The following is a 49,450-nucleotide window of genomic DNA, read 5'->3' on the forward strand; positions in this document are numbered from 1 at the left end:
CAATAGTTCTCGACTTGGGTTCAGGGACTTGTAGAATAGCTTTAGCCTCTTTAATTTTTGGCGCATCGAAAGCCATAGGTATTGAAGTAGATGAAAGATTTTTCAGGCAATGTTTATATGCTGAAGAGTCCTTAGGGCTAAAAGGAAGGCTTTTTTTAATAAATGCTTATATAAACAAAAATTTAGGTCTAATTAAAAAAGGATCAATAGATTTAATAATTATGAATCCCCCTTTTGGCGTATGGAAAAGAAATGCAGATAAAACATTCTTAGAATACGCTTTTTCATTGAGTCCAAATAGAATTTATTCAGTTCTCAAATCAGGAAATTTAAATTTCCACTCTGCTTTAAGCTATAGGTGGGGGTATAGGTTGAGATTAATAAGCACTAGAGAATTTCCAATACCAGCTTCAATGGAACATCATAAAAGCAGGATAAGGAGGGTAAAGGTAGATGTCGTTCTCTTTGAAAAATGATGTAGTTGTGCCTGGAGAAATCGTAGCTCAACAAGAAGAGTTTGTTGAAGGAGAAGGAGTATATGTAGATCAGGAAACAGGATTTTTGAGGTCGGCTTTCTTAGGTAAAATAGCTATAGATCTCAACAATAAGATGATATCTGTGAATACTCATAAAAAATTAAAATTACCTAAGAAAAATAGTATTGTTTTATGTTCAGTCTCATCTGTAAAAGAAAATATAATATTTGTTGACATATTTGGCGTTATAGTTTTATATCCAAGACCTAAGTGGGAACATGAATTTTCAAGTCCTTTATCTGGTGCTATTCTTTCAAATCAAATTGGTATAGATAAATATAATGATTTAACTGAAATCGTGAAGCCTGGAGATATTATACTAGCTAAAGTTATTAGTTCAACGAATCCATTCAATCTTTCATTAAAGGGACCCCAATTTGGTGTAATATATTCTATGTGCTCTAAATGTGGGGAAGTGATGACTCCAATTAATAATGACCAGCTTAAATGCCCTAAGTGCGGTAATGTTGAAAAAAGAAAAATATCTAATTTAGCTACTTCTAAACTTTTAAAGATAGATATGAAAAAAACAATAATGATACCACCGTAGGTGCCATTAATGAAAAATATAAAAAAGAAATTGGTTTTTAGTTTAAAAGAAGGGTACGATGCAGAAATTATCTTTAAAAAAATTAATGAGATCATATCAAGCCAAGAGGCATTAATTAGAATAGAAGATAACAAATTAATTATAATTTTCTTTGTAACCCCCAGAGATATTAATTATATTAAGTCTAAAATAAAAGAAATATTATCTTTTGAATCTAATAAAGGTAAAGTTAATGGGTTTAAGTATAATATTGGCGATATTAATCCAAGTGGTGGAAGGGATTTTTTAGATATTTTAGTCTTTATTTTAAGTAAGCAAGGATATAAAACGGAGATTGATGATGGCTTTATTATAACTACAGCAAATAAGGAAAAGGTAATATCTTTAGCAAAAGATTTAGAAAGAAATCTAAAGGAAATATCAGATAAAAATTATAGTAATGCCGTTAAAAAAGTTCTTGCATGTTATTTGACTCTCTACAAGAAAGACATAAGTGAAGCTGATCATTTTATAAAGGAGGGATTAAATTTAGGAATTTTAGAAGAGAATAAAAATAAGATATATACTAAATATAGTTGGAAGGAAACGTATGAAATGTTAGGCAAGGTGTAATAAAATGGTAGGCAATATTAAGATTAGCAAAACCGAACAGGGGATATATAAGATAGAAATAGAAAATGAAGATCATACTTTGGGAAATCTTTTATCCACAACTCTACAGGGATTAAAGGGCGTAAATATTGCATATTATGAAGTTCCTCATCCTCTTGAGAATAAGTTAATATTATATATTGATTTGGAAGAAGGTATAGATCCAAAGGAAAAGGTTATTGAAGCCTTAAAAAAAATAAAAGAAATGAACTCAGAATTTAGAGATAAATATCTTCAAAAAATAAAAGAAATGAACATAGATATAGAAGATTAATATTATGATCTAAATATTTATAAAGATTTTTCATTATATTCTAAAAAATATGTTTCTCATTTTTGTGTGGAATTATCCATGATAGAGGGTAAAAGGAACCTATCTGGAAAACAAACGATAAATACTTTAAGGGTAAGCTAGATAATTGTATAAATGCGCGGGGGTGCCCGAGCCTGGCCAAAGGGGACGGGCCTAAGACCCGTTGGCGTAGGCCTGCGTGGGTTCAAACCCCACCCCCCGCATTTTTATAAATATTTTCAAATTCTTCGATTAAACTTAATAAAAATAAATGATATTTTTGATTTACTTCCGTGCTATTATTAATACCACAATTGCAATCTCCATTAAAATACGATAGCTCATAAAAATATCCACTTTCTTTAAGTCTGTCGCATAAATCTTTACATCCATTAAGTGAAATAACAAAGCCATCTATTGAATAAAATCTTAATATTATTCCACAACAGATGTTTTCTTTACATTTATTTATGAAAATTCTTGCCTCTTTTTTCATTTATACCATCTCTATTAATAAAATTCTTAACTGTATTATTATTTTTATAGATTAAAATATTAAAAAGAGATTTAATTTTAACCTCTTTTAAGTTGCAAATAGAAATATTTATAAAAATAAATGGTTTAGAGCTTTATTAGATTATTAGGTGAAAAACATGGCACTAGTGTTTCATAAATTGGTCTCCGTAGAGGAGGCTTTAAATTTAATAGAAAAAGAATTAAATGGAATAAATACTTTAGGTGTTATAGAGGTTCCTTTGTTTGAGTCAGTGAATAAAGTTTTAGCTGAAGATCTTATTGCTCCTATAGATTATCCTCCTTTTGATAGATCTACAGTTGATGGATACGCAGTTAGATCAATAGATTTAGCAGGAGCCAGTGAAATAGAGCCAAAAGAACTTGAGGTTATAGGAAAAGTTGAAGTTGGAACTAATCCAACAATTGAAATTACAGAAGGTAAGGCAGCTCAGATCTCAACAGGAGCTATGGTTCCAAGGGGAGCTGATGCAATAGTTATGGAAGAATATGTTAGCAGGAAAGATAATAGCATAAAAGTTTATAGGATGGTTTCTCCTGGAGAAAATATTTCAATGTCTGGAAGTGATATTGCAACTGGAGACGTAGTAATAAGAAAGGGGACTCAAATAACTCCAAGGGAATTGGCAGTTTTTGCTGGTTTGGGATTAAATAAAGTAAAAGTTTTCAGGCCTCCCAAAATAATTGTTTATTCAACTGGAGTGGAAATTGAAGAACCCGGAAACAAGTTACCTCATGGTAAAGTTTATGATACAAATGGTTATGTGATAACATCAATGCTAAAAGAACTAGGTTCTGAAGTTTATTTTAAGGGAATATTACCTGATAATTATGAGAAGATGAAAAATGAAATTGAAAACAGCATAAAGGAGGCTGATATTCTAATTACGACTGGAAGCACATCAGCCGGCTATGGTGATATGATATATAAGGTATTTAATGATATAGGAGCTAAAATTATAGTACATGGATTAAAGTCAAGACCTGGTAAGCCAACAGCTATAGCAGTCTTAGGTAAGAAGATCTTGTTTGGCCTTCCAGGATTTCCATTATCTGCAATGATGAATCTATATAACATTGTTGATCCAGTAGTCAGAAAAATGATGGGGAAAAAAGACTTTGAAAAAGCTAAAGTGAAGGCTAAGATTCCTTTTAGATTAAATGCAGGCAAAGGATTTACTGAACTAATACCTGTTCAGTTAGTATGGAATAAAGATAGTCTAAGTGCTTATCCAATATTAAGTGGTTCTGGCTCAATTGCCGGAATTAGCATTTCCGATGGTTATATAGTTGCGGAAGAAAATAGAGAATATTTCGAAGAAAACGAAGAAGTAGATGTTTACTTATTTTCATCCTCAATTAAACCTCCTGATTTAACTATAATTGGTAGCAATTGTCCTGGAATTGAGGTTATTCTTGGAGTATCTAAAATACAAAATACTAGGATAATAAATGTGGGTTCCTTAGGTGGATGGCAAGCTATTAAGCGAGGAGATGCTGACTTAGCGGGATCTCACCTTTTGGATGAAAATACCATGAATTATAATATACACATGCCTAGGATAATGGGTTTAGAAGACAAAGTATACATATATAGAGGATATTCAAGAGAAGTTGGAATATTAATTAAAAAAGGTAATCCTAAGAAAATTAATGGGGTTAAGGATTTTCTCAGAGATGATGTAGTTATAATAAATAGGAACAAAGGCTCAGGAACAAGAGTTTTGCTGGATAAGTTATTAAAAGACATAGGAGTTACAAATCCAGAAAAAATTATAAGAGGTTATATGTATGAGGTTAAAACGCATTCTGCCGTAGCTACTGCAATTTTGCAAGGTAGGGCTGATGCAGGTATGTCTTTGAGAGCTATGGCAGAAATTTTTAACTTAGATTTTATACCAATAGGTTATGAAATTTATGATTTTGCCGTGAGAAAAGACAAATTGGAAAACAAATTTGTTGAAAAATTTATTGACACGCTTAAAAACGAAGAATTCTTTAAAGAGCTTGAAAAAAGGCTTCCAGGATATAAAGCGTTAAAGGAAAGTGGAAACAGAATATATCCATAGTTTTAAAATTATTATAAATAAAATAATTAAATTGATTTGGTATTATTGAATTAGACAACTGAAATAAAGTAATACAGATACTGTTAATTAGGGTAAAAGTATGTTAGATGAACCATCTTGGGAATTGCAGAAAGAAAGACCTATGGCATTAATAATAGCAATCTCAGAAAAAATTGGAACTAAAGACCCCATATTAATATCAAATTTTATGAAGAAGCTTATAAAATTGAACTCATGGATAGGTAGCTTTTCATTACTTTTATCAGAAAATCCTGAAGAAATATCAAGAATAATCAATGATATAGAGTTAGGTGTAATGCCGAGAAGGGAATTAATAAAGAAGGTATATGAAATAATAAATGAATTTGAATAGCCAAATTTATTAACACTTAATACATTTTTAGTTAACAGCATTAATAGGTGTATAATATTGAACGATAGAAACAAGATGCTATATGAAAGAGCAAAAGAAGTTTTTCCAGGAGGTGTAAATAGTCCAGTCAGGGCAGCTGTAAAGCCTTATCCTTTTTTTGCTAAGTATGGTAAAGGTGCATATATATACAGTGAAGACGGAAGCAAACTAATAGATTATGTATTGGGTTATGGACCACTTATATTAGGTCATTCTAACGAATATGTATTAAGTAAAATTAAAGAAGAGCTGGATAAAGGATGGCTATTTGGTGTGCCCAAGGAGAACGAGATAAAGTTGGCTGAAAAAATAATAAGCTATATAAAGCCTGGGGGAATGATCAGGTTTGTTAATTCTGGAACGGAAGCAACTATGACTGCAATTAGGCTTGCTAGAGGTTTTACTAATAGAAAATATATAGTTAAATTTGATGGTTGCTATCATGGATCTCATGACTCTGTTCTTGTCCAAGCAGGTAGCGCTGCAACTGAGTTTGGAGCGCCAAATAGCCTAGGTGTGCCTGAGGATGTTGCAAAGCTAACTTTAGTTGCTAAGTATAATGATTTGAACTCTATAGAATCTATATTTAGCAATTATGGCGATCAAATAGCTGCTGTTATTTTAGAGCCAGTTATAGGAAATATGGGTGTTATTAAGCCCGATAAGGATTTTTTATGGGGAATTAGAAAGATCACAAAGAATAATGGATCTCTTTTAATATTTGATGAAGTAATAACAGGTTTCAGAATATCTATGGGAGGAGCTCAAGAATATTTTGGCATAGAATCTGATATAGTAACTTTAGGAAAAATAATAGGAGGTGGATTCCCGATAGGGGCAATAGTATCTAAAAAGGAAATCTTAGAATCTCTAACGCCTGAAGGTAAAGTTTTTAATGCAGGAACTTTTAATGCTCACCCTATATCTATGGTTGCAGGTCTCTCCACATTGGAGTTTATAGAAAAAAACAATGTATTAGATAAAGCATCTAAAGCAGCGAAGATGTTAAATGAATTATTGATTGATTACGGAATAAAATATACTATAAATAGAGTAGAAAGCATGATGCAAATATTCTTTACAGAAAAAGATGTATTTAATGCAGATGATGCAAGGAAAGCTGATAAAGAAAGCTATGCCAAGTTGCATGAAAAACTCTTATCTAAAGGAGTATTTATACCTCCAAGCCAATTTGAGACCATATTTACAAGTTATGAGCACAATGATGATATAATACATTATACTGCAGAAAAAATAGCTGAAATTATTAGGGGGACATGATTGAAATTAGTTGTCTCAACAAGGGGAAGCAAGTTAAGTTTAAAACAGGTTGAACTGTTTAAGAGCTATATAAATAAATTTGTAAATGTTGATTTAGAAATTAAAGTTGTTAAAACTAAAGGAGATATTATTCAGGACAAGCCTTTATACAGCATAGGTGAAAAAGGTTTATTTGAAAAAGAAGTTAATAATACAGTACTTAAAGGAGAAGCTGATATTGCTGTTCATAGTATGAAAGATTTGCCTAAAGATATAGATCCAAGGCTTGATATAATAATGGTTTTGCCGAGAGAAATTCCTAATGATTCTTTAATTTTTTCGAAAAACGTCGTAGATGATTTAGAGAAAATACCAGAAGGATCTATTGTTGGTACTTCAAGCATGAGAAGAAAGTCATTTCTAATGCATTATAATGACAAAGTGGTTATTAAGCCTTTAAGGGGTAATATAGATACAAGAATTAAGAAACTTAACAATAATGAATATGATTATATCATATTAGCAGAATCAGGTATCAGAAGGCTTGGACTTGATCCAAAAAGAATTATTTTACCATTAGATATTTTTCCACCAGAACCAGGCCAAGGCATAATAGCAATTGTTGGTATTAAAGATAACTCGAAGGTTAAAACTATCTCGAACTATACAGACAAGTTGACCCATTATATGGCAATAGCTGAAAGAGAATTTTTAAAAGAGGCGAAGGCGGGCTGTAGTTCACCATTAGGTGCAGTATCTATAATACATGATGATAAAATTGTAATAATAACCGGGCTTGCTTCCTTTGATGGAAAATTTATGGAAATAGTTAGATTTAAGGATTACTTAAACAATGCAGAAAAATTAGGCAAAAAAGCTGGGGAATTTGTTTATAGTATTATTGATAAGGTGTTGAAATAAATTGAAGGGTAAGGCATATATTGTTGGAGCAGGACCAGGAGATCCTGATTTAATAACTGTTAAAGCATTAAAAATTTTAAAAGAAGCTGACGTTGTTATATATGATAGACTAATACCTCTAAAGGTTTTAGATTATTGTAAAAATGATTGTGAATTAATTTATGCAGGAAAATCTCCCGGCAAACATGAAATGGAACAAGAGGAGATAAATGAAATAATAGTTAAAAAAACCATGGAAGGTAAGAAGGTAGTTAGGCTAAAAGGTGGGGATCCTTATATTTTTGGAAGAGGAGAAGAAGAATGCTATTATGTAATTACTCATGGAATAGATTGCGAAGTTGTACCTGGAATTCCTTCTTTTATAGGGGCATCAGTTTATTCTGGTATACCATTAACTAATAGGAAGTTATCATCAAGTTTTTCTGTTATAACTGGTAGAGAAGCTGAAGAAAAACACAGCAAAACCGTTAAGGTTGAAGAAATAGCAAAGTCCAGCGATACAATTGTTATTATGATGGGTGTTTCGACTCTAAAAGAAAATTTAGAAAAAATTGCTAATGTAAGAGGATACGATGAATCATGTGCAATAGTTATGAATGCAACTACTGAAATGCAAAAAGTTGTTACTGGATCAATTAAAGAAGTTTTAGATAATTACGATAAGCTCAGCTTAGAAAATCCTGCTATAATAATAGTAGGTAAAACCATTAAGATGAGGGATAATTTATGGAAAAAAAGTTAGTTTTATATTTAGGGCCAGAATATCCGGAACATATTCAAAAAGACTTAGAAAATAAAGTACAAATTGTTTTTTTGCCAATATTAGATATAATTCCAATAAATAAGTCTTCAATAGATTTTTTAAATAATATTGATAAGTGCGATTGGATAGTATTTACTAGCCCAAGAGGGCCAAAGATTTTAGCTAATGATGCCAAAATTAACAAAGTTTTTGATTTAATAGTTGGAAAAATTAATAATAAGAAATTAGCTGCAGTAGGTTCGGAAACAGCTAAATCAATAGAAATTTATTTAGGTAGAAAACCCGATTTAATACCAAAAAGCTATACAGGAAAGGAATTAGGTATCGAATTATCAAAAATTAATAGTAGGTGTGTTTTGTTAGCCAGATCTAAACAAGGTTTAAAGGATATAAATGAAATATTAAAAGAAAAAAGTATAAATTTTGTTGAAATAAATCTTTATGAGGAAAGATTAAACGATAAGAATTTGTTAAGTATAAATGAATTTTTAATTAAAAATGACGTACAATATGTTTTGTTATCTTCGCCATTGATTGCAGAAGCATTTTGTAATTATATTAAAAAAGATGATATTAAAATAGTTTCAATTGGGCCTTCAACCTATAGTGTTTTAAAAGAAAAATGCCCCAAATATATTGTATTGATCCCTCAAAAATACACATTAAGCTCTGCTATAGAATTAATCAAAAATTTTTGACAATCATTTATGAGTTTTGGTATTTAGAGCAAAAATAAGGCAGTTTAATCTATTTCTTTAGCTTTTTCTTCAAATATACCAGAGATTTCTTCAGATACAGATTTCCTTATATCATTAATTTTGCTTCTCAGGATCATATGGTCATTTTCATTATCAGAATAAACATATACCAGAAAAACTGGTATTGAACCAATTTGAACTAAACTTCTTATATACATTGATTCTTTCCAATTAAATATATTTGATATTTTCATTATTTTATCTTCACTAATTATTTCTTCGTCATAATAGTCCACCTTAACTGAATCTATATTTGATTTTTCTCTAACAAAGTCGTTAATTCTATTTCTATCTATTCCTTTAACTAATTTTCTTATGTTTTCACTTGAGGATTTTCTACCAAGTTTTTCTAATACTTGGGATGCTATTATCATAACTTGTTCTGGTCTTTTAAATACAGATATTGGTAATAGTTCTCTCCTATTCAATAAGCTTAGAGCCCATCTTTTTATTTGAGTAGAACCTTTTATTGCTGATGCTTTTATTATGACATCCATTTCATTATCATCAAAATAATAGTTATCATTAGCTATGGCATTGGATAACTTTATGGGATTAAGGAAATCAGCGAGATCTATATCTTGATACAAATCTAATTTAACTTTATCCCACTCATCTGCTAGACCATTAACAAATTTTTCCACAGATTTGCTTATTGCAATGGATTTATGATGGAAATAAACTGATTTATACATTTTGTACCTTGCATCAAATATATCTTCTAAAGTAGGCATGCTCTTCATATCTAATGTGATATATGTTTTTTCTCCATCCATTGAGAGCTTAATACCATATATGAGCCTATCGATGTCTATATTTCCATAAACAATACCTGAAGTCAATGCATCTCTTTGCAAATAGTCAAGCCTATCAGCATCAACTATTTCGTTAGAGATTATACTTTTTATTATTCGTGCTGCTTCACTTGTCAAATTGAGTTCTTCTAAAACTTTGCAATTGTTTTCTTCGAAAAGAGAAACGGAAGCCGCTTTTATTGATATATCCAGTAAATTGAATTCAGTTCTTTCTGCCATTTTTGACAATTGATTTATGAAATAATACGTGTAGAATTCATGTACTTTACCCCCTTTCTCTGCTAACATAGACAATATATTTCTGAGTTTTTTAGAAACATCTTCACTTATTTTTTTATCTTCATTTGAATATGCTAAAAGGTTTTTTATTCCAGACTCGATCATGTGGCTAAAAGCTAGATGTCCTAAATCATGGAGCAAACCCGCTAATCTTGCTGTTTGAATAAAGCTATTGTAAGCTTTTTCATTGCAAGTAGTAAAAAGAGCTGCACATAGTTTAGAATTGTGCTCTGACAAGGCATAATTTAAAATTTTATTGGCCATTCTTGAAGCTATATGCATGCTTCCAAGGGAATGTTCAAGCCTTGTGTGTTTGGCTGATGGAAAAACTAGATAATTTGCTCCAAGTTGTTTAATGTTATGAAGCCTTCTCATAAAAGGTGTTTGGAGTATCCAATATTCTCCTGCATTTATTGGTATAAATCCATGAACACTATCTAGAATCATAGCCTTGTATTGATATAAACCTTGGCTTTCTTCATTCCCTATTTTATGCACTATATCGTACACCAACGTTAATAATAAATTATCAACATTAATATATTTTTTATATGAGAAATTGAAATTTTATTATATATAAAAATTAAATTATTTGAAATAAATTTAATTAATTCAAATTAGCCTTTTCGAGTGATTTCTTATATTCACCAGTTATTGATGTATCTGTGGGATTAATTCCCTTTAACTTTGCTAAATATACTGATACATAACCTGCAAGCAATGTACTTTGAATGAGCTTTGAAAATAAATTATTGCCTCTTGGATTTATTTTTATTAGAGTCGACCCTTGTTTTTTATAAATTTTTTCTAACAAGTTAGCAAGAATAAAGCATAGTTTTTCTTTTTCGTCAGGTACAAATAATATAAATGCTGTGTTTTTCATTTGATCCAATTGCCATACTACTATGTCATTGTGCGCTGATTCAGGGTATAATTCTGATTTTGCTATAGCCTTAGCATTTTCGCTGAATTCTTGTCTCCATCTATTAGCTAATAATTCATATGGGCCGCAACCTGATATTATGTAAAGATTTTTATCTGAGATATTACTTGCAATATTTAATCCTTCTCCTCTTGAGGTTCCTTTGAGTGTTTCTATTGCTTCGTTAATTTCATTATCATTTATCAAGTTTATATTTTGAGCTTTTAAAGCTCCTAATGCAGATGAAACTAGTTCTGCTATAGCTGTTCTGGGATAATAGTTTTTATTAATTGAAACGATTGGAGATCCGTTTTTCTTAGCAAGTTCTTCTAATTTTCCACCGCTAGTTATTGCTATAACATTTGCTCCAATGCTATATGCTTGCCTTGCACATGAGAGAGTTTCATGTGTATTACCTGAATAACTAATAGCAACAACCAAATAATCTTTGTTAACCCAACTGGGTAAGGTATCTCCTTTAACCACTTCTATAGGAATATCAATTTTAGAGTTTAACCCTAAAACTCTTATGTAATCGCCTGTTACTCCACTACCACCCATACCTGATAAAATAACTCCTTTGAATTTTTTATTAAATGATTTTATTTCAATACCTTTTTTATATCCTTCCTGAATTTGTTTTGGAAACGTATCGTATAGAGAAAGCATCTCTTCAACTTCTTTATTAAAATCGACCAATTTTTATCCCTATTTGTATATTTAATTGAGAGAATAAAAACATATGAGCTATCCCATCCTAAAGGACAAGATTCCTGCTTCATGACTTTACCATATATGTAGTAAAACGGATAAAGGATATTTATTTTAAATTCTTACGAGACTTTACAGGACTAAGGATTTTTCCCGACCCATTTTTTAAGTATGTTTAATTATGCATTTTAATCAGGTCAGCAACCCACACGAAAAACAGGAAAATGTATGATCTGATAGTGACAAATCTTCTTTCACAAGACTCTACTTGATACACTTCTCAGAGATCAGCTCTACTAGGATCAATTTCTTATCGTATTTCTCCATATAGTTGTTGAAAAGCTTGATAATAGAGCTTTTAGTATTTTATTTGTTTCCTCAAATCAAAAGTCAACTATCTTAACTTTGTGTAAGTTAGACCTCTTCCACCTCTTTAGTAAAAATAGATGTAAGCCTACAGTATATTGTTTATTTCACATGATAAATTCAACTAGTAACACACTTAAAGCTAGCATATGATAAAATGGAATCCTACAATTAGCACGGCATTACTTAAAAATTGCAGGATAAATAATTAAAAATATAGCAAGGAAGTTATCTATTACCGTTATGAATGGCAGGTTTTTTGCCCCTTAAACCTATATGCTTATAAAATAATTCATTGTGATTTTTTCTTTCTACCTCCTCTTCTTTTTGGTTTCTGTTGTGATTCAGGTTTTGGTTGTTCCGCTGTTGTACTTTCTTTTGAGAGAATCTCTTCATGAACAGGCTTTTTTCCTTCATTTAAAAGCGAAAGTGCTTCGTTTACATCTTTTACATTTTCAAATTTTTTTGCAAGTTCATTTTCACCTATATAATAAAGCCACTTTGCTATATGTTTTTCTTTTATATGATAATTAACGGCATCTGGATCTATTTTAGAAAGTCTCTCAAGCTCATTCTTTAGTTCATTTACATCGTGGGCTATTCCTATGATTCTTTCGTAGCTCTTAAACAAAAAAGGCTCTTTTTGATTCAATTTTATCGCCTCAATTTTAATATGTTAATTGAAACTAATATCTTTAACTAATTTTTATTAACTAATTTTAGTAAACTATAAAAATTTAGCAATACTTTAATTTATTGCTAAAGAAAAGAGTGATAAAAATGATAGGCTCAGTGATGGTAACCAACGACGATGGTATTGAAAGTCCTGGAATAAAATATTTAATAGAAGAGTTAAGTAAAAAGGGATTTGATGTATATGTTGTTGCTCCAAAAAATCAAGTTAGCGGAGCAGGAAAATCACATTCATTTAATGTTAAAGTTGAGAAATGTGATGTAAAATATGCTAAAAAATCGTGGTGTGTTGATGGAAAACCTGCTGATGCTGTAGCAATAGGAATAAAATATCTTTTAAATGATATAAAACCCGATTTAATACTGTCTGGGATAAACATAGGCCCAAATATGGGCTTAATGGATTTCTTTACAAGCGGTACAATTGGTGGAACATTAGAAGGGGTTTTGCTAGGCTATAAAGGTATTGCATCTAGCTTTGCTGTTTTAAGAGGTATAAAAAACCAAGAACAAGATAATTTACTAAGAAAAGCAGCAAAGATAACTGCTGAAATATCTTTATTATCGTTAGAAATTTTTAAGGATGAACAAATAGACTTAATTAATATTAATTTTCCTTCAGTAAATCCATTAGGAATTAAGGTAACCAAAATTTCATGGCTTTCAAACATAGATGTTAAAATTGATTCTAGCGAAAATGTTTATCAAGTCATGGGGTGGAAAACAGAAAAATTAGACGAAGCTTATGTAGGTGGAGATGAAGATAGTGATGTAGTTATGGTTAAAAAAGGATACATATCAGTTTCACCCTTGTGTATAAAATGCATTCCAGATAAGATTTCATATACAAAAGCATTTGCTAAAATAGAAAGTAAATTAAGTAGAATTGAAGAAGTCTTACAAAATTAATAAAAAACTTGTTTTTGAGGTTAAATAAACATAAAAACTATTAGATTTAGCAATCCCATTCCATAGACCAAGGCGAGCAAAATCTAAAAATTAATATTGATAGTTTCATTAAGTCTTTCTTTTCCAAGCTATTTAATTTAGATATGGGACAATCATCTTTACATGATATTTGTATGGTCTTCTCATCAAAAATTATATTAATTAAGTCTCTATCTCCATATATCTTTATCTTATTACTTAACCAATCTTTCTCCTTTAATGCTAAAAGATTTATGCTACCATCTTTAGGTGGTTTTTTAAGTGTTATTGACTCTTTAGCCATTTCTATTGCCTTTTTTACTTCAAAAACTGACCCTCTATTTTTAACACTTGCCTCTCCAGTTAATATTATACTTGCCCCTGCTTCTATGGATAAAAAAGTTGATAATGCATTTACGCCTGTGGTATCTGCATCAATTAGCTCAGATACGTTGTTAACTCCCATCATTATAGGATAACCTAAATCAGATATTGCTTTAGCTCTTATCAAAGAATCTAAGAATCCTGGGATTAATGGAGGATAAGCTATTGGGTCTAATATTATTTTTAGTTCTCTATTTTTTAGTTCTCTAATATTATTTTTAATCTCTTCATTTGTTTCGTTGATCAATAGTACAGAGACTTTATCATAAAGCCAATCAATATTTTCATAAAGTGATTTTATAGAAAAGCTCATAAGTATGTCTACTTCATCTTTAAAATTCTTTAAAATCTCTATATTGCCATCTAATCCTATTGGAACTGAAATTATTTTATTTAATGAAGAAATTATGTTTTTCAAATAATCATAAGATATAGAAGGCATTATTCCCAAAATTATTGAGTCTGCTCCGTCCTCTATATATTTTTTTGCAATGTTAATTACATTATCTATTTTTTCTTCTTTATACAGGAAAATCTCAGCAAAGACTCTAGGAAAAGATTTATAGATTTCCAGGTTTTTAATTTTAAACAATGGTTTTTCAGTAATATTTTTTATTTTATCTTCTACTATAAGTCTAAGGATTTTTCCATAGATTTTATCAGCGCTAACTTTGGGACTTAGTTCCTCTGGCTTTACATATTTAATTAAATCAAATAAGTAATTTTGAAAAATTGTTCCCTTAACTATTTTTCCGTTAAACTCGCTAAAATCCCATATTAAATTACCTGGTAAAATTATGATATCATATTCATTAATATAATTAATCATCTTATTAATAAGCTGCTCCTTACTCATACTATATAAATCTTTAATCTCTAAATAATAAAAAGAATAGTCATCTTCTAATAAAATATCAGGTTCTGGGAAGCTTTTTGCGTTTGTAGTTATTAATAGTATTTTTCTTTTGTTTTTCAATTTAGACCCCATAATATTATATTTAATAATTAAGATATGTTTTTAGCAGAAAAGTTTTATATTATTAAAAATTCTTTTTCTATTAACCTTTTTTCTAGACCTAGCCATGATATTTCAAATTCCTCCTTATTAAAGAGCTCTGCATATTCTTTTCCAGTTGCAAGACTGGCAGTGATTCTTCCTATGGAATCTCCTTTCATAATTCCACTTCCACTTGTACCTGCTGAAACTACTAGATTGCTCTCGAAGGGTTCATATATAATTGGTTGCCCGTCGAAACTTATATCATAATGACCAGCCCAAGATGCGTATGGATTCTTTTCTTTGAATTGTTCAAAATATAATGATAATATAGGTAATATATTATAAACATAAAAGTTTTCCTCTGGTAAAGGATTATCTTCTGCTTCGATTTTTCTTCCTATTTCATCACTTAGACCTATCCAAAAAGTGTTTTCTGATGGGTTAGGTCTAATATATACACCTTTAGGCATGATTACAAAAGGCATTGATTTTTCTTTATTAAAATTGTTTGCGTATAATATTTTTTTCAATTCTTCGCTATCTGCTCTTATTGAAAATATTTGCCTTTTCTTAGGCCTACTATATGAATCAATACCTATATTGTTTAAATATATGTTGCTCCATGCCCCTAGAGCTGCTATAGTTTTCTTTTTAGATTTTACAATAGTTCCGTCGTTTAACCTTACTCCTTTAACTTTTGTTTCTTCCCAAACAAAAGGTTCTCCTTCTATACCTAATGGATTTTCTGGTTCTACTATAAACTCCTTAATTCCCACACCAAAAGAAAAACTCGCATTTCTTTCTTTGAGTTTATTATAGTAATAGTCTACTATTTTTTCTGGATCTATTATGCCTGCGTTTTTAAATAAATATGATTTATATATATCTCCTGCATTAAGTAGACTTGCTTCTTCTTTATCTTCTACATGAGTTTTGATCATAAGATTTTCTTCTAAAAAGTCGTTTTCTAATTCAGAAAATTCAATGTTTAGCTTTTCCGCATATTCTAAGCCTTTCTTTATATTGCTATATTCTTTTTTATCTAATGAAAACAGATAGCCAACAAACTTCATACCCAATTCAAAATTTTTTATATTTTGTAGGTACGAGTAAAAATCTATACTTGATTTAGAAAGCATAATATTTAGCTTACTAGTAAATGCAGATCTAAAAGCCGCTGCGCTTTTTGAAGTGTCCCCAGCACCCGGTCCATCAGCTTTATCAACTACTAATATTGATGAATTTTTATCTTGCTCAGATATATAATAAGCTGTTGCTAAGCCAACAATACCTGATCCTACTATTACATAATCTGGCATTGATTATACACCTTCCATCAGCTTAATGTAATTAAAGAAGAATATAAACAAATCCCTGTTCCAAACAATATAAAAATTTTTTATTCTTGTTTAGGTATATATATTGGGTTCCTTCTGCTTGGAGAATAGAGAGCTAATATTCCTTCTTTTTGAAGCTCTTTTAATAATTTTCTGGCTGTTGATATTGCTATGCTATAGTTACTTGCGAGCTTGCTAGGAGTAATATAATTTACTTTGGCCAAATCTTTTTTAGCCTTAGCCAATAATTCGGGACTAATTTCAAAAGCACTTATCTGTTTCTTTTCTTCTTTAGCCTTTACTTGTTTGCCTTGTTTCTTCTCAACTTCTTTTGACACTTAGATCACCTAAAAGAATTATAGAAATTTGAGTTAAAAAGTTTTAAAATGATATAGTTGTTGCCCCTCTTCCCTCTTCTCTCCTTTCTTCTCCTATTTCCCTAAATCTTGCTACTAATGGGTTCAGTTTTCCCTCCTTTGATAGTTCGTCTAGCATTTTTCTCATTTGAGAAGTATGCCCTATATCCATTGAAATCAGTTGTTGCAATATATTTACTGTTTGATCCCATACTTGAATTAAAAGATCTTTAGAAGCATTTGTAGTGATAAATGGATCTTGAAGCCAATCATCAAAAGCTTTTAATGTTCTTATCATATGATTGAACGCAATTCTTGTATGAACAATTATATCTAATCTATCGGAATCTCTAACTTTTGGATAACTATCTTTAAAAGATTCTAAAACTGCTTGTTGCATAGATATCCATCTATCAAGATTCTTTAAAAATTCCCCTATGTCTTGCCTGTACTGAGACACTCTTTGCACCTCGATATTTTTATAGAGGCTAAGCCTATTATTTACAGATATTTCTCGCTTTTTAAAGATCCCATTTGTTCTATTAAAAAATGGAAATAAGGTTAACTTATAGAAACAAATATTAAAATCTTCAATTTCTTTTAATATAGTTGGTGGTTTTATATGAAAGGATGGAATGGGAAAATACTATGGATAGATTTAAACAAAAAAGAGACAAAGACTGTAGAATATCCCAAAGAATGGGCAATGGAATACATAGGAGGAAGAGGTCTCGCAATTAGAATTTTGTGGGAATATAATAAGCCCGGAGTTGATCCGTTTTCTCCTGAAAATCTTTTGATATTTGCTATAGGTCCTTTAACTGGGATGCCAATTCCAAGCAGTGGAAAGCTACAGGTTGCATCAAAAAGTCCCTTAACTGGAGGTTATGGTGATGGAAATATAGGTACATTATTTTCAGTTGAGATGAGAAAATCAGGACTAGATGCTATAGTGTTTTATGGCAGATCAGAAAAACCTGTTTTACTTAATATTGAAAATGATAAGGTAAGTTTCGAAGATGCTGATGATTTATGGGGTATGGATAGTTGGAAGACTGAGGAGAAGTTAAGGAAAAGATTTGGCAGATTTTCAGGTATAGTTGAAATAGGTCCAGGTGGAGAAAACCTAGTAAGATTTGCAACAGTTATGAGCCAAGAAGGTAGGAGTGGGGGCAGACCCGGTATTGGAGCTGTTATGGGATCAAAGAAAATAAAAGCAGTTGTAATCAAGGGAACTAAGGGTTACGATTTATTTGATGAAAAGAATTTTAAAATAGAAGGTGCTAAGGCTTTAAAGGAAGTTAGAGAAAGGCCTGGTTATAACTTCTGGATGAGAGAAGGCACAATGGCAACTATAGATTGGGCCCAGGAAGCAAGTGTTTTACCGACTTATAATTTTAGTGAAGGCGTTTTCGATGAATATAAAGGTATCGATGGATATACCATGGAATCTTTGAAAGTTGATCAAAGAGGATGTCCTGGCTGTAATATGCAATGCGGTAATGTAATAACAGATTCTGAGGGAAACAAAAGCGAGCTTGATTACGAGAACGTTGCAATCTTAGGAAGTAATATAGGAATAAATAGATTGCAAGATGTTGCTGTCTTAAATACTTTAGCTGATAAATATGGCATTGATACAATAAGTCTAGGAGGAGTATTGGGTTGGGGAACAGAAGCAAGTCAAAAAGGTTTGCTAGAAGGAATTGATGGAAGGAAATTGGAATGGGGGGATTTAAAACTATATAGAGACTTAGTTTCTGAAATAGCATTTAGAAAAACCGAATTAGGCAATTTGCTTGCAGAGGGCACAATGCATGCTTGTAATAAAATTGGTGGTTGCGACTTTGCTGTGAATGCAAAAGGGCTTGAGGCAAGCGCTTATGATTGTCATACTGCGCCTGGTATGGCTTTAGCTTTTTCCACTTCTCCTATAGGAGCACATCATAAAGATGCATGGGTCATAAGTTGGGAGGTTCAAAATGACAGATTTTCTTATAGTAGAGAAAAGGCCGCAAAAGTTATAGAATTACAAAGAATTAGAGGAGGAATGTTTGAAAGCATAACTACATGCAGATTGCCTTGGGTAGAAATTGGGCTTAACTTAGATCATTATCCATTGTTGTTAAGCTATGCAACTGGTTTAAAATATACATGGGATGTCATATATGAAATTGCTGATAGGATTTATGCTTTGATTAGAGCATTCTGGATTAGAGAATTTAATACGTGGAATAGATCTTATGATATGCCTCCTGAAAAATGGTTTAAGAAACCATTAACTAAAGGTCCTTTAGCAGGCGGTAAATTAAGTTACGAAGGCTATAATCAATTGTTAGATCATTATTATGATTTAAGAGGATGGGATAAAAATGGTGTTCCAACAAAAGAAACTTTAAAGAAATTAAACTTAGAATTTACAATACCTACACTAGAAAAAATAGTTAAATTAAATTAAGATAATTTAGATGCAGCTTCTCCTGCAATTTCTTTGTATCTGTTTCTTACAGTAACTTCAGTTACGCCTGCGACATGAGCTACTTCTTTTTGAGTTCTTCTTAATCCGTGCTTAAGAGCTGCTAAATAAACTGCAGCTGCTGCTAAACCACTCGGATCCTTACCTGCTGTTGTTCCTTTACCTCTTGCCTCTCTCAATATTTTTATTGCTTCTACCGTTACATAATCAGGAAGTCCTAAAGCACTAACGATTCTGTTTACAAACAATTCTGGTTCTATTACAGGTATATCAACCTCAAGGTCTCTCACTAGAAGCCTATAGCATCTGGCTATCTCTCTTTTGACATCGTTGTCCTTTATAGATAAATGTTTAGCTATTTCATCAATTGTGCATGGTATCCTGAGTTTACGGCACGCTGCATATAATGTGGCTGCAACAACGCTTTCTATGCTTCTGCCTCTTGTTAATCCTTTTTGAGTAGCATCTCTATACATTTTCGATGCTTCTTCTCTCACTTTATTCGATAATTCCATATGTGTAGATAATTCATCTAAAATCTTTAATGCTTGGTTTATATTTTTCTCTAAACTGCTTAGAGTCCTTCCCATTCTATAGCTACGCTGTAACCTTAGCATATCTATCCTTCTTGATAAGCCTCTAATTTTTTTACCGCTTCCTTCATGGAAACTGCCAATATACACGTCTACTCCCATATTTGGTTTGCTTAATGATAATGGTCCTCCTACTCTTGTTCTTCTAGCCTTTTCATCTGGTGTATATGCACGCCATTCTGCCTCGTCTCCGATAACTTGTTCTTCTATAACTTCTCCTGTTTCTAGACAAATTCTAGCTCCCATATTAGCATCATAAATTATCTTATCAGGCGGGCAATTCACCTTAGACTTAGATTTATCCTTACCAGAATCTTGCTTTTCAGACATGCACTTCACCAAACCTTTTAAACTTTTCCTACTTATAAGTATAACGCAAAGTTTATATATTCATATTGTCATTTTTATAATATATTAGAAGTATGCTTTATATTTAAAATTATTAAATAATTACAAAATAATAAACTCTTTGCAATAAACTTTTTGTGAATATTTTTATAAGTTCTAATAATTACAATATTTTTATAGATAATAAAAGCGTGAATCTATAATGATATTGGCAAGTTGGAGAGATATTGCAAAAACGATTAAAAGATCCGATATTGTAATAGAAGTGGTTGATATTAGGGATCCAATTTCAACTAGAAGCAAAAGAGTTGAAGAAATGGCTGAATCATTTAATAAAAAACTCATACTTCTGTTAAATAAATCTGACTTAGTTCCATATAGTGTTGCAGAAAAATGGAAGGAAAAGTTTATTTCCAATGGTATTGACTGCATTTATTATTCTATATGGAGAAGAAAAGATAGGTCTCTATTAATACAAAAAATAGAAAATTATTCAAATGGGAATGGATCATTGGTATCACTAGTAGGTTATCCGAAGACTGGGAAGTCGAGCATAATAAATTCTATAAAAGGGAAGAAAAGTGCTCAAACAAGCCCAATTCCAGGTAGTCCAGGTTATACAAGATCTTTCACTCTATATAAAATAAAAAATGGTGTTTATATCTTAGATTCTCCAGGAGTGATGCCAATAGAAGGAGGATTTCCCGAATCTATAATAAGAGGTAAAGGTGTTGACGAACTAAAAGATCCAGTTAAACCAGCTGTAGCCCTCATAGAAAAAATATTAAAATACAACCCTAAAGCCTTTATTGATGCTTATAAAATTGAAGAAAAAGATCCTTATAAAATACTTGAACAATTAGCATATAAAAGAATGTGGATATATAGAAAAACTAAAGAGCCTAATATAGATGAAGCAGCAAAAACAATAATAAGGGACTATCATAAGGCTAAAATAGATTTTTACATTTCACCTGACTAGCTTCTTGTTCTAACTATTTTTGCTTTACCCATTATTAACCAGTACTCAACTTCAACTCCTGGTTTGAGTTTTTCAAGAAGTTCTGGTTCATCATTTGGCTTTTCTACCTCTATCGTATCATATGATTCCATATCCATTATTTGTAGATTATTTCCTAAATCAGCCAGCACTTGACCATTCTTTTTCTCAATAATTGGAACTTGAACTTGAGTATCTGTAGGTGCAACTAGAGTTTTCTTTTGCCCAGTAAATAAGCTAACTGCAACTACGTGCGCCTTAGCACTGCCATGCTTACCTGTCTTTGCTTTTGTTATTTCTACTACCCTGCAAGGCTCATTATCTATTACTATATAGCTTCCTTTTTTTAAGTCACCTAATGTTGCAAACTGAACGCTCATTTTTAATTCACCCTTTTACCGAAAATATTATGTAAATCTCTGGTTTAAAAATTAACGTTCTTTTAAATTTTTGCACATAAATTGAAATAACAAACAAAGTAATTATTATAAGAATTAGAGGAGGCTCATTATTGAAGCCCTTATAATACTTATAGCGAACCCTGCTAGTATTAGGCTCATAAATTTATCTACTAATAGGGCTCCATGCTCTCCTAAAAGTTTCATTATATATTGTCCACCATATAAAATTAAGTAAGCAAGAATTATGTTTACAAAGATGCTTATTAATGCTATTGGATATCCATAAGAATATCTTATATATAATACTGTTGAGATGCTTCCCGGGCCAGCTAATAAAGGAGTAGCTAAGGGAACTATTGCTTCTTTTTCTATATTTTCTGGGGCATTTTTAGGGGCGCCAATTTCTATGTCAAAGAGGCTAGAAATTGCATATACTAGCAAAATCAAACCAGCTGCTATTCTAAAATCATTGAAAGTTACCCCTAATATCTTAAATACATATTCGCCTATTATTGTAAATGCCAATAACATAAAAACTGCAGCTAGTATCAAAGTTCTTAAAAATTTAGGTCTTTTATCTTTTGGTAATAGGTTTGCTGTAGGAATATAAAATGGGATTACTGTAAAGGGATCTAAAACAACAAAAAGCATTATAATAGAATTTATTAGATCTTTAGTATTAAATAGATCCAAAATATAGGCACCATCTTATTATTTACTCTTCTTCGTCTTCTCCTTCTTCTTCAATACCTTCTGGTGAAACTTTTTCTGTTGTGATTTCAACAGCTTCTTTTTCTAGTTCAGTTTTTATATCTTCATTTATGTACGGTGATATTAAATATATTTTATGCTCAACATAGTTATCTTCTCCTATCATCATATTTTCGAAACTTATTGTATAGATTGGAAACCTAGCTATGGCCTTTTCTGATGTTCTGCTTAAAGTTCCAACATTTCTTAATATATCAACAAGTTCTGGATTTAGTGGTAATGGAAGTTCTAATTCTCTCACATCCCTCAATACAATAAAATCGCTTATTTCAGGGTTCCATTCTTTCATCGCATCTTCACTTTTCTTTTTAATAATTTGATCTAATTCTCCTTCTACAAGTTCACTTGAAATTATTTTGCCCATTTCTGATCTTATTATTATAACTTTCATTTCTTACACTCTCTTCAAGGGTTAATACAGTTTCGCTGGTTTATATGTTTTAATAGCGTTTAGATTTTATTTATTGTTAATAACATTTATAAATTAAATAGAATACAGATACTAGGATTTGCCATGAATGATAATATAAAGGGGTACATTTATATAGCATTGGTTACGTTGATTTGGGGATCTGCATATCCCATTGTTAAGATACTTGAAAATTATATATCCCCTATATATGTGGCATTTTTAAGATCATTTATTGGAGGTCTAATTATATTAATTTTATGGAAAAAGATTATATATGGGGTAAAAGAAACTATAGCAGGCTTACTAAATATGGGATTATTTTTAATATTTTTAAACCTTGGTATAATGTATTCAAAAAATCCATCTTTAGCAGCGGTCTTAGTCTATACACAACCAATATTTGTAGTTATTTTAAGTAGGTTTTATCTAAAATTGAGCATAACGTATTTTCAATATATAGGAATAATTATTGGCTTTATTGGAATATTTTTGACTAGTTTATCATCTATTAGTTTTAGTCTAGGATTAATTTTTTCTTTGATTAGTGGGCTGTCCTGGGCTTTAGGAACTGTATATTTCGTTAAAAATTTATCTAACAAAGATGTAATTGCTTTAAATTCTTATATGTCTTTAATATCTGCACCTTTTATATTGGCTTTTATTCCAATAAGTTATTATTTTGTTTTTAATTTAAAATCTTTATTATTAATAATATATACTACAGTAATTATTCAGGCGTTAGCTTGGTTATTATGGTTCTATGCTGTTAAACTTGTAGGTCCAGTAAAAAGCAGTTCAATTGTTATGCTTACCCCTGTAGTTTCGTTTTTGTTTACAATATATTTAATAAAGATATTGCCAACATTTTTGCAAGTAATAGGATCATCAATGGCATTAATAGGTTCACTTATATCACAAATAGGATATAGAAGAAAATAACATCATAAAGGTCCTGCATTTTCATATCCTTGTCTAATACCTTGTCCTGCCTTCTTAACTAAACCTTCTCCACCCTCTTTAATTAATATCGCTAAGTTTTCTGCATGAGCTTTAGCTCTTTCTATTGCAATCTTTTTCAATTCATTAGGATCATTACTTTCATCTTCATGGACTGTAACATCTATAATTATTTTTCCTGATAATATAGATAACATAACTAATCCGACTGATAAAGCTATATAGCTATATTTATCAACTTGTTTAGATCCAACCCATCCTAAGGTTATTATACCATCACAACCATAATCTATTAATCTTTTGGCTTCTCCAGGCAGATCTTTTATTCCAGGGACAGTATGCCTGATTATAATATAGTCTGGTAATAAATCTTTTAGAACTTTCAATGCAATAGATCCCATATCTACCCTTGCAAATGTTGTATCAATAATTCCAACACATTTTCTCTCCTTCACAGACCTCTAACACCTCTTTACCACTTATTAATATGTAACCCATTTTTCTGGCGTATTTTTCAGCCTTTTCTAAGCTTAAAGAAACGCCAAAATCTAACATTTCTGCAAATGCTGTTGCTGGTTCTAATTTTGCTAATTGCGATAAAGCTATGCTTAGTTCTGTATGTCCTCTTCTCTCTTTTAAGCTCCTAGCTGCTAATAATGGGACATGACCTGGCGCTTGAAACTCTTCTATAAATTTCTTTACAGCATCTTCTTTTCTTTTCTCTACATATAACTTAACTGTTTTATAGAGTTCGTTCATAGTCAATGCCCTATCGTTATCACTTATTCCGGTTCTAACGTTAATATGGTTTACCCATATTGTGAATGCAGGTCTATCTTTATAGAACAAAAGCTTTTCTGTTAAAGGTTTTAAATTAGGAATTTTAGATATTAATTCATCTCCCCATATTAATCCTAACCCATTTGCTATTTCCCATGATGTAGCAAAGCAAATAAGCCCACCAGCTTCGTTTCTTAGCTTATAGATGGCCTCTGGATTAACATTTGAAGCATGATATACCATATCTATCTCGCTTTCCCTATTTGAAGAATCATATAGTAATATAGGGTTACCTGCTTTCCAACTTTCAATAGCTTCATCAATATTATTTCTTTTTTGCATTTGTTGCCACCAGCGCGACGCCAAGCGTCAAGAGTGATAGTGCTAACAAACTATAATATATTATATTATAATATATGTTATTGTAGTTTTCTGTTAATTTTAATATATTTGAGTTATTTAATATTATTACATTGTTTATAGTGCTATCTTTATTTATATTACCTAAATTATAACTGTTAATAGGAACTTTTCCAAAAATTATGTAAAGAGAAGAATTATTTGAAAATTGATATATTGTCCATGATGACTGAGAAAAAGAAAGCAAATTATTTAAAGGCGTATTCATGTTTATTTCTATATTTGAGTCGTTTATATAATAAGTTTGATTTACACCGGGTATATTTAAAATACTATATTTTCCAGTAGTTATATTAGAAATTTTTAAAGATGAATCGTTTGTATATAAAAGTAAATAAGCATCAGATCCATTATTATAGAATGTTAAGTTTTTAATTGATGTAATTAAACCTCTTTTTAAAATGATTAGAATATCGGAGTTATTTAAATAAATACTTATATTATAGGTTCCACTTATTATAATGCTTCCCTCATATACATTGTTGCAATATATGTAATATAATCCATGGTTAAATTCTGTTATGCTATTATTATTTATTTCTTTTGTTATATTTTGCTTTGTAAAATTTATAGAAATGTTAGCTTCTGTTAAAGTTGTAAATAAAGTTAGAAGGGCTAATGATAAAATAAAAAAAGCTATTAGCTTCATTTCGAATCAACTTTAAATTATAGATGCGACTAAGCCTGCTATACCTCTGGTTATAAATGATTCTATAAAAGCAGCTACTGCTAACATTATAACTGAAATGATTAAAATTCCTATAGAGTATCTATACATTTTCACAGGGCCTTTTGAAATTAATAAAATAAAAGTAGATGCTACTAATGTGACAGAAGGTATTTCTATTACTCCATGAGGTACCAATAAATAAAATAAAACTAATGGCGGGTTAGAATTAGCACTTGGCAAAACAAATCCAACTAGTCCTCCATTAAATAAAACTATTAATATAGGTATAATAATAGTTATTGATGATATCCATGTTATTATTGCTGTTTTAACGTTATTTCCAAATATTATAAAAGGTAATAGATATTCATTATTTCCAATTCCAAAGCTTTGGGCTATTTGTCTGATACTAGATTCTTGACTGTGCAAATATTGTCCAATAAATGATTGCATTATTACATTATAGGAAATCACTATAGCTATACCAGCAATACCAAACAGAGCTATTAATAATATCCATGTCTTTCTTAAGCTATCTTCATTTATTAGCAAATCAATTGCGTCATCTATTATTCCCAAGTTGACCACCTTTGAGTAATGAAATATCTCCTTTATTTTACTGCCAATTTTATAATTGAAAGCTAGCTTATTATAATTATATCTTTATTTCCTTAAAAAATTTTAATATTTTTCTTAATTTTTAATAATTTTAAAACTTCTATAAAAACAGCCTTTTTATGCTTTCATTATTTTGTATAATTTATTTAAAATATATCAATTTTATGTTTAATAATAAAAACTATTTTTAGTGAATATTTTTTATATTCTCTACTTAACATATATTTATGATGAAAAAGAGACTGTAGGGATAAAATAAGCCTCTTATTGGAGGTAATATAATTATATAAAAGGTGTAATAAATGGATAAAGAAGGCAAAGATTTGAAAAAAAGAAAGTCTATATTGATGGATCTTTGGAACGATTTAATAACTATGTGGGAAAATAACTCTCAAAAAGTTACTAGACAATACATAATAGAGAGGTTAAAGAATGAATATAATAAAGAAAAAATATCACCAATAAAAGGCGCATCTGATCCAAAAGATATATTTGATAAAGAAATGGCAAGTTTATATGTTTTAGGAAAATATGGCATGGGACTTGAAGTTCAATACCCAGATCTTTTCGATTCAATATTTGGGCAGGAAATTAAAATGGATCAAGTAAATGAAATTTTATTATCTGATAACTTAGATGGAGCAAAAGATAAAATATTGGCTATAGTCGGAGATATAAATGGAAATTCTATAGCTAAAATAATGAGACTTGGGTTGACAAAAGAATATTTTGGCTTTATAGATCAAAAGACTGTTGTAAAACTCTCTGAATCTCTTAGAAAAGCATTTCCAGAGCAGAAAAATGAAGTAAATAAATACATGAGATTTTATGCTGCGTTTAAAATTTCAAAAGCAATCGATGATGGAATAGTAAGAAATAGAATAACAAAAGAAGCTTTAAAGCAGGCATTAGCTATCGAATTAAATATAGACAAAAAAGATATGCCTAGAGATAAATATATAATTAAGATAGCAACTGATGTTTTTAACATACCACAAAAATTGCTTAGGCATATATTTATATATAACCAAGGAAAAAAGTCCGAAAATAAAAAAGATAGAAATTAGAAAAATTAACATATATTAGTTTTTAAATTATTTTTAAAATGAGGTAAGTAAAAAATTAATTTTAATGAATTTAGATTTTGAGTCCAAAAGCCTGTCTTACTAACTCTCTGGCAATGGTTAGCCTTTGTATTTCATTAGTTCCTTCATATATGGTTGTTATTACGGAATCTCTTAAATACCTTTCGAGTCCCATTTCCTGATCTACTCCATATCCTCCATGTATTTGAACAGCTTGTCTTGAAATCCATTCAGCAGCTTCTGATGCGAATGACTTCGCAAGGCTTGCTGCAATTATGAATTCACTTCTATTAGAATCTGCAAGGCTTGCAGCCCAATAAGTTAGCAATCTTGCAGCTTCTAGTTTCATATACATCTCAGCAATTTTTTCGTCTATCATTTCAAAATTAATTATTTGTTGTCCAAAAAGTTCTCTTTGTAATGAATAGTTTAACGCTTTTTCAAAGGCAGCCTGAGCAATACCTACAGCCTGAGCAGCAATACCTATTCTGGTATAATCATACGTTGATACTATAACCTTGAAACCTTCATCTATTTTACCCACTATGTTCTCTTTAGGTACTTTTACGTTATCGAAAATAACCTCATAAGGCTGTTCTCCTCTCATTCCTAATACTTTGAAATGCTGTCCTAATTTTACTCCTGGCCATTCCTTCTCTACTACAAATACAGTTATACCCCACCATCTTTTGTTTTGTTGGGGGGGATTAGTTCTTGCTGAAACTATAAAATAATTTGCTTTTTCTGCTCCGCTTATAAAGACTTTTCTACCATTTATTATATAATGATCATTTTCCTTCTCTGCTTTAGATTGAATTCCTGCAACATCACTTCCTCCACTTGGTTCAGTGTTTGCATGTGCTCCTTGAGCTTCGCCTTTAGCTATCGGGGTTATATATTTTTTCTTAAGTTCTTCATTACCGAATTTTAATATGGGAACTCCAAATAAGTGATTTACTCCAACAGCAACCGCTAGGCTTGGTACTATTCTGGCTATTTCTTCCATCATAATAGTTGTCATTAATTGGCCTCCACCTTGACCTCCATACTCTTCAGGAACTCCAATACCAAAGAATCCCTGTTCGCCCATTAGTTTAAATATTTCCGGAGGTATTTGATTTGTATCTTCAATTTCTTTCCATCTAGGCTCTACGTTTTTTTCAAGAAATTCTCTAACAGATTTTCTAAATAATTCGTGCTCATCCTTTATATCTATTTTAAAGTCTTCAATGCTTTTGAATGGGAATACCATACCCACCACCTATACTCCATACAAATAAAATATAAATAGGGTATAATATTTCCTTATTTTTAATATATTCAATATGGGTTAATTTGCGTGTATATTAATATTTTGTTTTAGGATTTTACTAAATTTAACAGAAATTGATATATCTAATAAAGGTTTAAAGGGATCAACTTAAGTTCGGCCAATTATTAATATTTAAAATTATTAATAAAAAGCTTAAATACACACATTATAAAATATGTTTGTGGTGAAATAGATAGATGCGGCAGAGTAGTGAGGGATCCCAGGTTAAATTAAGGAAATTTCTTACCTTGACTGATATTTTTATGCTCTCTATAACAGGCATGATAGGATCCGCATGGTTATTTTCAGCAGTTAGCGCTTTATATTATGCAGGCCCTGCATCTATTTTCACATGGATAATAGCAGGAATTTTCTTTATTTTTATGATTTTTGGATTTGCTGAACTAGGGGGTCTGTTTCCATTTTCTGGATCATTGGCTAGATATAATCATTATAGTCATGGAATATTTAGTAATTATTTGTTGTCATGGGCATATTTCTTGGGGGCTGTCACAACAGTATCTGTAGAGGCTATAGCTATAGTTACTTATGCAAGCTCATATATAGGAGGGCTAGTGGGATCTACGGGCTTATTAACACCTATAGGTGTTTTACTGGCTGCTGGTTTAATATTGTTATTTACTATAATTCAATTAGTCGGTATTAATGTATTTGGCTGGTTTAATAGATTTATTACAGCATGGAAATTATTAATTCCTTTAATAACTGTTATACTTCTTTTATCGTTGTATTTTCATCCATCAAATTTGACATCATTGCCAGGAGGATTTATTCCACATGGTACAGCTGCCATATTTGCTGCTATGGTGCCTTCTGGGATAGTCTTTGCATACGAAGGATTTAGGCAAGGATTAGAATATGCAGGTGAGGCGAAGAATCCTCAAAGAGATGTACCATTAGGAACAATTCTAGCTATAATAACGGTAATAATTGTATATGTTTTGTTGCAAATAGCATTTACAGGAGGTATAAATTGGACAGCAGCTGGAATAACTCCAGGTAATTGGACAGGTTTATATAATGCATGGCAATCTCACCCATTTTATAGTGAACTAGTGGCAACAGGAGTACCATTACTATTAATATGGGCCTTTGTATTACTTATAGATGCAGCCATATCTCCGGCTGGAACTTTAGCGGTCTATACTGGATCTTCAGCTAGAAACATATATGGAATGGCTAGGGTAGGTTATATTCCTCAATTTTTGGCAGGAGTTCATAAAAAGTTCCAAACTCCATGGATTGCAATTTTAGTAACTTTTGTTTTGGCTATTGCTTTCTTAATACCAATACCTAGTTGGTACTATGTCGTAAGTTTAAGTTCTTTATTAACCGTATATAATTATTTAACAGTAGGAATTACAAATCATGCTCTAAGAAATATCGCTCCAAATTTAAAAAGGCCTTATAAAGCCCCAATATGGTATATAACATACCCATTAGGATTTATAGCAGCAGCATTATTAGTTTATTGGTCAGGTTATTCTTTAATAAACACAGTAATTATTGCAGTTATTGCAGGTTTACCATTAGTTTTATATGGTCCGTATAGAAAGAAGCTAAACCTATCATTATCAAAAGTAGTTACATTATCAATAATATTATGGGCATTACTTGCTATAATTGTTGCTGGAAATGCATATTCATGGGGAATTTTAAGTGAATTCCCAGTTTATTGGGCACTCTTATCTCTCCTTCAAATAGGAGTTATGGCATACTTATACAAGGAAAGTCATCATAGAAGTGTTAAAGCAACATGGTGGCTAATTATATTTAATATTCTATCTGGCATAATATCATACTATGGTTCTTTAGGACCATCTCCAATAATACCTTATCCATATGATTATTTGGTATTTACTATAATAAGCATAGTAGTTTATTTCATTGGAGTTAAGACTTCATATTTAACTGCTGATTTAAAGGAAATAATAGATAAAGGATTACCTGAAGAATAAAACAAACAATTTAATATTTTTATTTTATAAAACAATTTATTATATATTTTTACCCAGACATTTTCCAGATTAATTATTAGCAATGAAGACCACAGAGCAACTATAATGCCTGCTAGTAAATCACTAAAGTAATGTACTTGAAGAGCTAGCCTTGTGTACATAATAATTAAAGCGTAGATCCAGGATAAGTATTTTAGTTTACTCTTTTTTGTTGAATCAAAAACGTAGGTTATGTAATAAGCTAATACAGATACTCTAACTGTATGTCCTGATGGAAAAGAGAAGTAATCAGCATTTATTATTGAAGTTATTATAGACCAATGAGGTTGTATTTCATATGGTCTCGGTACCATGGTAAAAGCTTTTATAAATAAGGTGGCAATCATTGATATTATGATTGCTATTATAAAACTTATAACATTTTTCGGAATACTTTTTCTTTTTATAGCAAATCCAAAATATAAAATTGCCATATAAGCTATAAATGCCTCAAGGCTTGCAGTATCCGTTGTTATCCTTATTATTAAACTATTTTTTAAATTAATTTGCGATAAGAAAAAATTATTTATGGTTGAAAAGATCTTTAATTCTTCTAGGACAATAACTAAGGCCAAAATAATAGTTGTTATTAATAGCTCTAACCTTTCCTTTTTCATAATATCCCCTAATAGCAAATCTTATTTTATATAATTAAATACTTTGTTCTTTATTTAAACTTTATAGTATTAAATTTTATATCAGTCTCATTTAAGAGAGGAATTTAATTCGGAATATCTTAGTATTAACTCTGTTATTCTTGTTATTCTATAATAAATATGATGCGTTCTAGTTTCCTCTTTCGGCTTAGCTTTTCTATGCTTAGCTTTTATTACTTTTTCTTTAACAATACTAACTAAACCTAGCTTTTCTAGTTTTTCAAGAATAATAATTGTATTCTCGATGTCTTCTCCTAACACCTTTGAAATAGTCCCAGCATGTTCATTTTCTGCTTTCTTTAAAAATATAAGTAACTTTAAAATATTATTATATCCAGTAATATTTTTGAAATAATCATTCATAGCACTATAGTTTCTTATTAAATATCTAATAGCTAGACATGTTTCTTTAGTTAATTCATAGTATGTATGATGTTTTCTTACTTCTTCAGCAAGTTTAAACTTAGCTTCACTTCTTTTAATCGAGCTACCTTGATGTCTTTGAATTAATCCCATGTTTTCTAGTTTATCAAGCTCATCTGTTATAACATCTATAGGCATTTCTAATATAGATGCTATTGATTTTCCATAATCCACATTGGCCTTTTTGAGATGAAATAGTATGTAGAGGTCTAAAGGAGATATGCTATAAATTTTTAATAATATGCCATTAATGTTTTTTCCTTCAACGTTTTTATTACTTTCCATAACATTGTTCATCTCATAACATTGTTCTTTTCATATAAATTATCTGTTTAAATCTAAAATTTAAAGAGTTTTCGCTTCTATTTGAATTTTAGTCTAAGCAATTTATGAAAATTTTATAAAATTGCTAATACATTTTAATAAACTATTTTATTTGCATTTCTTTAACTTTCTCTATATCAAAGAAATATTTATAATTTAAATTGAATATATAGTTAAATTATAAGAATATGAATTTATGGGGAATTTGTTATGAAATGGGTTACTAGAAAAAAAGCTATGGTTGATAGGATAGCATGTCCTTGGCTTATAAAAAAATTCATAGATCCTGAAGCAACGTTTTTATTTGTACCTGAAGAAGAGGTTCTTAGAGTTGCTGAGAAGGAAAATGCAATACCTTTTGATACTAAAGGAGTTGAATTAAACCATTATTTAGAAAATGGAATAGAATATGTTACATTCGATGCTTTGATCAAAAAATACAATCTAAATGATCCAGCTCTTCTAGAGCTTGCTAAAATAATAAGAGGTGCCGATGCTCATAAACCCTTTAATCCACCACCTGAATCGGTAGGATTAAAAGCGGCTGCTATAGGTTTTAGAGAGATTTCAGAGGATGACTATCAAAATATGGAAAAACAGTTCCCTATGTATGATGCATTTTATGCATATTGCAAACTAAAAATACAGGATAAAATAAAATAAATTTTCAAACACATAAAAATTGGGGTGAAAATTGAAAATATATGTTGGGACATCTGGCTGGATGTATCCTTGGAACAAAGGTAGATCTTTAGATTGGTATATAAAGGAATCAGGTTTAAATACTGTTGAGCTAAATTCATCGTTTTATAGATTTCCGTATAAGAATCAAATAAAATCATGGGTAGAGAAAGGCTCTGTAATAAAGTGGTCAATAAAGGTTCATAAATCAATATCTCATACTCATAGATTAAACAGAGATGCCTGGGAAGTATTTAAGAAGTTTTTAGATACTTTTAAATCCATGGATAATATTGTATCTTTTTATTTAATACAATTGCCGCCATCTTTTATAAAAAATGATGAAAATATAGAAAGATTATCATCATTTATTAAAGAAGGGGGTTTAGGAAAAAGAATTGCAATAGAGTTTAGGCATGAATCATGGTTTAATGAAGATACTATAGATATCTTAAAAAGGCTTGATGCAACTTTTGTAAGCATTAGTTCCCCTATAATTGAATATTATTCCATGAGTAATGGTATAATATATTTAAGAATGCACGGAAAAACTAGGTGGTATTATTATGAATATAAAGAGGACGAGCTGAGAATGGTTGCGAACAAAATTATTGAATTGAATCCTAAAGAAGCTTATGTTTATTTTAATAACGATGAATGGATGCTTAGTAACGGACTTTATTTGTTAAACCTTCTTAATAAAATATCTTAGAAATCTCTATATACGGAAACACTATCATTGATATAAGCCCCACAGAATTTACAAAAATTTCTTTTGAGTTCATGGCCGCATATAGGGCAACTATTGTATTTTGATTTGTTTTCAAGCTCGTTATTAAATAAATTCATTTCCAAACCTTTTTTAAATAGGTATAGATGAGATAATGAAGGGAAATTAATTTTATATTTTTTCTTATATTCTTGTATTTCATCAATTTTAACTTTTTCTTTCCAATGATTTAATAAAATTTCAGAGCCAGTGCCTGAAGTTATCGGGGTCTTTTCTCTTAGAGCTATATATTCTAATCCTTTTTTATAGAGCCATAGCCTCATAAAATATTTGCCAAAAATTTTGCCATTTATTTCATTAATTTTACATCTTGTAGGGATACTAAAAGAGAGTTCTTTAGATTCATCGCTAAACAGAGGCAATATAGTTTTTATGCTTAGATATTGGGAAATTGGTATTGAATTGAAAAAAGCATTTTTAGCAACGTTTTTTAACCAGCTACTTAAATAACTTTCTGATTTATTTAGTAAAAAATCATATCCAAAATATAACTCGTCTCCTCCATCTCCAGTTAAAACACAGTTACATCCTAATTTCTTTGCTTCTTTAAGTCCCATGCAAACTGAAATACCTGAAATAATTTCAATAGGATCTATTGTTCTTAATACATTTAATGCTATCTTCAAGCAATCATCGACTTCTTCTTCACTATTTATAGTTATTTTATGATTTTCAATGTTAAGTTTTTTAGCTGCATAGCTAATATATTCTTCATCTTTTGAATTCCTAAATAAAACCGAAACGGTTTTAGGTTTTTCGTTTAATGACATAAGAATAAACGATGTATCAATCCCTCCACTAAATAATAAACAGTCACAATTATTTTTCTCTGAATCCTTATAAACTATTCTTGATAACTTTTCAGCATAATCAATACACATTACTAACTCACAGCATTTTACATTTTAGAGAATCTTTATATAATTTTATTATTGTTTTTATATTATATAAATTATTATCATTGATGTTAATATTGATATAACATAAGATAGCAAAGTTAATTTCATAGCATCATTTACTTTATTGTGATCAGGTAAATCAAAGTCACATAACTTATAACTGTTAATTTTTTCAAGGCTTGTTTTTATGGCTCCAGCTAAAGATGACATAGGATTACCTGCATTTAAGCTCTCTGTCTTTTTTCTATATTTTTTCCAACATGAAAATAATGATTTAATATCTTTACCCATTATAATAGATGATATAGCAAATACTATTACTGATATTCTTGCTGGCACATAATTTATTATTGTGTCAGCCTTAGCGCTAACATAGCCTACATCTTTATACATGGGATCTTTAAATCCAAGAGATCCATCTAAAGTATTGATTATTCTTTGTGTTAATGATCCAATTGGTCCAAATAATATTAACCAGAATAAAGGTGATAACACGCTATCTACAAAGCTTTCTGAAAGGGATTCTATGGCTGCAGAAGCTATATGGCTATCGTCTAAATTATTTGTATGCCTTCTAACTATATTGCTTACAAATTCTCTCGCTTTATTAATGTCTTTTTCTTCTAAAGATTTTCTAACATTATTTACTATTTCATACAAAAGTGTAAATGAAATAGAGGTTTTCAATATATACGAAGAAACTATAATCCAAATAATAATGCTTAATTTATATGAGATATATAAAATATACAAATAGATAAATAAATGAAACAACAATACAAATATCCAGACAAAAAATCCATACATTTTTGATGAATACGGTTTAAACAATTTTTGAGATAATATAAATGAGGTATGAACTGGATGTATTTTATATAAAAAACCTTTATGATACGGATAAATAAAATCCATTATTGTGGCTATAGTTAATGATAAAATCAAATAAATAGGGCTTGGATACAAAAATTTTGGTAAAAAAATCATTATATAATCACCGAAATTAGCAATGAGATAACTTCTACTAATTCTATTGTAAAGCCTATTACATCTCCATTAACAAAGCCTATTCTTTTTTTAGCATCATTAATTATAATTGGTATTAATAATAGAGATAATTGAGATAACAAAATAAATTTTATTTTTGTAAATAAGAGTAAAGCTATTAATATTAAAAAATATATTACTAAGTTAATAGTAATCTTCCTAATGTTTTTTGAATTTTTTATAAATAAACTTCCTAATCCTTGATAATTAGGAATAGGAGATAGATATGAAATTATATAGGCAGATTCTAATCCTGATAGATATGAAAAAAGAATTGGAAATATATTATGTATAGAGGAAAATAATGAAAATCTAATTATAATTAATGTTGCTGTAAATGCTATTGCGAAGCTACCCTTTCTAGGATCCTTTAGTATTTTGATGGCATCATCTCCCTTTTTTCTAGATCCTATAACATCAGAATAATCAGCAAATCCATCTAAATTTAACCCTCCGGTTATTATTATGTGAATAGCAATAAGTATAGAACCGTTTACTAATGGGTTAAATTTTAATAACAAAGCTATTAAACCAATTATAGAACCCTCTATGATTCCTAAAATTGGAGAAAGGTATAGAGCATTAGATGCACCTTCTATATTATAGTATCCTGTAGGTATTATAGTTAGGAAAGAAATTAAACTAAGGAAATCTTCAACTATTTTCTTGCTCATTTAAAACACCATTTATCGCATTTATTAGTATTAGATTTTCTTCATGATTCTTTATAGATATCCTGGAAAATGAATTATCTAATCCGTAAAAGGAAGAAGCATCTCTAATAAACAAACCTTTTTTTATTAGTTCTTTTTTAAAATGTGGATTTGGTATGTTTTCATGTTTAATTAATATAAATGATGTTCTGCTCTTATATTTAATTATTTTTTTAAGCTCTCTCATTATAAATTCCTTTTCCTTAGCAATTAAGTTGTTTGCATTATTTAAATAATTTTTTATAAATTCCTTTTCGTAAAATAGATTTGAATAGAAACAATTGGTAATAGAATCAATAGGCCACGCTTGTAAAGAAGATTCTAAAACAGTTAAGAGTTTCCTGTTTAGGGTTATTATTTCTCCAAGTCTTAATCCAGGAGTTGAAAACGTTTTTGTCTGGCTTCTTATTATCACATAATTTTCTGATGGTCTAATTCTTTCGCAATCGGAAAGCTCAACAAAGGCCTCATCTATTATAATCATATTATTAATCCTAGATGACAAATATTCTAATTCATTTTTCTCAATACAAAATCCTGTTGGGTTATTTGGTCTTGAAATTAATAGTGGGAAATCTTTATTCCTATTTAATATGTTGATTAGTTTATCTATATCAACAGCTGGATCTTCTTTCCTCAAATCTATAGTTGGTCTAATGAGCTTTATTTTTAAATTATTCGACATTAGATCATAATCGCCAAAATTAGGTTCTAATATTATAAGTTTCTTTAATTTTAACGCCAATGGAGTTATAGTTAATGCTTCATCGCTTCCATTTACAGGTATTATATAATCTTCATCTATATTCCAATATTCAGATAGCATTGCAATTAATTTCTTATATGATGGGTAGTATCTATAATGTTTTTGATTAATACATTTTTTTAATAGTTTTTCAGTAAAAATTGGTGGCCCGAGAGGATTTGTTGGAGAACTAAAATCAATAAGTCTTTTATTTTTAATCCCTCCATGTTTTCTTTTAATCATTGCACATCATCTTGGCTTTTTCAAAATCCTCTACAGTATTTATATTAAGAATGTTTTTATTATCTAAGGCAAAATTTGTCCACTTATTTAAATTATAGCCTTTTATAATAGAAATACCAATAGGGTTTCCATGCATGTCTGTTATGGTTATTATATCTTCCTTAATATCTTCAGTAGATTTTATTACATATTTTATTGTTTCTTCGGTAATATTTGGCATATCAGAAGGAAAAATCATTATAGGCCTTTCCTTTATAATATTTAATATAATTCCTATATCTATAGAATAGTCTATGCCTGTTGTATAAATAAGCATCACATCTTTATATTTATTTTTTAGAACGTGCAAAAAGCTTTCTACATTGGCGGAAACGGCTATTATTGTAAATTTAAAAATTTTTCTTGTTTTATTTATTATGTTAAATATCATAGGCTTTCCACAAATTTCTACAAAAGGTTTCATGCTCGATCCAAATCTTTTTCCCTTACCACCAGCCATAATTAATGCAATTTCTATATCATAATCCATTTATTTTCCCCTTAAAAGATGGTCATAAATTCTTGACAGGGTTGATCCTATTAATGCAGAAACTATATCATCTTCAAACATTGGCAATTTAGAAAATTTTAGATTTTCTTTGTCCTTAATTGTGTCAACCCAATACGTAGATGTTAAACCTTTGAAGCCTGATAAATAAATACTTAAAGAAGACGCTAATGCCTCATCACTTATAATCATTTTAGAATCTCTTTCATACTCCTCTTTGGATAAAAAAGGAAATGTATTGCTTTCTCCTCTTAGATCTAGTTCTCTTGCTGCAATGATATAAGACCAAACATTTGGATCTTTTAATTCATTTTCAAGCTCTTTATAGATCATATTATAGACTTGTTTTCCATCAATGTTCGGAACAGGAGCTTTATTATATATAAACATTGCTTCATCAACTATTTCGCTTAATGATAAACCCAATGACCTCTTGAGCATAGTATTTGTATCTTTATCAAAAGAAATTAAAAGTTCATGTATTATTCTTGCTATAGAATTTCCATGTTTTGTTGCCATCCCACTATACATAATTCCATTATTAGAAATTTTTGCTGCTACTCCTATTGCATCACTAGACGTACCAGAAGACCTTGATTTACACCTTAACAATAAATCGCTTGATGAAATACATTTTGCTTCTGTCACAGTTCTGAAAAAATCAAGTAGTCCACTTAGAGTTAATTTTATATTAAGCCATGATATAATATTGATTGTTCCAATGCAATCTACATCAAAAGTTTCCTCTTGATAAATGCAATTAGGTACCTCAAATCCAGCTGTTATTAACGCGCCTCCATATTCATTTTCTTTAGTTTTATATTTTGTTATATCGGCTGCTGTTAAAAAAACTGGTACATTACTATCTTGATTTAGTTTGATTAGAATATCATTTTTATATTTCTCAACATTTCTTACTTTAAAATTCTTTTCAACTTGATTTATTACTATTGTTTTACTTTTTATTATAGCATTTTTATGAGCTGTAGTCATTATATCCATCGATTCATCAAATTCTAAAATTAGATTATTGTTTTCAATGGTTACTTTTACCAATAGATATCAGCCTCTCATATTCGTTATATATTTCTTTTTTAATTTCTTCTACGCTTAGTCCAAAATATCTAGATAATACCATAACTCCTCCTGCTCCGACACCTTCTTTAACAAATCCTTTCTCATAAAATTTGAGTCCGTCATATTTTGCATCAGAAAAGTCTACATCTGAAACAATTATTTCAATTCTTTTATCAATTTGTTCTATTAGCTTAAAAATATTTGATTCTTTATCATTTGCAATCCATTTTGTTGTTGCTATTTTTATTCTTTCATCTAATATATTCAATTTATATAATATTGATAAAACTGCTCCCATTTGCGTGCCTCCTGCAAGCAAAACTGTTGATTTATTCTTTAAAGCACCTGCTGCGAATCCAGCAAGTGATATATGAACAGGATCCCCAATCTTATCTATTATAGTGAAAACATCATCGTTTTTGCTAATTCTTTTCAAAGCATTTTCTATTATTTTTTTCTTTAATTCTCTTGGATTATTAGGTGATGCACTACTAATAAAATCTACAGCTTTAAATCCTAACCCTTCTATTATAGATGCAGCTGTTGTCGTGCCTCCTGGTATGCTTTCTCCCAGCAAAAAGATTTCTTGTTTATTCGATATTATTTCTCCCATGATTTTTGATTCTTCAAATATAGATTTTGCTGTTCCTTTTTGCATAGCATCGTAAAGTTCTATATTATTGCCTGGAATAGCGCTTGGTATTTTTATATGAGGTACCTTAAGTTTAATGTACAGACCAGAATCTACAGCAAAATATGGTATTTTGATTCTTCTTAATAAAGCTCTAGTTATAACTGCGGGTGTGGGCAAACCATTTGGCGTAACTGGTATTTCATTCTTTGTTAATGGCATACCATTAATAATGTATTCTAAATCAAGTGTAGGCGTATAGAGAGTTTCTTCACTACTGGATCCAGCTATGCTAACTCCATTGATTGTAGAAGTTTTTGTAGATCCTCCAACAAATATCGCTACCGCGTTCATTTTTATCTCGAATTGGATAGGGTAGCCAGAAATATTTATGCTTAGATAAAATAAAAATTAAATTAGAAATTAAACTTGAAAATATTTATTCTATAATCATTATGTTATCTGCCGGAAAACCTAATTTTACTAGAATATCCTTAACTTTTTTCCTATGATCTCCTTGTAACTCTATTCTCCCTTCCTTATAGGTTCCACCAGCAGCTAACTCACTCTTTAGTTTTGATGCTAGGTCCTTAAAATTAACTTGTTTTTCATCTATTCCTTCAATAACGGTTACCTGTTTGCCAAACCTTCTTGTTTCCAGCCTTATCTTTATTATTTGTTCCTCAGTTGCTAGTTGTTCACATATTTCCGGCGGAAGACCTCCACAATCAACGGCTTTTGACATGGGCTTGTTTAGCCACCTCACAACTTCTGAATATTTTTATGGTTGATCTAGGAATATAAACCTTATCCTACAGCTAAAAGATAGGTGCATTAGTGTGTCTGAAGAAGAAAACATGGGTGAGCCAATAAGTGAAGAAGTTCAACAAGAAGAATACTCAGGCCCACTTTATGGGATTAAAGAAAGGGAAGTTTACTATATGTGTTTAAATTGCGGATATAAAATTAGCAAAACAGAGCTGGATCAATACCATAGCATGATATGCCCTAAATGTGGTTATAGGGTTTTCATTAAACTGAGGGCTCCTCCAACGCTTGTAAAACCAAGAAAAGTTGATGCTATTTAATTAAACGTTTTTCTTATTTAATGAAATATAATTCTTCATTATTATTTCATTTATTAATTTAGCAGCAAGAGAAGACGTTATACCACTATTATCATAGGGAGGGGAAACTTCTACTACGTCGGCACCTACTAACCTTTCATCAACTAGCTGATTTATTAAAGTAAGGCCTTCTAAATTTGTTATCCCACCAGGTTCTGGGTTTCCTACGCCAGGGGCATATGAAGGATCAAAGCCATCCATGTCTATGGATAAGTATATATATTTACAATCAGACATAAATCTCTTTACAGTATTTATTACGTTTACTAAGCCCATTTTATAAATATCCCCAGTCTTTACAGTATTTATGTTGTTTTTTGATAATACATAATTTCTTTCCTCTTTAGAATAAGCTCTAACGCCTATATAATTTATTTTAGGCCCACCTAATAATTCTAATGATCTTCTCATTACTGAGGCATGGCCATTTTTTAAACCAAGATATTCGTCTCTTAAATCATAATGGGCATCAATAACAATTAAGCATGGAGTTATATTGACCTTTTTAAATGCCCTTAATGCTCCGTAAGTTATGGTGTGTTCTCCACCGATCATTATAGGAATTTTATTAAGATCTAGAACATCTGATATAACTCCTGTTATTCTGTTTAATGTCTCATTTATATCCCCTATTACTACAGAAATATCGCCTTCATCTGTTAAACCTATGTCTTCTAAATAAATATCAGAAAAGTAACTGTTAGATTCTAATCCGGTAGCTGCCTGTCTTATAGAATCAGGACCAAAGCGCGTGCCTGGCTTATATGAAGTTGAAGAATCGAATGGTACACCTATAATTTCATATTTTGAATTTTTGTTATTTTCCAAGCCAGCATAGTTCTTTGATGATTTTGTTAAGTAGATATCCTTCAAGCTCAATCTCCTCACCAGAAAAGCTGTAAATCTATTTAAATAAAAGTTTTGACCTATATAAATAAGAAAAGAAGGGTTGAGAATTTGCCAGAAGAAAACATTTACGATAAAATAATAGATCTAGCGAAAAGGAGAGGTTTCTTTTGGCCTTCATATGAAATATATGGGGGTCAGGCTGGATTTTATGATATAGGCCCATATGGAATTGTATTGAAAAGGAAATTAATTGATATGTGGAGAGAACTATTTGTTAAAAACAACCAAGACTCAGTTGTAGAAGTTGAAACACCAATCATAGGGCCTTCAATTGTATATCAAGCCAGCGGTCATATAGATAACTTTACAGACCCTATTGTAAAGTGCAACAGTTGTGGAAGGATTTTCAGGGCTGATCATTTGGTTGAAGAAAGGCTTAATATAAATGCAGAAGGATTAAGTGCGTCTGAGTTAAGCTCTATAATAAAAGAAAAGGGATTAAGATGCCCAGTATGTAATGGAGAGCTTGGGGAAGTCAAAGTATTTAATTTATTGTTTAAAACTCAAATAGGACCATATGAAGGGAACGTTGGTTATGTAAGACCAGAGTTGGCTCAAGGTATATTCGTTGCATTTAAAAGAATCCATGAATCCTTGAGAAATAAATTGCCTTTGGGAATAGCCCAAGTGGGAAAGGTAGGAAGAAATGAAATAAGCCCAAGACAGGGAATGATTAGGCTAAGAGATTTTACAATTATGGAAATGGAATACTTCTTTAATCCTGACAAGAAAGACTGCCCAGGTATTGAAAAATATTATAATGAAACGTTAAACATACTACCGTATGAATATAAGAAAGAGAACAGAAGTTTTGTTACAGTAACAGTAAAAGAAGCTATAGAAAGGAATTTTGTTATTAATCCATGTATGGCTTATTGGATGGTAACAGGAAAATTATTGTTATTAAAAATAGGTGTACCAGAAAACAATATGTACTTTGAAGAAAAAGGGCCTAAGGAGAGGGCACATTATTCTAGCCAAACATTCGATCATATGGTTAAGACCTCAAGATGGGGCTGGATAGAAGTTGCAGGCTATGCTTATAGAGGTAATTATGATTTATCTAGGCACAAAGAATTTAGCAATGCAGATTTAGAAGTATTTGAACCATATAAAGAACCAATAACGATGAAGGTAAAGAAAGTATTATTAGATAAGGCATATGCCGGTAAAACTTTTAAATCAAAAGCGTATGAGTTTATGAAAAAAGTAGAGGAATCAGATGTAAATTATGTTTTAAAAGAAATTGAAGAAAAAGGCAAGCTAACAATTGATAATATAGATATACCAAAGGAAGCGTTAATAATAGTTGAGAAAGAAGAAAAAGTAGCTGGTAGAAAGTTTATTCCGCACGTTATTGAGCCATCATTTGGTACAGATAGACTTCTTTATGTTTTATTAGAGTATGCTTATAGAGAAGTTGATGGGAGGGTAGTTTTATCATTCCCAAGATATTTATCACCTGCTGATGCAGCCGTATTACCATTAATAGAAGGAGATGAAAAATTAATTAATAAATCAAGGGAATTTTACTCATATCTAATTTCTGAAGGGTTTAATGTCTTATACGACGATAATGGCAGTATTGGAAAAAGATATGCAAGAGCAGACGAAATAGGTGTTCCAGCAGTTTTCACTATAGATTATGAAACATTAGAAGATGATACTATAACAATGAGAGATAGAGATACATGGAAACAGGTTAGGATAAATATTAAGGATGCAGCAAATTCTTTGAGGAAATTCATTTATAATTCTGCAGAACTAAGAGAACTAGGGAAAGAAGTAGAGATAAAGGGTTGATGAGATGTGAGTGAAGAAGTTGATAGCTCAAAGAGGACTAGTAAAGAAATTAAGCCTGAGAAAGCAGACTTGTCTAAGGCTTTATCTATTATCCCTCCCGCATCTTCACTTAAAGAAAAAGGTAAGAAAGTAATAGAAAAAAGGCTAAGGATTTCTTACGATGATTCTGTTGAAAAGGGTACGGCTAAACTATCAAAAAAGTTAGCTACCCAGCTAGGCATACAGAAAAGATTGGAAATGGTTATCGCGAGTAAGAAAAAATTGATGTTCGATGCTCAAATTGACGATTCGATACAAGAAGAATCGAAGGTATTTGTTAATCCAGAGCAAATGAAAGACGAGGGAGTAGCCGATAATAGCATTGTTACTATTAGATCTGCCCAAGAATAACGGTGAAATTTTTGAGTAGTAAATGCAAAAAAGACTGTTATACTTATTCTACAATTTTTGAGCAAGAATCTGATAGAATTGCACAACTAATGCAAGAGCAAGTTTCTCTAATTAAAAATGGTAATATAGCTTATAATTCTTATTTATCAGATAATAGGGATGAAACTCTTAATGAATTAAAAGAGATAATTTTAAGGCTTAGAGAAATTAGAAACATTATATTGAATAAGATCGATGATTATGAAGATTTTATTAGTTGCTGTAAAGGAAAAAAGAATAAAGATATGGATCTTTTGGTAGCCTATTATTTAGAGGCAGGCTCTAAAAAAGAGGAAGAATTCTTGAAGGAAATTTCTAATGCGATAAATACAAAAGATGATCTTTTCAATTTAAGATTTCTTGTAATTAAAATAAAATCAAATAAAGACTTAGCTTATGAGGATGATAATAAGCGGGTCTAATGCGAACTATCCTGTCCTAAGGATTAAAGCTTCCTGGTTCATAGCTTTACTATGCCAATAATGAAATGGATAGAAGGTGGTGCTTTACGCTCCCTTAAAACTTAATATATAAAAATTTTGATAAATAACTTTTTAAAGTTTATAAATTTTATTAAAATAATCTAATTTCTTTTTATTTTAGAAAGGTAGAGTCTTATAGAAAGGTCAGAAATTAGCTAAATAAAAATTTGTATCATGGGTTTCAATTAATTTTTAATATCATATTATTTTTGTGATTTATAAATATTTAATTAATAGAAAAATTTTTATACTAGTCTGTATATAATTTTTACCAAGTAATGGTGAGTTTTATGGAAGAAGCGAATAAGAAGTTAAGTTCTGGAAGAATTATTGCTATAGCTATATTAATTCTTATACCATTTTTTGTTTACTTCCTATATCCAACTTATAACAAAGTAAACCCAACGATTGATGGTCTAACTTTCTTTTATTGGTATCAAACGCTATGGCTGGGTATTTCTGGAATAATGTATGCAATAGCAGCTTATCTATGGGATAAAAGGTGAGAAATAATGGTATTTGGACTTGAAGGTTGGATAGTGTTTTGGGTACTGTTTGTGGTATTTGTCTTTTTGGGGTTTTATGGGTCCAGGTGGAGAAAAGGAGACTTAAGTCAACTTCACGAGTGGGCTTTAGCTGGTAGAAAGCTTGGAGTTTTCTTAGTTTGGTTTTTAGTAGGGGCCGATTTATATACGGCATATACATTTGTAGCAATACCTTCATTAGAGTACGCATCTGGTAGCCTTGCTTTCTTTGCAGTTCCATACGTTTCTATTACGTTTGCTGTAGCAATGCTTTTTATGCCAATTTTGTGGGAAAAATCGAGACAAAAAGGCTATATAACAGCTGCCGATTTCGTTCAAGATGTTTTCAATAGTAAAATCTTGGCAGTACTTATTGCATTAACAGGAATAATAGCAGAATTACCTTATATAGCTTTACAAATAGACGGTATGAGAGCTGTTCTCAGTGTTATGTTATTTGGTTATTCGGGAGTAAAAGCTGTATCTGAATGGGCACTAATAATTTCATTCATTATATTAGCAGCATTTGTTTATACTAGCGGTTTAAGAGGTGCAACTCTTGGGGCAGTTTTTAAGGATGTTTTAATATGGATTTCAGTTATAGCTTTAATTGTTGTAGTTCCATTAAAATATGGAGGTTTTACTACAGCTTTTGCTGATGCAGCAAAAGCACATAGTTTTGTATCAGGCTTGGAAGCTCTTAAGCCGACATTCGCTTCAGCATACGTTAGTTTGTTCATAGGAAGCGCGCTTGCCCTATATTTATATCCGCATGCTGTAAACGGATCTCTAAGCGCTGAATCTAAATCAAAATTAAGAATGAGTACAGCCTTATTACCTATATATGGAATTGGTTTAGCAATACTTGCAATAATGGGAATCTTAGTTTATTCAGATCCTGCTGCTTTAAATATAACAAAGGTATTATCAGGTTTAGCCTCGATACCGGCTATTGCTGTAACAGCCTTTCCTCAATGGTTTGCTGCGATAATTTTATTGGGTATATTCGTTGGAGGTCTTGTTCCAGCTGCTATAATGGCCATAGCCCAGGCAAATCTATTAACTAGAAATATAATTAAACCTTTAAAGAGGGATCTTTCTCCCAAAGCGGAAACCGAAATATCAAAATGGGCTTCTGTCGCTTTCAAGTTTATAGCGTTAGCTTTTGTGTTTTTAACTCCACTGACTTACGCCGTTCAGCTTCAACTCCTAGGTGGTATTATAATATTAACAACATTGCCTGCAGTTTTTATAGGCCTGCTTACAAATAAATTAGAAAAATATTCATTAATTGTTGGATGGTTTGTTTCACTAGTTGCATCTATATATTTAGTTCTTCTAGCAAATCACTTTAAGACTTTAAGCACTTCATCTTATGTACTGTTTGGCCATCCAATATTTATAGGAATAATAGGATTAGGAATAAATCTTGCAATAGTTGCTATAGGGACAATAATTAAATTTGCCATAAAGAAATAAAATGTGTCAGCCCTCACACGGCTCTTCATTAAATCAGGCCGAAATCGGTCATCATCCACTTTTTTAATTATTTCATTATCTTCCAGAGTTTTTTAGCTATAATTTTTGTTCCAGCGCTTATACTATCTAAAACTTTTGGATTTAGTTCATATTTCATGTTTAGCTTTTTGTTTACATCTTGACTTAAATCTAATCCTAAAAACCATAAATGGTAAAGGACTGTCTTCGAACCCATGTATTTTTCACCTTGTATTAGGTCTCCAAAGTATGGTATCCATTCCAAAGGTTCTCTACTCCTTCTAATTAATATTAGAAAACCTCCAACTATTGGACCGATATCTTGATTTAACTTATAAGTTATGTAATTGTTTGACACGTTTTCATCTTCAATTAAATTCCTTTCTTTTAAAACCTTAGCAATTTGATTAAAAATCTGGTCTATATTCCTTCCTCCTATTTTTATAAGTATTTTTTCCCTTTTTTGTTGTAAATTACTTTTAAATAAGATAAACTCTCCTTTATTCGATTTCCTATATATAATCTTATAATTGCTACCCCTTTCAAAGCTCATACTTCTCACCTTCTTCATAAGATCTATAAAAGGTATTTAAATAAAGATATTCCGTTCTTTTTTATGATTACTTCCCAAACCCTGAAGAGTGAAGATTGCTTTTTGCTGTTTATTTAAAATAATTTTTTAATTCCTATTAGTTCATCCCATTGGACACCAAAAGCTAACAAGAACTGCTCTAATGCAGATCTTATATATTCAACATATTTTGATGTATCAACTTCAGATAGCTTTGCTAATCTAACCGGTTTTACCCCAAGCTTGTCTTTTGTTTTTATAAAGGAAATTACATCACCTTTAGACACGTTAAATCCTTCCTTTTTTAATAATAGTGCAGCCTTTACATGCTGTGGTGTGTTTCTTTCATAGTCACTTAGATCTTTGCTTAACATAACAGTAATTGCTAGCTGGTCTAAGGTATATTCCTTTTTCTTTAATTTCTGATATATTTGTTGTATTAAATCTTTTAGTTCATTAAGGGTTTTTTCAACTTCTTCTGGTTTGTTCAGCTTTTGTAAAATAGATAAAGCATTTTGGAATTCTAATTTAATAAACTCCGGTGTATTGCTTTTCTTAGCAATAAGTCCCTTTATTGTGACTTTATTAGAATCATCTATCCCGATATAGTTTTTCTTTAGCCCACTAAAAAGAACTATTTTGAATTGTTTATCGATTTCTAAATCGAGATCATATTTATCTTTTACATATTTTATTATTTCTTCTAGCTTTTCCTTAGGAGGATCCCATAAGAAAAGGCTATCCGTATCTCCATATAATATATGAAGGTTAAGTTCTTTTGATTTATTAAGAGTGTCTTTTAAAATATTTCTTCCTATAGCTGTAACGCTTTCTGCAACTGGAAGACTATATAAACTAAACGTATCCGTTCCAAAAACTCCATAGCTTGCATTTATATATACTTTCATAGCAGCCTGTACAGTATCGTACCAAATTCTCTCCTGATCTGATATGTTTTTATCTTTACTCTTCTTTTTATATATCTTTACTCTAAAGTCTCTTAATAATCCTACCAATTCACTAGAAATACCTCTTCTGCTCATGCATATTACATGGCCAACCTCAGGTACTTGCACTTGGTTGCCGTTGCAATTGTTTATATTTACTGTTTCATAACTTAAATTCCAATTCTTAATTATACTAGGATATAGGCTAGCAAAGTCTAAAACTAAAACTCTAAAATAAGCGCCTTGAGGAGGTGATAAAACTATAGCACCTCTATATTTTTTGTCTTTTATTATTGCAGTGCTTCTTGTTTTATCATGGCCTTTTGATATATCTTCTTTATTTGGTATAAGCAAGTTTCTTCTTCTATGTTCCCAATACAATGTACTTTTTATCCATGCAGAAACCTGAGTTCTTGATACTTCTTCTAATCCCATTTTACTAATTCTCATTAATAGCATAAGCAAATTCCAAACTAAACTGTTTGAAAAAGTTGTTAATGAAATTGTTAATATTGCATCTTGCAGGTTATAGCTAGCTAGTTCGTCTATACTTATATCATTTATATTGTTGCTTAATTTAAGCTTAGAAGATCCTAAGAGAGACTCGGCAACAGCATCAAGACTTTTTTCTCTATATTTGTTATTAAATGCATAAGTTTGCAAAGCTTTTATATCAAAAAGCTTATGTAGATCTAAATGCAAAGAATTTTGAAAAGTTATGTAGTCTTGGTGAAAAATTATAGGTATTTCATTAGGATTAACTCCTAATTCTATAAGTCTATTATAAATATATGGTATATCAAAATTATCTCCATTAAATGTTATAATAATTGGATACTTGCTAATTCTTCTCATAGCTTCCAAAATCAAAGCTTTTTCACTGTCGAAGAACTCTATTTCTGCATTAGGCAAACTTCCTTTAATTTTTGATCCTTCTCTATTTAATATTAATAATTGTTTGTTGTTTTTGTTATCGACTAATGATATAGAAATTATTGGATAAAAAGATTCATCGGCGTTCGGAAACTTACCTTCTGGGGTGTAAACTTCTATATCTATTGCTACTCTTTCTATATCTGGTGCTTTTTCTTCCAAAACAGGTAACCATAAATAGGCTAGTTCTTTTATGTTATCTGGAAAGCTCTTATCTATTAAATCAGACATACTTTTATCTATTTTTGAGGCTTTTTTAACCCATTTATCATTAACGTCATAAGGCATTCCTGGAATTAACTGGTTATCATAAATGTAATTTAGGAAATATTTTATATCAGCTTCCCAGACATTAAAACCTTTATCTTTCAATGCATTCCTTATGTTTTTAACTGATAGTGGGTCTTCCATTATTATTTTTGTTAATTTTATATCAGTATTTGTTAATGGATTTCTCTTTGTTACATATGCGTAGTTACTAAATGATTTATACTTGCTTAGGTCTATAAATGATTTACTTCCCTCATCAGGTCTCATATCTGTTAATAAATAGGGCTTATGACCAGTTTTGTCGACCCACTTTTTAATTTTCCCTTCATTTATATCATAAATTAATGCAACAGCTTTACCTATATCACCCTCGTATCTTACTTCTAATAGATATCCTGAGGCATTGCTATAGTATTTGTTTTCTTGATATAGCCACCAATTAGATATTTCTTTATTTTCATTAATAATACTAAAGTTTTCTTGGTAATTTTTTATCTCTTCTTTTTTTATCTCTTCTTGCTTTATTATGTTCTCTTCTTTTTGTATGGCATCGTTTGTTGATTTTAATTTGGTGTTTTCAGAGTTATCGTTGCCATACATATAATCAGTTAAATCTTTAAACTTAGCTCGTTTCTTATTTTTGTCAGCATTGTTTATGTTCTCTTCTTTTTTGTTATCTTGATATGAGCCCATCTTTTTCTTTAGATCTTCCATAAAGTCGTCAATATTTGTTTTCTTTTTTGATACCAGGGCCTGCACCCATAATATAATAGCAGATTAGAATTAAA

54 protein-coding genes and 1 tRNA gene (1 of these 55 running past the window's edge) are annotated in these 49,450 nt (G+C 30.4%); 25 read left to right on the forward strand and 30 right to left on the reverse strand.

Annotated elements, in window-relative coordinates; genetic code table 11:
- The 5 genes from Q0C16_RS07610 to Q0C16_RS07630 form a co-directional block, all read left to right on the forward strand.
- On the forward strand, positions 1-476 hold the 3' portion of the coding sequence (locus Q0C16_RS07610) for an METTL5 family protein (RefSeq protein ID WP_292320991.1). 160 nt of this gene lie to the left of the window's left edge; only the last 476 of its 636 coding nucleotides appear in the window; its start codon lies beyond the left edge, outside the window; the stop codon is at positions 474-476.
- Positions 454-1,086: an exosome complex RNA-binding protein Csl4 gene (locus Q0C16_RS07615; RefSeq protein WP_292320993.1), complete on the forward strand. Its 633-nt coding sequence runs from the start codon at positions 454-456 to the stop codon at positions 1,084-1,086. Before Q0C16_RS07610 ends, Q0C16_RS07615 begins: the two co-directional genes overlap by 23 nt.
- Before the next feature lie 9 nt (positions 1,087-1,095).
- Positions 1,096-1,698: a DUF2067 domain-containing protein gene (locus Q0C16_RS07620; RefSeq protein ID WP_292320996.1), complete on the forward strand. Its 603-nt coding sequence runs from the start codon at positions 1,096-1,098 to the stop codon at positions 1,696-1,698.
- A gap of 4 nt (positions 1,699-1,702) precedes the next feature.
- The gene (locus Q0C16_RS07625) at positions 1,703-2,011 is read left to right on the forward strand and encodes an RpoL/Rpb11 RNA polymerase subunit family protein (RefSeq protein ID WP_292320997.1); all 309 of its coding nucleotides are present in this window, start codon (positions 1,703-1,705) and stop codon (positions 2,009-2,011) included.
- Between the two features lie 157 nt (positions 2,012-2,168).
- Positions 2,169-2,253, forward strand: a tRNA-Leu gene (locus tag Q0C16_RS07630).
- Here Q0C16_RS07630 and Q0C16_RS07635 read toward each other — a convergent pair.
- Positions 2,235-2,525 carry a hypothetical protein gene (locus Q0C16_RS07635; protein ID WP_292320999.1) on the reverse strand — a complete coding sequence of 97 codons (291 nt, stop codon included), beginning with the start codon at positions 2,523-2,525 and terminating at the stop codon, positions 2,235-2,237. The two genes, Q0C16_RS07630 and Q0C16_RS07635, sit on opposite strands and share 19 nt — an antisense overlap.
- 157 nt (positions 2,526-2,682) lie before the next feature.
- Between Q0C16_RS07635 and Q0C16_RS07640 the strand changes: the two genes are divergently transcribed.
- From Q0C16_RS07640 to Q0C16_RS07665, 6 genes are all read left to right on the forward strand, one after another.
- Positions 2,683-4,632, forward strand: coding sequence for a molybdopterin biosynthesis protein (locus tag Q0C16_RS07640; protein WP_292321001.1), 1,950 nt, complete (start codon positions 2,683-2,685; stop codon positions 4,630-4,632).
- 100 nt (positions 4,633-4,732) lie between these two features.
- Positions 4,733-5,005 (forward strand): hypothetical protein, encoded by a 273-nt coding sequence (locus Q0C16_RS07645; RefSeq protein WP_292321003.1) that lies wholly within the window; start codon positions 4,733-4,735, stop codon positions 5,003-5,005.
- A gap of 75 nt (positions 5,006-5,080) precedes the next feature.
- Entirely contained in the window at positions 5,081-6,325 is a 1,245-nt protein-coding gene (gene hemL, locus Q0C16_RS07650) for a glutamate-1-semialdehyde 2,1-aminomutase (protein WP_367117937.1), read from the forward strand.
- Entirely contained in the window at positions 6,326-7,225 is a 900-nt protein-coding gene (hemC, locus tag Q0C16_RS07655) for a hydroxymethylbilane synthase (protein WP_292321005.1), read from the forward strand. It abuts the gene before it with no gap.
- Between the two features lies 1 nt (position 7,226).
- Entirely contained in the window at positions 7,227-7,967 is a 741-nt protein-coding gene (gene cobA, locus Q0C16_RS07660; RefSeq protein WP_292321007.1) for a uroporphyrinogen-III C-methyltransferase, read from the forward strand.
- On the forward strand, positions 7,952-8,686 hold the full coding sequence (locus tag Q0C16_RS07665) for a uroporphyrinogen-III synthase (RefSeq protein WP_292321009.1): 735 nt from the start codon (positions 7,952-7,954) through the stop codon (positions 8,684-8,686). Before cobA ends, Q0C16_RS07665 begins: the two co-directional genes overlap by 16 nt.
- A 44-nt stretch (positions 8,687-8,730) precedes the next feature.
- Here Q0C16_RS07665 and Q0C16_RS07670 read toward each other — a convergent pair whose 3' ends face one another.
- The 3 genes from Q0C16_RS07670 to Q0C16_RS07680 all read right to left on the reverse strand — a co-directional run bounded on the left by Q0C16_RS07670 (position 8,731) and on the right by Q0C16_RS07680 (position 12,491).
- The gene (locus Q0C16_RS07670) at positions 8,731-10,350 is read right to left on the reverse strand and encodes an HD domain-containing protein (protein WP_292321010.1); all 1,620 of its coding nucleotides are present in this window, start codon (positions 10,348-10,350) and stop codon (positions 8,731-8,733) included.
- 97 nt (positions 10,351-10,447) lie between these two features.
- Entirely contained in the window at positions 10,448-11,461 is a 1,014-nt protein-coding gene (locus Q0C16_RS07675; RefSeq protein WP_292321013.1) for a bifunctional phosphoglucose/phosphomannose isomerase, read from the reverse strand.
- A 670-nt stretch (positions 11,462-12,131) separates the two neighbouring features.
- Positions 12,132-12,491 (reverse strand): hypothetical protein, encoded by a 360-nt coding sequence (locus Q0C16_RS07680; protein ID WP_292321015.1) that lies wholly within the window; start codon positions 12,489-12,491, stop codon positions 12,132-12,134.
- A 128-nt stretch (positions 12,492-12,619) separates the two neighbouring features.
- On the opposite strand from Q0C16_RS07680, the gene surE reads away from it, so the two are divergent.
- Complete coding sequence (surE, locus tag Q0C16_RS07685) at positions 12,620-13,441, forward strand: 5'/3'-nucleotidase SurE (RefSeq protein WP_292321017.1); 822 nt, start codon at positions 12,620-12,622, stop codon at positions 13,439-13,441.
- A 46-nt stretch (positions 13,442-13,487) separates the two neighbouring features.
- Here surE and Q0C16_RS07690 read toward each other — a convergent pair whose 3' ends face one another.
- The 4 genes from Q0C16_RS07690 to Q0C16_RS07705 form a co-directional block, all read right to left on the reverse strand.
- Positions 13,488-14,819, reverse strand: a complete 1,332-nt coding sequence (locus Q0C16_RS07690; RefSeq protein WP_292321019.1) for a hypothetical protein — start codon at positions 14,817-14,819, stop codon at positions 13,488-13,490.
- A 56-nt stretch (positions 14,820-14,875) separates the two neighbouring features.
- Positions 14,876-16,162: an FAD-binding oxidoreductase gene (locus tag Q0C16_RS07695; RefSeq protein WP_292321021.1), complete on the reverse strand. Its 1,287-nt coding sequence runs from the start codon at positions 16,160-16,162 to the stop codon at positions 14,876-14,878.
- Between the two features lie 80 nt (positions 16,163-16,242).
- Positions 16,243-16,518, reverse strand: coding sequence for a hypothetical protein (locus Q0C16_RS07700; RefSeq protein WP_292321023.1), 276 nt, complete (start codon positions 16,516-16,518; stop codon positions 16,243-16,245).
- Positions 16,519-16,561: 43 nt separating this feature from the next.
- The gene (locus tag Q0C16_RS07705; protein WP_292321024.1) at positions 16,562-16,996 is read right to left on the reverse strand and encodes a DUF2153 family protein; all 435 of its coding nucleotides are present in this window, start codon (positions 16,994-16,996) and stop codon (positions 16,562-16,564) included.
- Between the two features lie 162 nt (positions 16,997-17,158).
- Between Q0C16_RS07705 and Q0C16_RS07710 the strand changes: the two genes are divergently transcribed.
- Positions 17,159-18,994 (forward strand): aldehyde ferredoxin oxidoreductase family protein, encoded by a 1,836-nt coding sequence (locus Q0C16_RS07710; protein WP_292321026.1) that lies wholly within the window; start codon positions 17,159-17,161, stop codon positions 18,992-18,994.
- Here the strand turns inward: Q0C16_RS07710 and Q0C16_RS07715 are convergent.
- Complete coding sequence (locus Q0C16_RS07715; RefSeq protein ID WP_292321028.1) at positions 18,991-19,935, reverse strand: transcription initiation factor IIB; 945 nt, start codon at positions 19,933-19,935, stop codon at positions 18,991-18,993. The genes Q0C16_RS07710 and Q0C16_RS07715 overlap by 4 nt on opposite strands.
- Before the next feature lie 220 nt (positions 19,936-20,155).
- Between Q0C16_RS07715 and Q0C16_RS07720 the strand changes: the two genes are divergently transcribed.
- Entirely contained in the window at positions 20,156-20,935 is a 780-nt protein-coding gene (locus tag Q0C16_RS07720) for a GTPase (RefSeq protein ID WP_292321030.1), read from the forward strand.
- Here the strand turns inward: Q0C16_RS07720 and Q0C16_RS07725 are convergent.
- From Q0C16_RS07725 to Q0C16_RS07735, 3 genes are all read right to left on the reverse strand, one after another.
- Positions 20,932-21,333, reverse strand: a complete 402-nt coding sequence (locus tag Q0C16_RS07725; protein ID WP_292321032.1) for a translation initiation factor IF-5A — start codon at positions 21,331-21,333, stop codon at positions 20,932-20,934. The genes Q0C16_RS07720 and Q0C16_RS07725 overlap by 4 nt on opposite strands.
- A 114-nt stretch (positions 21,334-21,447) precedes the next feature.
- On the reverse strand, positions 21,448-22,047 hold the full coding sequence (locus Q0C16_RS07730) for a MarC family protein (protein ID WP_292321034.1): 600 nt from the start codon (positions 22,045-22,047) through the stop codon (positions 21,448-21,450).
- 22 nt (positions 22,048-22,069) lie between these two features.
- Positions 22,070-22,516 carry a DUF2286 domain-containing protein gene (locus Q0C16_RS07735; RefSeq protein ID WP_292321036.1) on the reverse strand — a complete coding sequence of 149 codons (447 nt, stop codon included), beginning with the start codon at positions 22,514-22,516 and terminating at the stop codon, positions 22,070-22,072.
- Between the two features lie 123 nt (positions 22,517-22,639).
- On the opposite strand from Q0C16_RS07735, the gene Q0C16_RS07740 reads away from it, so the two are divergent.
- A complete protein-coding gene (locus Q0C16_RS07740) occupies positions 22,640-23,476 on the forward strand; it encodes a DMT family transporter (protein WP_292321038.1) in 837 nt (278 codons plus the stop codon).
- A gap of 2 nt (positions 23,477-23,478) precedes the next feature.
- On the opposite strand, the gene ribC is transcribed toward Q0C16_RS07740, so the two are convergent.
- From ribC to Q0C16_RS07760, 4 genes are read right to left on the reverse strand one after another with little or no spacing between them, the layout of a single operon-like run.
- Positions 23,479-23,895 carry a riboflavin synthase gene (gene ribC / locus Q0C16_RS07745; RefSeq protein ID WP_367117938.1) on the reverse strand — a complete coding sequence of 139 codons (417 nt, stop codon included), beginning with the start codon at positions 23,893-23,895 and terminating at the stop codon, positions 23,479-23,481.
- A 22-nt stretch (positions 23,896-23,917) separates the two neighbouring features.
- Complete coding sequence (locus Q0C16_RS07750; RefSeq protein ID WP_292321041.1) at positions 23,918-24,616, reverse strand: 3,4-dihydroxy-2-butanone-4-phosphate synthase; 699 nt, start codon at positions 24,614-24,616, stop codon at positions 23,918-23,920.
- Positions 24,600-25,343 carry a hypothetical protein gene (locus Q0C16_RS07755; protein ID WP_292321042.1) on the reverse strand — a complete coding sequence of 248 codons (744 nt, stop codon included), beginning with the start codon at positions 25,341-25,343 and terminating at the stop codon, positions 24,600-24,602. Before Q0C16_RS07755 ends, Q0C16_RS07750 begins: the two co-directional genes overlap by 17 nt.
- 12 nt (positions 25,344-25,355) lie before the next feature.
- The gene (locus Q0C16_RS07760; protein WP_292321043.1) at positions 25,356-25,943 is read right to left on the reverse strand and encodes a stage II sporulation protein M; all 588 of its coding nucleotides are present in this window, start codon (positions 25,941-25,943) and stop codon (positions 25,356-25,358) included.
- A gap of 341 nt (positions 25,944-26,284) precedes the next feature.
- Between Q0C16_RS07760 and Q0C16_RS07765 the strand changes: the two genes are divergently transcribed.
- Positions 26,285-27,049 carry a DUF2192 domain-containing protein gene (locus Q0C16_RS07765; RefSeq protein ID WP_292321044.1) on the forward strand — a complete coding sequence of 255 codons (765 nt, stop codon included), beginning with the start codon at positions 26,285-26,287 and terminating at the stop codon, positions 27,047-27,049.
- Between the two features lie 70 nt (positions 27,050-27,119).
- Here Q0C16_RS07765 and Q0C16_RS07770 read toward each other — a convergent pair whose 3' ends face one another.
- The gene (locus tag Q0C16_RS07770; RefSeq protein ID WP_292321046.1) at positions 27,120-28,319 is read right to left on the reverse strand and encodes an acyl-CoA dehydrogenase family protein; all 1,200 of its coding nucleotides are present in this window, start codon (positions 28,317-28,319) and stop codon (positions 27,120-27,122) included.
- Positions 28,320-28,576: 257 nt separating this feature from the next.
- Between Q0C16_RS07770 and Q0C16_RS07775 the strand changes: the two genes are divergently transcribed.
- A complete protein-coding gene (locus tag Q0C16_RS07775) occupies positions 28,577-30,358 on the forward strand; it encodes an APC family permease (RefSeq protein ID WP_292321048.1) in 1,782 nt (593 codons plus the stop codon).
- Here the strand turns inward: Q0C16_RS07775 and Q0C16_RS07780 are convergent.
- Together Q0C16_RS07780 and Q0C16_RS07785 are read right to left on the reverse strand one after the other, a co-directional pair.
- The gene (locus Q0C16_RS07780; RefSeq protein ID WP_292321050.1) at positions 30,280-31,014 is read right to left on the reverse strand and encodes a phosphatase PAP2 family protein; all 735 of its coding nucleotides are present in this window, start codon (positions 31,012-31,014) and stop codon (positions 30,280-30,282) included. The genes Q0C16_RS07775 and Q0C16_RS07780 overlap by 79 nt on opposite strands.
- Before the next feature lie 87 nt (positions 31,015-31,101).
- Positions 31,102-31,761: a DUF2250 domain-containing protein gene (locus tag Q0C16_RS07785; protein WP_292321052.1), complete on the reverse strand. Its 660-nt coding sequence runs from the start codon at positions 31,759-31,761 to the stop codon at positions 31,102-31,104.
- A gap of 249 nt (positions 31,762-32,010) precedes the next feature.
- On the opposite strand from Q0C16_RS07785, the gene Q0C16_RS07790 reads away from it, so the two are divergent.
- A complete protein-coding gene (locus Q0C16_RS07790) occupies positions 32,011-32,463 on the forward strand; it encodes a chromate resistance protein ChrB domain-containing protein (protein WP_292321055.1) in 453 nt (150 codons plus the stop codon).
- 31 nt (positions 32,464-32,494) lie between these two features.
- A complete protein-coding gene (locus Q0C16_RS07795; protein WP_292321056.1) occupies positions 32,495-33,193 on the forward strand; it encodes a DUF72 domain-containing protein in 699 nt (232 codons plus the stop codon).
- On the opposite strand, the gene Q0C16_RS07800 is transcribed toward Q0C16_RS07795, so the two are convergent.
- From Q0C16_RS07800 to yciH, 8 genes are all read right to left on the reverse strand, one after another.
- Positions 33,190-34,152: an asparagine synthase C-terminal domain-containing protein gene (locus tag Q0C16_RS07800; RefSeq protein ID WP_292321057.1), complete on the reverse strand. Its 963-nt coding sequence runs from the start codon at positions 34,150-34,152 to the stop codon at positions 33,190-33,192. The two genes, Q0C16_RS07795 and Q0C16_RS07800, sit on opposite strands and share 4 nt — an antisense overlap.
- 57 nt (positions 34,153-34,209) lie before the next feature.
- Positions 34,210-35,154 carry a cobalamin biosynthesis protein gene (locus tag Q0C16_RS07805; RefSeq protein ID WP_292321059.1) on the reverse strand — a complete coding sequence of 315 codons (945 nt, stop codon included), beginning with the start codon at positions 35,152-35,154 and terminating at the stop codon, positions 34,210-34,212.
- A complete protein-coding gene (locus Q0C16_RS07810; protein ID WP_292321061.1) occupies positions 35,154-35,888 on the reverse strand; it encodes an adenosylcobinamide-GDP ribazoletransferase in 735 nt (244 codons plus the stop codon). The genes Q0C16_RS07805 and Q0C16_RS07810 overlap by 1 nt, the downstream gene beginning before the upstream one ends.
- Positions 35,869-36,915, reverse strand: a complete 1,047-nt coding sequence (locus tag Q0C16_RS07815) for an aminotransferase class I/II-fold pyridoxal phosphate-dependent enzyme (RefSeq protein WP_292321063.1) — start codon at positions 36,913-36,915, stop codon at positions 35,869-35,871. Before Q0C16_RS07815 ends, Q0C16_RS07810 begins: the two co-directional genes overlap by 20 nt.
- The gene (locus Q0C16_RS07820; RefSeq protein WP_292321065.1) at positions 36,908-37,444 is read right to left on the reverse strand and encodes an NTP transferase domain-containing protein; all 537 of its coding nucleotides are present in this window, start codon (positions 37,442-37,444) and stop codon (positions 36,908-36,910) included. The genes Q0C16_RS07815 and Q0C16_RS07820 overlap by 8 nt, the downstream gene beginning before the upstream one ends.
- Complete coding sequence (locus Q0C16_RS07825; protein WP_292321067.1) at positions 37,445-38,518, reverse strand: adenosylcobinamide amidohydrolase; 1,074 nt, start codon at positions 38,516-38,518, stop codon at positions 37,445-37,447.
- Positions 38,499-39,524: a nicotinate mononucleotide-dependent phosphoribosyltransferase CobT gene (cobT, locus tag Q0C16_RS07830; protein ID WP_292321070.1), complete on the reverse strand. Its 1,026-nt coding sequence runs from the start codon at positions 39,522-39,524 to the stop codon at positions 38,499-38,501. Before cobT ends, Q0C16_RS07825 begins: the two co-directional genes overlap by 20 nt.
- Before the next feature lie 85 nt (positions 39,525-39,609).
- Positions 39,610-39,915, reverse strand: coding sequence for a stress response translation initiation inhibitor YciH (gene yciH / locus Q0C16_RS07835; RefSeq protein WP_367117939.1), 306 nt, complete (start codon positions 39,913-39,915; stop codon positions 39,610-39,612).
- 94 nt (positions 39,916-40,009) lie between these two features.
- Here yciH and Q0C16_RS07840 point away from each other — a divergent pair, with 94 nt between their 5' ends.
- Positions 40,010-40,258, forward strand: a complete 249-nt coding sequence (locus Q0C16_RS07840; RefSeq protein ID WP_292321074.1) for a zinc finger domain-containing protein — start codon at positions 40,010-40,012, stop codon at positions 40,256-40,258.
- On the opposite strand, the gene speB is transcribed toward Q0C16_RS07840, so the two are convergent.
- A complete protein-coding gene (speB, locus tag Q0C16_RS07845; RefSeq protein ID WP_292321076.1) occupies positions 40,259-41,176 on the reverse strand; it encodes an agmatinase in 918 nt (305 codons plus the stop codon).
- A 78-nt stretch (positions 41,177-41,254) separates the two neighbouring features.
- On the opposite strand from speB, the gene glyS reads away from it, so the two are divergent.
- The 5 genes from glyS to Q0C16_RS07870 all read left to right on the forward strand — a co-directional run bounded on the left by glyS (position 41,255) and on the right by Q0C16_RS07870 (position 45,923).
- Positions 41,255-43,009 carry a glycine--tRNA ligase gene (gene glyS / locus Q0C16_RS07850; RefSeq protein WP_292321077.1) on the forward strand — a complete coding sequence of 585 codons (1,755 nt, stop codon included), beginning with the start codon at positions 41,255-41,257 and terminating at the stop codon, positions 43,007-43,009.
- Positions 43,010-43,015: 6 nt separating this feature from the next.
- A complete protein-coding gene (locus Q0C16_RS07855) occupies positions 43,016-43,399 on the forward strand; it encodes a hypothetical protein (protein WP_292321078.1) in 384 nt (127 codons plus the stop codon).
- 11 nt (positions 43,400-43,410) lie between these two features.
- A complete protein-coding gene (locus Q0C16_RS07860; protein WP_292321079.1) occupies positions 43,411-43,860 on the forward strand; it encodes a hypothetical protein in 450 nt (149 codons plus the stop codon).
- Between the two features lie 350 nt (positions 43,861-44,210).
- A complete protein-coding gene (locus Q0C16_RS07865; protein ID WP_292321081.1) occupies positions 44,211-44,426 on the forward strand; it encodes a DUF3311 domain-containing protein in 216 nt (71 codons plus the stop codon).
- Positions 44,427-44,432: 6 nt separating this feature from the next.
- Positions 44,433-45,923, forward strand: a complete 1,491-nt coding sequence (locus Q0C16_RS07870) for a sodium:solute symporter (RefSeq protein ID WP_292321083.1) — start codon at positions 44,433-44,435, stop codon at positions 45,921-45,923.
- Positions 45,924-45,990: 67 nt separating this feature from the next.
- Here the strand turns inward: Q0C16_RS07870 and Q0C16_RS07875 are convergent, their stop codons facing one another.
- Together Q0C16_RS07875 and Q0C16_RS07880 are read right to left on the reverse strand one after the other, a co-directional pair.
- On the reverse strand, positions 45,991-46,494 hold the full coding sequence (locus Q0C16_RS07875) for a hypothetical protein (RefSeq protein WP_292321084.1): 504 nt from the start codon (positions 46,492-46,494) through the stop codon (positions 45,991-45,993).
- 113 nt (positions 46,495-46,607) lie between these two features.
- Positions 46,608-49,421, reverse strand: a complete 2,814-nt coding sequence (locus tag Q0C16_RS07880) for a DNA-directed DNA polymerase I (RefSeq protein ID WP_292321086.1) — start codon at positions 49,419-49,421, stop codon at positions 46,608-46,610.
- Between the last annotated feature and the right edge of the window lie 29 nt (positions 49,422-49,450).

The sequence above is a fragment of the Caldisphaera sp. genome, from assembly GCF_023256325.1.
Lineage (GTDB): Archaea > Thermoproteota > Thermoprotei_A > Sulfolobales > Acidilobaceae > Caldisphaera.

Bases quoted from the DNA above. Each gene is read 5' to 3' on its own strand.
- Q0C16_RS07615 (WP_292320993.1), top strand. From the start codon at position 454: ATGTCGTTCTCTTTGAAAAATGATGTAGTTGTGCCTGGAGAAATCGTA.
- Q0C16_RS07620 (WP_292320996.1), top strand. From the start codon at position 1,096: ATGAAAAATATAAAAAAGAAATTGGTTTTTAGTTTAAAAGAAGGGTAC.
- Q0C16_RS07625 (WP_292320997.1), top strand. From the start codon at position 1,703: ATGGTAGGCAATATTAAGATTAGCAAAACCGAACAGGGGATATATAAG.
- Q0C16_RS07635 (WP_292320999.1), bottom strand. From the start codon at position 2,525: ATGAAAAAAGAGGCAAGAATTTTCATAAATAAATGTAAAGAAAACATC.
- Q0C16_RS07640 (WP_292321001.1), top strand. From the start codon at position 2,683: ATGGCACTAGTGTTTCATAAATTGGTCTCCGTAGAGGAGGCTTTAAAT.
- Q0C16_RS07645 (WP_292321003.1), top strand. From the start codon at position 4,733: ATGTTAGATGAACCATCTTGGGAATTGCAGAAAGAAAGACCTATGGCA.
- hemL (WP_367117937.1), top strand. From the start codon at position 5,081: ATGCTATATGAAAGAGCAAAAGAAGTTTTTCCAGGAGGTGTAAATAGT.
- Q0C16_RS07665 (WP_292321009.1), top strand. From the start codon at position 7,952: ATGGAAAAAAAGTTAGTTTTATATTTAGGGCCAGAATATCCGGAACAT.
- surE (WP_292321017.1), top strand. From the start codon at position 12,620: ATGATAGGCTCAGTGATGGTAACCAACGACGATGGTATTGAAAGTCCT.
- Q0C16_RS07695 (WP_292321021.1), bottom strand. From the start codon at position 16,162: ATGCCAGATTATGTAATAGTAGGATCAGGTATTGTTGGCTTAGCAACA.
- Q0C16_RS07710 (WP_292321026.1), top strand. From the start codon at position 17,159: ATGAAAGGATGGAATGGGAAAATACTATGGATAGATTTAAACAAAAAA.
- Q0C16_RS07715 (WP_292321028.1), bottom strand. From the start codon at position 19,935: ATGTCTGAAAAGCAAGATTCTGGTAAGGATAAATCTAAGTCTAAGGTG.
- Q0C16_RS07720 (WP_292321030.1), top strand. From the start codon at position 20,156: ATGATATTGGCAAGTTGGAGAGATATTGCAAAAACGATTAAAAGATCC.
- Q0C16_RS07725 (WP_292321032.1), bottom strand. From the start codon at position 21,333: ATGAGCGTTCAGTTTGCAACATTAGGTGACTTAAAAAAAGGAAGCTAT.
- Q0C16_RS07735 (WP_292321036.1), bottom strand. From the start codon at position 22,516: ATGAAAGTTATAATAATAAGATCAGAAATGGGCAAAATAATTTCAAGT.
- Q0C16_RS07740 (WP_292321038.1), top strand. From the start codon at position 22,640: ATGAATGATAATATAAAGGGGTACATTTATATAGCATTGGTTACGTTG.
- ribC (WP_367117938.1), bottom strand. From the start codon at position 23,895: ATGGGATCTATTGCATTGAAAGTTCTAAAAGATTTATTACCAGACTAT.
- Q0C16_RS07750 (WP_292321041.1), bottom strand. From the start codon at position 24,616: ATGCAAAAAAGAAATAATATTGATGAAGCTATTGAAAGTTGGAAAGCA.
- Q0C16_RS07755 (WP_292321042.1), bottom strand. From the start codon at position 25,343: ATGAAGCTAATAGCTTTTTTTATTTTATCATTAGCCCTTCTAACTTTA.
- Q0C16_RS07765 (WP_292321044.1), top strand. From the start codon at position 26,285: ATGGATAAAGAAGGCAAAGATTTGAAAAAAAGAAAGTCTATATTGATG.
- Q0C16_RS07770 (WP_292321046.1), bottom strand. From the start codon at position 28,319: ATGGTATTCCCATTCAAAAGCATTGAAGACTTTAAAATAGATATAAAG.
- Q0C16_RS07775 (WP_292321048.1), top strand. From the start codon at position 28,577: ATGCGGCAGAGTAGTGAGGGATCCCAGGTTAAATTAAGGAAATTTCTT.
- Q0C16_RS07780 (WP_292321050.1), bottom strand. From the start codon at position 31,014: ATGAAAAAGGAAAGGTTAGAGCTATTAATAACAACTATTATTTTGGCC.
- Q0C16_RS07785 (WP_292321052.1), bottom strand. From the start codon at position 31,761: ATGGAAAGTAATAAAAACGTTGAAGGAAAAAACATTAATGGCATATTA.
- Q0C16_RS07790 (WP_292321055.1), top strand. From the start codon at position 32,011: ATGAAATGGGTTACTAGAAAAAAAGCTATGGTTGATAGGATAGCATGT.
- Q0C16_RS07800 (WP_292321057.1), bottom strand. From the start codon at position 34,152: ATGTGTATTGATTATGCTGAAAAGTTATCAAGAATAGTTTATAAGGAT.
- Q0C16_RS07805 (WP_292321059.1), bottom strand. From the start codon at position 35,154: ATGATTTTTTTACCAAAATTTTTGTATCCAAGCCCTATTTATTTGATT.
- Q0C16_RS07810 (WP_292321061.1), bottom strand. From the start codon at position 35,888: ATGAGCAAGAAAATAGTTGAAGATTTCCTTAGTTTAATTTCTTTCCTA.
- Q0C16_RS07815 (WP_292321063.1), bottom strand. From the start codon at position 36,915: ATGATTAAAAGAAAACATGGAGGGATTAAAAATAAAAGACTTATTGAT.
- Q0C16_RS07820 (WP_292321065.1), bottom strand. From the start codon at position 37,444: ATGGATTATGATATAGAAATTGCATTAATTATGGCTGGTGGTAAGGGA.
- cobT (WP_292321070.1), bottom strand. From the start codon at position 39,524: ATGAACGCGGTAGCGATATTTGTTGGAGGATCTACAAAAACTTCTACA.
- yciH (WP_367117939.1), bottom strand. From the start codon at position 39,915: ATGTCAAAAGCCGTTGATTGTGGAGGTCTTCCGCCGGAAATATGTGAA.
- Q0C16_RS07865 (WP_292321081.1), top strand. From the start codon at position 44,211: ATGGAAGAAGCGAATAAGAAGTTAAGTTCTGGAAGAATTATTGCTATA.
- Q0C16_RS07870 (WP_292321083.1), top strand. From the start codon at position 44,433: ATGGTATTTGGACTTGAAGGTTGGATAGTGTTTTGGGTACTGTTTGTG.
- Q0C16_RS07875 (WP_292321084.1), bottom strand. From the start codon at position 46,494: ATGAGCTTTGAAAGGGGTAGCAATTATAAGATTATATATAGGAAATCG.